Origin of the sequence: Microvirga sp. HBU67558, from assembly GCF_018069605.1 — a bacterium.
GTDB classification, from domain to species: Bacteria; Pseudomonadota; Alphaproteobacteria; order Rhizobiales; family Beijerinckiaceae; genus Microvirga; species Microvirga terrae.
Genome location: NZ_JAGPUP010000563.1, coordinates 171,227 through 228,897, shown reverse-complemented (window position 1 = coordinate 228,897; position 57,671 = coordinate 171,227). Strand labels below are relative to the sequence as shown.

Below are 57,671 nucleotides of genomic sequence, written 5' to 3'. Positions count from 1 at the left end.
TCTGGCGAAGGGTCAGCATCTCAAACAATTCGTCCAAGGTGCCGAAGCCGCCTGGAAACACCACGAGGGCATTGGCCCGCATGGCCAGGTGCATCTTGCGCATGGCGAAGTAGTGAAAGCGGAATGTAAGATCCGGAGTCGAGTAGGAATTCGGCTCCTGCTCATGCGGCAGCGTGATGTTGAATCCGATGGAGGGCGCGCCGACGTCGAAGGCTCCCCGGTTCGCCGCCTCCATGATACCCGGGCCGCCGCCGGTCGCAATCACGTTGTCCCGGGTGCCGCTGGTGACCGTCATGGCGCCGCCCCGCTCGGACGCAATGGCCCCGAAGGCGCGGGCCTGCTCGTACCAGAACGGATGCTTTCCGGGACCGTTCTCGTGAACGCGGGCGCTGCCGAAGACGACGATGGTCGATCGCACACCCCAGGTCCGCAGGCTCTCCTCGGCCTTGGCATATTCCAGCATGAACCGGACGCCCCGCATGGAATCGCCCAGGAGGAAGTCCTGATCCATCGCGGCGAGCCGGTAGGACGGCGAGTTGAGGCTTGCGGCATTTGAAGGTTCGCTGTCAGCCATGGAATAGGACTCCTGTCACGCGGCCTGCACAAAGCATACTTTCCGGTCCCGGTTAACCCTTTTCGGCCCGGCAAAGACATGGTCGAAGGTCCACAAAGTGGAATGCCCCTGTCCGTGGCGCTCCCATTGCCGCGCGGCGCAACGGAGCACGAGCCAGATTTGTTCCGACCTTTCCCCGATCGAAGCCGGGGAAAGTCATTTTCCCTATAGCCGCTCGCGCCGCGGTGGCTATATCAAGGGCGCACATGGGAAGGGCGGAAAACGGCCCCAACAGGAAGCGAGCGCCAGCCAATGGACCATTTGTCTTCGACGATGATAGCCCGGATTCTGCCGGACGATGGATTGCAAGGAGTTCTTGTCGGACGCGTCTGGCGCCCTGGGATCGGACCCTCCGTCGTCGCCGTCAGGGAGGACGGGCTCTTCGATATCTCCTCGACCTATCCGACGGTGAGCGGCCTTGCGGCTCTCGAGAATCCTGCGCATGCGGTGAAAGCCGCCAAGGGCGAGAGGATCGGCTCGCTCGAAGAGATCGCCGGCAATACCGCGCCGGACGGCCGTGATGCGTCCAAACCCTGGCTTCTCGCGCCGATCGATCTCCAGGTCATCAAGGCAGCCGGCGTTACCTTCGCCGTGTCCATGCTGGAGCGCGTCATCGAGGAGCGCGCACGAGGCGACGCCAGCGCCGCGGCCGCCATCCGGGCCGAGGTCCTGCGGCTCGTGGGCGATGATCTGAGCCGTCTGAAGCCCGGGTCGGCCGAGGCTATGGCCCTCAAGGAGGTTCTCGTCGCCCAGGGGGCGTGGAGTCAGTATCTCGAGGTCGGCATCGGACCCGACGCGGAGGTGTTCACCAAGGCTCCGACGCTCTCGGCCGTTGGCACCTTCATGGATGCGGGCCTGCACCCCAAATCCACCTGGAACAATCCCGAGCCCGAGGTGGTAGTGATCGTCACGGCTCAGGGCAGGATCGTCGGGGCCACCCTCGGCAACGACGTGAACCTGCGCGATTTCGAAGGGCGCTCTGCGCTGCTGCTCTCGAAGGCGAAGGACAACAACGCATCGTGCTCCGTCGGACCGTTCATCCGGTTCTTTGATGAAACCTTCTCGCTCGATGACGTGCGCCAGACCACGGTGACGCTGACGGTCGAGGGTGAAGACGGGTTCAGGCTCGAGGGCTCCTCGTCGATCACGAAGATCAGCCGCGATCCCGAGGACCTTGTCGCTCAGACCATCGGTCCCCACCATCAGTACCCGGACGGGTTCGCGCTCTTCCTTGGGACGATGTTCGCGCCCACGCAGGACCGGAACGAGGCCGGCATGGGCTTCACGCACAAGCGCGGCGACACCGTCACCATTGCGGCTCCCAAGCTTGGAGCGCTGGTCAACCGCATGAAGCCGAGCTCCGAATGCGAGCCGTGGACCTTCGGCATCAGCGCTCTCATGTCCAACCTGGCCCAACGGGGCCTCATCAACACCAGACAGGCAGGTTAACGATGACGAAGAACTATATTGCAGGCGAGTGGCTGTCGGCGACGGAAGCCTCTGCGAACGTCAATCCGTCGAACACCAACGACGTGGTGGGCGAGTATGCCCGCGCTTCAGTGGCGGAGGCCGAGCGCGCCATCGCAGCGGCTTACGATGCCTTCCCGGCCTGGTCGCGCTCCTCGATCCAGCAGCGCCACGACATTCTGAAGGCGGTCGGCGACGAGATCCTCGCCCGCAAGGAGGAGCTTGGCCGCCTGCTCTCCCGAGAGGAGGGAAAGACCCTGCCGGAGGGCATCGGCGAGGTGACCCGTGCCGCTCAGATCTTCCTGTTCTTCTCCGGCGAGTGCCTGCGCATGGCTGGCGAGAAGGTGCCGTCCGTGCGGCCCTTCATCGACGTGGAGATCACCCGCGAGCCGGTGGGCGTCGTCGGCCTGATCACGCCCTGGAACTTCCCGATCGCAATCCCCGCGTGGAAGATCGCCCCAGCTCTCGCCTACGGCAACACGGTGGTGTTCAAGCCGGCCGATCTCGTGCCGGGTTCGGCCCATGCCCTGTCCGAGATCATCATCCGGGCCGGAGTGCCGGCGGGCGTGTTCAATCTGGTGATGGGACGCGGCTCGGTGGTGGGCGAAGCCATGCTGCAGAGCCCCAAGGTGTCGGCCATCTCGTTCACCGGATCGGTGCCCACGGGACGCAAGGTCGCCCAGACCTGCATCACGGCCGATCCGATGAAGAAGGTTCAGCTCGAGATGGGCGGCAAGAACCCGATGGTGGTTCTCGACGACGCCGACCTGAAGGTGGCCGTGGAATGCGCGGTCAACAGTGCCTTCTTCTCCACGGGCCAGCGCTGCACCGCTTCCTCGCGGCTGATCGTGACCGAGGGCATCCATGACAGGTTCGTGGCCGCCATGCAGGAGCGTATGCAGGGGCTGGTCATCGACGACGCCCTGAAGGCAGGCACGCATATCGGTCCCGTGGTCGACCAGAGCCAGCTCGACCAGGACCTGAAGTATATCCGCATCGGCCAGGAGGAGGGCGCCAAGCTGGTCGCCGGCGGCGAACTGCTGAAGCGCGAGACGCCCGGTTTCTATCTGGCGCCCGCGCTGTTCACGGAGGTGAGCAACGAGATGCGCGTGGCGCGGGAAGAGATCTTCGGACCGGTCGCCACGGTGACCCGAGCAAGGGATTACGACGAGGCGCTGGAGCTCGCCAACGATACGCCGTTCGGTCTCTCATCCGGCATCTGCACCACGAGCCTGAAATACGCTTCGCACTTCAAGCGCAATGCGGAAGCCGGCATGGTGATGGTGAATCTGCCCACCGCCGGCGTCGACTACCATGTGCCGTTCGGCGGTCGGAAGAGCTCGTCCTACGGTCCGCGCGAGCAGGGCCGCTATGCGCAGGAATTCTACACCACGGTGAAGACTGCCTACACCTTCGACGGTAACGGTCCTTACGTGCCGAAGACCAAGTCGAGCGAGTAATTCAATTACGCTCGTACGTCGTATGGCCTCAGCGTTTCCGTCCGTGAGACGCTGAGGCTTTTGACTTATGTGATGATCGGGCGTGTGAATTTGACGCTCCTTCCAGCGCGAAGTAGTTCGTGCTTTCAGATTCAGATGTGAGATACACATCCACATCCAAACCAGCGTTAACTTTATCGTCAAAACTCGGGCAGCTTTTGGTCCGGTCCATTGAACTTTGCCATGGGAACGCCATCATAGGCTTCCAAGAGGACTTGTACTTACAGGCCTGAACTTCTGCAGCGGCAAACATTGTTGCATTCACCTTCATGCTTTCTCGCGTGGGAAACTGAATTGCAATTTCGTTCGGTTGCGAATGCATGCTGCTGGTTCTGCGCACCGGTAAGTGGCGCCCCGTCAATAGTAGAGAACTCAATATGGTTACTTCCCGGCGTTATCTTATTGCTTCCTCGCTTGCACGTCTGATCCGCAAGGAGAGGGGAGGCAATCGTGTCACGGAGGGCCACTTCCCCAATCAGGCAGACCGCAGCTCCTTCGTGGTTGTAGAGGGCGACAAGGGCAGCCTCGTTCTGCTCCATGCAGGGCCCAACGGCCCCATTGAGGAGAGGACCGAAGTTCCTCGGGCCCATGCAGAGGCTCTTCTCGATGTCACGCCCGGCAAGCTTGATTATCTGCTCACTCATCTCACGGTCGGCACGCGCGACATCCAGATCGTCCGTTTCGTGACGCCCGGTCCGCTGGATCTGATCTCCGTCCCGTTCGAGAGCGATGAGGAAGCGAGAGATTTCCGGCCCCTGTCCTGGTTCGGACCGGATGTGACGACGGAAGTGGCCTACCAGAACCGATCCATCGCCCTTGAGGGCGCGCCTCAGGCGCCCGATGTTCCGATGTCGAACGCGGCTCTCAACAGCCTGCTCGATACTCTCGAAAACCGGTACTCCGCGCCTCGCGGCTATACCCCCAACGCTCCGGCACGCAGCTCTGCTGAAGCCGGAACCGGGCAGCGCAATGCTCCGCCGACCGCTCCTGCACAAGGGAATGAGAGAGCGGCTCAGCCGCAGCGGGGCGTTCTGTCCAGGCCCGCGGCTTCGGTTGATGCGGATATGGGGGACGACGATGCGGGCGACGACAACGATCTGAACCTCAACATCGAGGACAACGTCATCCGCGAGCTGGCCCGCTCGCTCCGGCCACAGCGCCGCTGATCGCTTGCTCCATCGAGGATCCAGGAAGAGCCTGCGCCGTGTAAACGGCGCAGGTTTTTTTCAACTCGGCAGCACGATGCAGCTGCCGCCGGCCGTGCGGATGTTGCGGCATAGCTGCTCGGCCGCCTGCCGCGTCTCGGCGGGAGCGCGAACGCGGTAGAACGTGCGTGTGCCGCGATAGCGTAGCCGCGTTCCGATGATCATGGGCCGCACATCCTTCAGGAGCGACGCGTAGGCCTGACTGGTGCGCCTGAACGTTGCGAGCGCGCGCTCCTTCGAGAAATTGCCGGCAAGCTGAACGCCCCAGGGCGCAAAAGGCGCCTCAATGGGTTCGCCGCGTCCGGGGATACGAAGCGTGGCGACGATCTGCTGGCAGCTCTGACCGGATGGGCTCCAGTCGGCGTTTCGCTTCTCCTTCGCATCGGCGGCCCATTCCTCGGCGGGCCGGCCGGTCACGGCGATCACGTAGTTCCTGGTCTCGGCAGGCAAGCCCCCCTGGCCTGCGAGCCAGGAAGTCACTCGTGCAGGTCCGCCGTTATAGGCGGCGGCCGCCAGCCCGAGATTGCCGAACTGCTCCGCAAGGTGGGCGATGAACTCGGCGGCTTTGGGGATCGCCTGCTCGGGATCGAAGGGATCGGTCAAGCCTCGCTCCCGAGCCGTGCCCGGCATGAACTGGGCGATCCCCTGTGCACCCGCCGGGCTCACGACATTCGGGCGGAAGGAGCTTTCCTGCCAGATCAGTCTGGTGAGCAGATCGTGGGGGATCTGCTGGGTGCGTGCCGCTCCCTCGATCAGCCGGCACAGAGCCTGCTGGACGGTCTCCATCGACCCTCCCGGAGCGGCCAGGGTGGCGCCGCAGCCGAGGGCCATGCCACAAAGCGCCAGCAGCAAGCGCATGAAAGACCCCGCTCGGAAGGATTGAAGAGTGAAGAATGTTGGCCACGTGCCAAGCTACAAATAGGCGATCATTCGTCCCGCCAAGAGTGCGACGATCCAGGCCAGAAGCGAGATGATGGCGTAGACGCGAGCCTCGGCCGGCAAGGCGCCATCCCGTAGGGCTGCTCCGAAGCGGATATGGAAAAGCACGACATTGACGAGCCCCAGCGCGATGAAGGCGACCTTCACGTAGAAGGCAGGGTTGACACCGAGCGCCCGGGCCTCCACGGCGAGGAGCAATGCTCCGGTCGGAATCTGAAGCGCCAGACCGGCGGCGGCGAGGGGAATGGCATAGCGGCCGACCTCCCGCGCATGCTTCCCATGCTCGGCCAGAACCTTCAGATCGAAGACCGCGATGCCCCCGACCACGAAGGCGGCTCCGAGAACGTGAAGCAGATTGGCGACAGTGTAGAGCCAGGCGGAGTGACGTCCCGCGTGGCCGAGCCAGGAACTCTCCAATGCCGCGAGCAAGTCGAGATACATGATCGCCTAGCGCAGCTCGTAGGTCTTGCCGCTCACGACAATCCGTTCGGCTCTCATCTCCGTTGCGGATCGGGTGGAGGGATAGCCTTCGAGTGTGACCTGTGTGCCGGGCTTGATCATGTCCGGGTTCAGCCCGCGTGCGCTCATGCGGAACGGAGGCGCGAGTACCGCGTCCCAGTTTTTCCCCTGGTAGGGCACGACCACGGTGACATGGGGGTTCTCCCAATCGGCCCGCTCGACGTTGGCGGTGACCGTCATGACGCGGCCCGCATCGTAGCTGCCCCAGCCGTGGTGAGCGACGGCCACGCCGCCACTCAGCAGAGCGCCGGAAAGGCATAATCCGAACAGACGATGTTTCATGGCGGGACCCCGCATCTCTTGAGCCGAATGGGAGCGAGAGTTGGCCGTCGAAAGCCTGCGGTCAAGACGATCGAAGTCGCGCTTCGTCATGATCATCGGATCGTGATGAGGCAGCCTGGAGGATTCGCTCCCCGGCTCCGTCCCGGCTATGCTGCAGCTTCTCGAATCAACCCTCGTTCAGGGGCAGTCATGGCATCGATGTTGAAAGACCTCTGGAACCGGTTCGCAGGCGGAGGCAATGCCAGCGTCCACGAGGAGCCGGCCGCTGAGGCGGTCGAATACAAAGGATTTCGAATCCGGCCGGCACCCTATTCCGCGAAAGGCGGGTTTCAGACTGCGGGCGTGATCGAGAAGGATTTCGAGTCCGGCATGAAAGAATACCGGTTCGTGCGCGCGGAGACCCATCCCAGCAAGGACGAAGCGGCCACCTTCTCCGTCACCAAGGGCAAGCAGATCATCGACGAACAGGGTGATCGAGTCTTCCGCTGATCGTACCGGCATCGGGGCTGCCGGCGGGACGACGGTGGTTCTCCGCCCTCGGACGTCGGCACGATGATCCTCGGCCTGCGCCTCATCGAGGCGTCCTGCGCGTCAGGTCCGAATTGGCCGCAACCAATGCGGATTCCGGAGGTTGCCTCCGCAAACACGCTCCCAATCCGGAACCAACGCTCGATCAGGTAATCTGATCGTGTGCCTCAGGATTATCGATTGGCGCTGATCGCCGCGGACTCTTAGGATCCTGATGGGGGCGTGTTGCAATCAACCGGTCATACAAGGGAGATCGCCATGGCCAAGAACCCTCAAAAACCGTCAGGAACCTCCGATCAGGTCCTGACGAACAGGCAGGGACATCCAATCGCCAACAACCAGTCCCAGCGCACCGTGGGCAGCCGTGGACCGGCCACGCTGGAGAATTATCAGTTCCTTGAGAAAATCACCCATTTCGACCGGGAGCGCATCCCCGAGCGGGTCGTCCATGCCCGCGGCTTCGTGTGCTACGGCGAACTCGAAGTGACCGGCAAGATCGGCGACGAGCCTGCATCGAAATATACAAGAGCCAAGCTGTTCCAGACCGCCGGCCAAAAGACCCCGCTGGCCATCCGCTTCTCGACCGTGATCGGCGGCCGCGATTCGTCGGAAGTTGCCCGCGACCCGCGCGGCTTCGCGGTGAAATTCTATACCGAAGACGGCAATTGGGATCTCGTTGGCAACAACCTGGCAGTTTTCTTCATCCGAGATGCCATCAAGTTCCCAGATGTCATCCACTCGCTGAAGCCGGATCCCATTACCTTCCGTCAGGAGCCGAACCGCATCTTCGACTTCATGAGCCAGACGCCCGAATCCATGCACATGCTGACCCATCTGTTCAGTCCGCGCGGCATTCCGGCGAGCTACCGGCACATGGAGGGCTTCGGCGTCAACACCTACAAGATGGTCAACGCCCAAGGCGACACCGTTCTGGTGAAGTATCACTTCCATCCCCGGTGCGGCCTCGCCAGCCTCACGGCCGAGGAGGCGGCCAAGGTGCAGGGACAGGATCTCGGCTCGGCTTCCAAGGATCTCTTCGAGGCGATCGAGCGCGGCGAATATCCCCAGTGGGACGTGTATGTGCAGATCATGGAAGACCATGACCATCCCGAACTCGACTGGGATCCGCTGGACGATACCAAGATCTGGCCCGAGAAGGACTTTCCGTTACGGCATATCGGAGTCATGACCCTGAACCGCAACGTGGAGGATCACTTCAACGAGAACGAGCAGATCGCCATGGGGACTGGCGTGCTCGTGGATGGGCTCGACTTCTCCGACGACAAGATGCTGGTGGGGCGGACCTTCTCCTATTCCGACACCCAGCGTTACCGCGTCGGCACGAACTACCTGCAGCTGCCCGTGAACCAGGCCAAGAACGCCAAGGTATCGACCAATCTGAACGGCGGGCAGATGTCCTTCCGCCGCGATCTGGCGCCGGGCCAGAACCCGCATGTGAACTTCGAGCCGTCGATCCATAACGGCCTGCACGAATCCCCCCGGGAGGAGCCGAACAATCCGCCCGAGATCCGCGGGAGGCTGACCCGCAGCGTGCTCGAGCGGCGCAACGACTACATCCACGCCCGGGGCCGTTACTGCACGATGATGGACTGGGAGCGGGACGATCTCGTCCACAACCTGGGCACGCTGCTGGGCCAGTGCGAGCGGGACGTGCAGGAGCGCATGGTGTGGCATCTCCTGTTGGTGCACGACGATTACGGGACCCGGGTGGGCGAGAGGCTCGGCATCTCGGCCGACGACGTCCGCAACCTCCCGCCGCTAGCGAAGCAGGTTCTGACCGACGAGGACCAGCGCCGCCTCCAGAATCTCGGCCGGAACGGCGACAAGATCGACCCGACCGTCTGGGGCCAATGGACGAGTTCCGTGAAGAACTACAAGGCCTCGGCCGAGGAGGTCCTGGGCGGCATGCGCGACGTGCCCACGACGCCGGCCACGAAGGAGGCCGCCGAATAGGCGCCTGGAGGTGGCCTAGAGGGAGCGAGCCGGGGCCTCCCGGCTCGTTTCGCGTTCGGGCTCCGTGGTGTGTCCGAGGCCCCTGCTGCCGCGGCTCTCGGCATAAGCCTTGGTGAATTCGGCGCCGAAGAGCAGGATCAGGGACGAATAATAGATCCAGAGCAGGATCGTGATGATGGAGGCGGCCGCCCCATAGCTCGACGCGACATTGCTCTTGCCGAGGTAGTAGCCGATCAGAAACTTGCCGAGGGTGAAGAGCAAGGCCGTCACCAGGGAGCCGGTCCAGACGTCGCTCCAGCGCAGGTCCACGCTCGGGAGGAGCTTGAAGATCATGGCGAACAGGAGCGTGGCGACGGCGAAGGCGACCAGGCTGTTCAGGAGCCGCAGGATGACCGTGGCCCCCGAGAAATGGGCCTCCAGATAGTGCCCGATGGCCGTCAGACCCGTATCGACGACGAGCGACACGAGCAGCAGAAAGCCGATCCCCAGTACCAGGGCAAAGCTGACCAGCCGGGTCCGGATGAAATCCAGGACGCCGTAGCTCGCGGGCGGCTTCGCCTTCCAGATGATGTTGAGGTCGTCCTGGAGTTCGACGACCGCCCCGGTGACCAGGAGGAGAAAGGTCACGATCCCGACCGTGGTGCCGATGATGCCCGACCCCACATTGCTGGCGCTCGCGATCATGGCTTCGAGGGCGGATGCTTCGTTGGTCCCGATCAGGCCGCCGAGTTCGGCCACGATGGCCCCCTGGGCGGCCTCCCGCCCGAAGGCCAGCCCGGCAACGGCAATGGCCGCGAGCAGCATCGGGGCCAGGGAGAAGACGGTGAAAAACGCGATGGAGGCGCCGAGGCTCATGGCGCGGTCGCCCCACCAGCCCGCGAAGGCCACTTTCAAGAGCCGCCCTGTCTCGAAAACCATGCAAGAACCGATCCGACGGGCCCGAACGCCCCGTCATTGCAAGCGTATGACTTGGCCGTTAACGGGCGGGAACTTTCCCTTGTTCCTAGAAGCGCATCACGGCATCGGGCTGCCGCAGAATGAGCCCGTAGCGATCGGCGGCCTTGCGCAGGCGGACCGCTTCCTCACCGCCAAGCGCGCTGGCCGCCATGAGGTGGGCGCCCAGCTGGAAGGCGCAGTAGCAGACGAGCAGGAACGGCAGCAGCTCGGACGACACCGGATGGCCGCCCTCCCGCTCGACAACGGTGCAAAGACGCGCCCCCTCCCGGTTCGAGAGGCCGAACTCGACGATCGCTCCGGCGATGTCCCAACCGATGTCCTGGTGTCCGATCAGGTCGTGGGCGGCGCTGTGGTCGAGCGCGTCCGCCTTGAGGAGGTGGTCGCCGCATACCAGCCATTTGCAGGGAGGCATACGATTGTCGGTCCAGACCCGGCGCACCTTGCGGTCGAGATCCCCCGGATCCGGCAGGGATCGCTCCAGACCTGAGGCGGCGGCGTCCCCCAGGGCCTGCCCGCTATTGTAGACCGCCATGCGCCGCAACTCGTCCAACGACGCCCCGGGCTGCCCGTCGGCGGGGCATTGGCGGTTGCGAAAGCCCAGATAGGCCCCGACTTGATCGATCAGCCGGGTGCGATCGAGCGAGACCTGATCGAGGCTCGGAGCATCCTCATGCCAGCGCTGCACGAGAAAGCCGTGGCGGTAGCCCGCGACATCCGGCGCAAATCCGGCCTCATGCAGCAGCCGGGCCATTCGCAGCTTCCTGGCGCCCGCCTCGCCAAGACCTGCAAACTTCACCAGCCACGGGACGCCGTTGCTCCGCACCAGGAACTTCCGGCGTTCCTGCTGGACATTGGACGCTGGCCAGCTCGCCTCGTCCCCATAGCGGCGCCAGCGCCACGCCCCGCCTGAAACGTCCTCGAGCGGCCCGTCCGGGAAACCGATCAGGTCTCTCGCCCAGGCGGCAAGGTGGTGGGAGGGCGAACCGCCGAGCAGGATATCGTCCATGGTCCGGACATGCCGTGAAGCCCGGCTCCACCGCTCCTGGTGAGAGGGGCTGGCCTGGGGCCCGAGCGGACCCTGGTGACTGGGGAAGAAGACAATCCGCTCACGCGGAACGCCGGCCGCTTCCAGCCAGTCGGCGACTGCCCCGAACGAGCTTCCGGACAGCCCGGGCCCTTCGTCGACGATGGCGAAGGCCCTGGTCCGATCCGCGGTCAGCATCGCCGCGAGAGCTGGGTCCACGGCCACCTCGCGCCGGAAAGGATGGCCCATCGGGCGAAGGGTGACAGGGGGCGGGGCGCCGAGGGCGGCGGCCACGAGGGTGCTGAGGCCGGTGCCGATGCTGCGGATCCCGATGACCTGGGTCCTAGCATCCAGGCCCGAAGCTCTGGCGGCTTCCAGATAGCTTTCCGGATAGAGGGCGTAGAAGGCATAGCCCTCCGCCTGCTTGACGCGGATCGTCCGGGATGAATCGAAACTGCGAAGCGCCGCGAGGAGGGCCGGGGGAAGACCGTTCTCTTCGAACCCGTTCCACCAGGATCCCGCGATGCTGTGGGCGAGGATCGAGAGGCATTCCATGCCCTGCTCGTGGATCGCGGACAGCACGTCACGGCCGTGGTCGTGGAACTCCGCGTCGATCAATCCCTGGACGAGTTCGCTGGTCGCGATGAAGGCGGATACGAGAGTGCCATGCCGCTCGATCCCGGGCGGCATGGCCTGCATCCTGGTCAGGATGTCCGCGATGGCGGCCTGGCGGGCCCCCACCGTGTCTTCCGTCTCGACATCCCCGTAAACCAGCATCGGACGGGCTCCGTCCGAGCTTAAGCCGCCGCCGCGTCCTGCTTCAGCGACGCCATGTCGATCACGAAGCGGTATTTTACGTCGCTCTTGAGCATCCGCTCGTAGGCCTCGTTGATCTTCTGGATCGGGATCATCTCGATCTCGGACGTGATGCCGTGCTGGGCGCAGAAATCGAGCATCTCCTGCGTTTCGGCGATTCCGCCGATCAGGGAGCCGGCCAGCTGGCGCCGCTTCATGATCAGGTTGAACACGGTCGTGGCTGGATGCGGCTCGGCCGGAGCGCCCACCAGCACCATGGCGCCGTCGCGGGCGAGCAGGACCAAGTAGGCGTCGAGGTCATGCGGCGCGGCGACGGTATCGAGGATGAAATCGAAGCTGTTCACGTGCTCCTTCATGGCTTCTGGATCCCGTGACACGACGACCTCGTGGGCGCCGAGCTTGAGGGCGTCCTCCCGCTTGTTCGGAGAGGTGGTGAACAGCACCACATGCGCCCCCATGGCCCGTGCGAGCTTGACGGCCATATGGCCGAGGCCGCCGAGACCGACCACGCCCACCTTGTGCCCGGGCTGCACGCGCCAGCGGCGCAGGGGCGAATACGTGGTGATGCCGGCGCACAGGAGGGGCGCCGCCGCGGCCAGGTCCATGCCGTCCGGCACCTTCAGGACGAAGCTTTCGTCGACCACGACGGTGTCGGAATAGCCGCCATAGGTGTTGGCCCCGGTGCCCTGCTCTGGGCCGTTATAGGTGCCGGTGAACCCGACCTCGCAATACTGCTCCAGGCCCTCGCGGCAGCTCCGGCAGGTGCGGCAGGAATCGACCATGCAGCCGACGCCGACGAGATCGCCTTCCTTGAACTTCTGCACGCCCGGCCCGACACGCGTGACGCGGCCGACGATCTCGTGGCCTGGCACACAGGGATAGACAGTGCCACCCCATTCTGCCCGTGCGGTGTGCAGATCGGAGTGGCAGACGCCGCAATAGAGGATCTCGATCTGGACATCGCTTTCGCGGGGCTCGCGGCGCTCGAAGCGGAATGGGGAAAGCGGTGTGGACGCATCCTGGGCGGCGTAGCCGAAAGCTTTGATCACGGGATTTTTCTCCGGTTGGGGAAGGCTTGAGCGTGCAGATCCGCTCGCCATGCTGGGGATCCTGCCGGGCCTTCCGGGCACCCAAGACCATAGGCGCGATCAGGCCCGCGTCAACGGATCGGCAGGCGCTTTGTTCAAGGGAAGTTCAGTCGGGATCCGGCATGAATGAAGGCAGAGATTTTCACATGGTCACGTTCAATTGACTTGCTGGCTCCTGGTATTCTCGAACGGGCGTTCCCACTCTTTCTTAAGGCCCTGCGATGGCGTGCGGGAAGGCTTGCGGAGAGTCGCCGGCCTGCTGCCGACGGCGGCAATGCGGCACAGTGGATTTCAGGGGGCAGTGAGAAACTTTAACTTGCTGTCCCGCCCGCAATCCGCGAGGCTAGCTGCTGAGGGCGGGCATATTTTCAAGGCGCGCGGGTCATCCCGAACACGATCGAGCCTGTCGCGACCTGCTTTTTCTCCGCCACGACAAAAGGAGTACGCCGCATCATCTTGGCCGCATCATAGTATCGCATGGTCTGGGCAACCTTAGCGGTGCACAATAGTTGTCTCTGAGAGGGATTGGATTTCGGTGGCGCCATGCTTCATTCCGACGACCTGTTCTCGAGTTTCTTGAAGACCTATGAAACCCGCCGCGAGGCGGAGATGTCCCTGGCGGACTACCTGGAAGGGTGCCGCAACGATCCCATGATGTATGCGAGCGCTCCCGAGCGCATCCTGGCAGCGATCGGCGAGCCCCAGCTTGTCGATACGTCAAAGGATGCACGCCTCGGCCGCATCTTCATGAACCGCACGATCCGGGTGTATCCGGCCTTCTCCGAATTCTACGGCATGGAAGAGACGATCGAGATGATCGTGAGCTTCTTCCGCCACGCCGCTCAAGGCCTGGAGGAGCGCAAGCAGATCCTCTACCTGCTCGGGCCCGTCGGCGGCGGTAAGTCCTCCCTGGCCGAGCGCCTGAAATCCCTGATGGAGGTCAATCCTATCTATGTCCTCAAGGCGGGCGACGAGATCAGCCCCGTCTTCGAGAGCCCGCTCGGTCTCTTCGACGCGGAGCAGATGGGACCCATGCTGGAGGAACGCTACGGCATTCCCCGCCGGCGCCTGACCAATCTGCTCAGCCCCTGGGCCATCAAACGTCTCGACGAGTTCAAGGGCGACATCTCCAAGTTCCGCGTGGTCAAGATCAACCCGTCCCGCATGAGGCAGATCGCCATCGCCAAGACGGAGCCGGGCGACGAGAACAATCAGGACATCTCGTCCCTCGTCGGCAAGGTCGATATCCGCAAGCTGGAGACCTTGTCCCAAGCCGATCCCGACGCCTACAGCTATTCCGGCGGCCTCAACCGCGCCAACCAGGGCATTCTCGAATTCGTCGAGATGTTCAAGGCGCCGATCAAGATGCTGCACCCCCTGCTGACGGCTACCCAGGAGGGGAATTATGTCGGCACCGAGAATATCGGATCCATCCCGTTCAGCGGCATCATCCTGGCGCATTCCAACGAGGCGGAATGGCAGACCTTCCGGACCAACAAGAACAACGAGGCCTTCATCGACCGCATCTACGTGATCAAGGTGCCGTATTGCCTGAGGGTCACGGAGGAGCAGAAGATCTACGATAAGCTGATCCGCACCTCGGAGCTGGCCGGCGCGCCCTGCGCTCCCGCCACGCTGGAGATGCTGGCGCGGTTCTCGGTCCTCTCGCGGCTGCGGGCGCACGAGAACTCGAACTTCTACTCCAAGATGCGGGTCTATGACGGCGAGAGCCTGCGCGAGGTGGATCCCCGCGCGCGAAGCCTGCAGGAATACCGGGACTCGGCCGGTGTCGACGAAGGCATGGACGGCATCTCGACTCGCTTTGCCTTCAAGGTCCTGTCGGCCACCTTCAACCACGACACCATCGAGGTCGCGGCCGATCCGGTGCATCTCATGTACGTGCTCGAGCAGTCCCTGAGGCGCGAGCAGCTGCCCCAGGACGTGGAGCGACGCTATCTGGAGTTCATCAAGGCCGAGCTGGCGCCGCGCTACGCCGATTTCATCGGTCACGAGATCCAGAAGGCCTATCTCGAATCCTATCACGATTACGGTCAGAACCTGTTCGACCGCTACGTGGCCTATGCCGATGCATGGATCGAAGATCAGGACTTCAAGGATCCCGATACCGGCCAGCTCCTCAACCGGGAACTCCTGAACCAGGAGCTGACCAAGATCGAGAAGCCGGCGGGCATCGCCAATCCGAAGGACTTCCGCAACGAGGTGGTGAAGTTCTCGCTCCGGGCCCGGGCCGGCAATCATGGCCGCAACCCGTCCTGGACCAGCTACGAGAAGATCCGCGACGTGATCGAGCGCCGCATGTTCTCGCAGGTCGAGGAATTGCTGCCTGTGATCAGCTTCGGCTCCAAGAAGGACAGCGAGACCGAAAAGAAGCACGGCGAGTTCGTCGCACGGATGATGGACCGCGGCTACACCGAGCGTCAGGTACGGCGTCTGGTGGAATGGTACATGCGTGTGAAGCAGGCGGGCTGACAGAAGACGGAGGCAGATCAGGCGTTCCTATGTACATCATCGACCGGCGCCTCAACCCAGGGGGCAAGAGTCTGGCCAACCGCCAACGTTTTCTTCGCCGAGCCAAGGCGCAGATCCAGCGGGCCGTACGTCAGACCGCAGGCGATCGGGATATCACCGATCTCGAACGGGGAGGGGAGGTCTCGATCCCGGCCGATGGTGTTCGCGAGCCCAGCTTCCGACGGTCCGGCGAGGGGGGCGTGCACGATCACATCCTTCCGGGCAACAAGCGCTTCGTGGAAGGCGATACCGTCGAACGCCCGCCGGGCGGGGGCGGCAGCGCGGCCGGGGGCGACAATGGCGAGGGCGAGGACGATTTCCGCTTCGTCCTGACCCGCGACGAGTTCCTCGACCTGTTCCTCGACGACCTGGAACTGCCCGACCTCGCCAAGAGGCGGGTCGCCACCGTGGAGACGCAGGGGATGCGCCGGGCGGGCTACACCGTCACCGGCTCGCCCGTGAACCTCGCGTTGCTGCGCTCCATGCGCAATGCCCTGTCGCGCCGCATCGCCATGCGGCGGCCGAAATCCCAGGATCTGCTTCGCCTCCAGGAGGAGATCGACCGCCTGGAGGAGCGGGAAGGACCGTCCGAGCGACTGACCGCCCTGCGCCAGGAGCTGGAACTGCTCCAGCTGCGCAGCCGGCGCTTCCCCTATATCGACCCGATCGATCTGCGCTATCGCCGCTTCGAACCCGTGGCCAAGCCCGTCGCGCAGGCGGTGATGTTCTGCCTCATGGACGTGTCCGGCTCCATGACCGAGCACATGAAGGATCTGGCGAAGCGCTTCTACATGCTGCTCTACATCTTCCTGACGCGGCGCTACAAGCACGTGGAGATCGTCTTCATCCGCCACACCCACGAGGCCAAGGAGGTGGACGAGGAAACCTTCTTCAACAGCCCCGAGACCGGCGGAACGGTGGTATCCTCGGCCCTGCGCGAGATGCAGCGGATTGTCGAGGAGCGTTACTCGCCGGATGCGTGGAACATCTATGCGGCCCAGGCCTCCGACGGCGACAATTCGCCGAACGACGGCACCACCAGCGCGGCCATGCTGCGCGACGTGATCCTGCCCGTCTGCCAGTATTATGCCTATCTCGAGGTCGGCAGCGACAGCGACCGCATGCAGACCGGGTTCATCAACCACAAGACCTCCCTGTGGCAGACCTACGAGACGCTCCAGGAGCAGGGGGCCAACCTCGCCATGCGCAAGGTGAACCACCGTCGTGAGATCTACCCCGTCTTCCGCGAACTCTTCCGCCGGCGGGATGCGGACGCTGGAGCAAAGGTGCCATGAGCGTAGTCGAGCACGACACTCTGCTCTTCCATGGGGCGGACTGGGATTTCGGGACCATCCAGCGCATCCATGACGCGGTCGAGGCCATCGGGGTCGGCGAGCTTGGGCTCGACGTCTATCCCAACCAGATCGAGGTGATCACCGCCGAGCAGATGCTCGACGCCTATGCATCCATCGGCATGCCCCTGTTCTACAAGCACTGGTCCTTCGGCAAGCGCTTCGCCCTCCATGAATCGAGCTACCGCCAGGGCCTCATGGGCCTGGCCTACGAGATCGTCATCAACTCGAACCCGTGCATCTCCTACATCATGGAGGAGAACTCGGCCACGATGCAGACCCTCGTCATCGCCCACGCGGCCTTCGGGCACAACCACTTCTTCAAGAACAACTACCTGTTCAAGGAATGGACCGACGCGGACGGCATCCTGGATTATCTCGAGTTTGCCAAAGGCTACATCACGCGCTGCGAGGAGCGCTACGGCCATGCGGCCGTGGAGCGCATCCTCGATGCCGCCCACGCGCTGATGTCGCATGGGGTTCATCGTTATCCGCGCAAGAAACGCCCCGACCTGCGCTCGGAGGAGCGTCGGGAGCGCGAGCGCCAGCTGCATCAGGAGCAGACCTTCAACGATCTGTGGCGCACGGTGCCGACGAAGGGCGCCGCCGCAAAGCCCCAGCTGAGCGAGGAGCGCCGGCGCGCCCTTCTCGAGCTGCCGCAGGAGAACCTCCTCTACTTCCTGGAAAAGTCGGCCCCGCGCCTCCAGCCCTGGCAACGCGAGATCCTGCGCATCGTCCGCCAGATCGCGCAGTACTTCTATCCGCAGCGCCAGACGAAGGTGATGAACGAGGGCTGCGCCACCTATTGCCATTACCGCATCATGACCCGGCTGCACGAGACCGGGCAGATCAGCGACGGCGCCTTCCTCGAATTCCTGCAGTCGCACACCAACGTCACGCGGCAGCCGGAATTCGACGATCCGCATTACGGCGGCATCAACCCGTATGCGCTCGGATTCGGCATGATGCAGGACATCGAGCGCATCTGCACGAAGCCGACGGCGGAGGATCGGGAATGGTTCCCCGACATCGCCGGCGGCGGTGACGCCATGGCGGTGCTGCGTGACGTGTGGGCCAATTACCGCGACGAGAGCTTCATCTCGCAGTTTCTGAGCCCGCATCTGATCCGGCGATGGCGCATGTTCCACCTCGTCGACGATCCGGACCGGCCGGAGCTCATGATCGAGGCGATCCACGACGAACGCGGCTACCGGCGCCTGCGGCGCTCCCTGTCGCGCCACTACGACGTCGGGTGGAGCGATCCCGACATCCAGGTGGTGGACGTGGACCTCGCCGGCGACCGGCGCCTGATCCTGCACCATCACGTGCTCAATCGCACCCTGCTGCACAAGGACGACGCTCAACGGGTTCTCCAGATGGTGGCCAATCTGTGGGGTTATGCGGTTGTCCTGAAGGAGGTGGAGCCGGCGACCGGAGCGATCTTCCAGGAGCACGTCGCCCACCCGCACGAAACGCTCTTCTGAAGGCCTGCATCGGGCTCGACAGCGACTCCCATGTCGCGGGTGAACCGATGCCTCTCGCGTGAAGGAGCGAGATCGTCGTGCGCGCAAAATCGGGCCTACTTTTCCGTGCGATGCGCCCCTTTGACGCAAAAAAGCCAGGGACTCACGCGATCATAGGATCCCCTGGGCTCGGCCCTGGTTTCGAGGGTCGGCTCCCTTGCAGGAGAATACCTATGGAACACAAGCCTGTAGAGAAGCTGCGTAGCGTCGCTGAAGTGCATGAGTTGAGCCAAGGTTTCCTGTCGCGGCGCGAACGCCTCGAGCGTTGGGCCGAAGTGTTGGAGCGCCAGCCGAAACGGCGCTTGCGGTCTCTCGGCGAGATCGAGTTCGTCCCCAAGGACAAGCGGCCGGAGTTGAGATCCGACGAATCCCCCATTACGGTGGCGTTCGAGGATCCGATCCTCCGGGCAGCCGGGCTGAGGGGCGATACGCTTGGGGATGCCATGGAGTTCTTCGAGCTGTCCGAGAGCGCCTCCCATCGCCTTCTCTGCTCCTGCATGAACGGTTGGAGCATGGAAGCCGGAACCACGGCGCGGAAGGTCCACCGGATCGCCAATCCCGATCATCGGCTCATGCTGTTCACGACAGCAGGACTGCTCACGGCGGCTCCTGCGGTGTTCTACTTGCTGAGCTGAAGGAAAGCTGCGGCGCCGAGCCCGGCGATCGGTCGGGCCCGGTGCCGGTCGTTTGGAGACCCATGAATGACGGATGCTCCGCCCCGTCGGATCGGATTGCCCTGGTACATCCGCGAGGATTATTCCCGCATCCGCGAGATGATCGTCGACCCGCACAACCTCGCACCCAGCTACGACGCTTGGCTCGCAGCGGCCGAGAACAACGAGAATGTCGGTCGTCAGGCCGGTCTCCAGATCATACGGGTGACGGTCGAGCCTGACGCATTTGCAGCCTGGTGCCGGGAACAGGGCCTGGAGCCCGACAGCGCCGCGCGCACGCGATACGTCGCCGACATCGCTGCCCGGACCGCCGGATAAGGCACCAGCATCGTCACGCACCAGCCGCATCCGGCCCAAACAGCCAAGCCTTGACGTCTCCTGCCCCGTGCCTAGTTGCTCGGGCTACAGGGTGGAGGCACAAACTTGCTGAACGAGAACGGTGCGAGCAGCGACATTTCCGCCAATGAGACGGATCGGTCGACGGCGTCCGGGCACGCCATGCGGGCGGCCGTCCTGACCGGGCCCGGGCAGATCCAGATCCAGGCGGTCGCCCTTCCCGAGCCGGGCCCCGGGCAGGTGCGGCTGCGCCTGGAGGGGTGCGGCGTGTGCGCCTCGAACCTGACGCCCTGGGCAGGACCGGAATGGATGCAGTACCCCACGGAGCCGGGCGCGCTCGGGCACGAAGCCTGGGGTTTTGTCGACGCCGTCGGCGAGGGGGTCGAGGGTCTGTCCGTCGGCGACCGGGTCGCGGCGCTCTCCTATCAATCCTATGCCGAATACGATCTGGCCGCGGCCGACGCGGTCATTCCCCTGCCGGACGCTCTTGCAGGACGACCGTTCCCCGGCGAGCCGCTCGGCTGCGCCATGAACATCTTTCGACGCAGCGAGATCGAGGCCGGGCAGACAGTCGCGATCATCGGGATCGGCTTTCTCGGCGCCATTCTCACCAAGCTCGCCTCCGATGCCGGCGCCCGCGTCATCGCCATCTCGAGGCGGCCGTTCTCGCTCGATCTCGCCCGTCGCATGGGCGCAGCCGAGACGATCCCGATGGAGGACCACCATGCGATCATCGACCGCGTTAAGGAACTGACCGGCGGCGCATTCTGCGATCGGGTGATCGAGGCGGTGGGCAAGCAATGGCCTCTCGATCTTGCAGGCGAGCTGACGCGAGAGCGGGGAAAGCTCATCGTCGCCGGATACCATCAGGACGGGCCGCGACAGGTCAACATGTGGCTCTGGAACTGGCGCGGCATCGACGTGATCAACGCCCATGAGCGCGATTCCAGGGTCTATGTTCAGGGAATGCGCGAGGCCATAGACATGATCGCGTCCGGACGTCTGGACCCGAGCGCCCTCTATACCCATACCTACCCGTTGGACCGGCTCGGCGAGGCGCTCGATGCCACGCGCGACCGGCCGGACGGTTTCCTCAAGGCCCTGGTGACATACTGATGGTGCAGCAGGCCGTGGTTGAAACAACTTCCGAACCCTCACTGGTGCGCCCGCGCCTCGGCTTTCTCGGCGTCGGCTGGATCGGGCGGCACCGCATGCAGGCCATCCTCGGCACCGGCATGGTCGATGTCGCGGCCATCGCCGATCCGTCCCCCGAGACGGCCGCGGAGGCCGGCCGGCTCGCGCCCGATGCGAAGCGGGTGGCGACGCTCGACGACATTCTCGACATCGGCGTCGATGGCGTGGTGATCGCAACCCCGAGCGCCATGCATGCCGACCAGTCGATCCGGGCCCTGGAACGCGGCGTCGCGGTTTTCTGCCAAAAACCTCTCGGACGCACGGCCGCGGAGGTGCAGGCCGTGGTCGATGCCGCGCGCCGGTCCGATCGGCTCTTGGGCGTCGATCTCTCGTACCGGTTCACGGAGGGCATGCGGCGCATTCGCGAGGTCATCGACACGGGTGAGCTGGGACACATCTATGCTGTCGATCTCGTGTTCCACAACGCTTACGGCCCCGACAAGCCATGGTTCTACGATCCGGTGCAGTCGGGCGGCGGCTGCGTGATGGATCTCGGCGTTCATCTGGTCGATCTCGCCTTGTGGACCCTCAACAGCCCCGGGGTCGTAGGCGTGACGGGCAAGCTCTTCGCTGGCGGCGCGCCGCTCCAGGATCCCGCGTCACAGGTCGAGGATTATGCCGTCGCGACGGTGACGCTGGACACGGGCGCCGTGGTGCAGCTCGCCTGCTCCTGGCGGCTCCAGGCCGGATGCGACGCGATGATCTCGGCCACGTTCTATGGCACGCAAGGGGGTGTGTCGCTGCGCAATGTGAATGGGTCGTTCTACGATTTCACGGCGGAGCGCTATCGCGGCACATCCCGTGAGACATTGACGACGCCGCCCGACGAGTGGGGTGGCCGCGCTGCTGCGGATTGGGCCTCCCGCCTGGCCGCGGGCGAGCGGTTCGACCCAGCAGCGGAGCAGCTGGTCGAGGTCGCACGGGTGCTCGACTCGATTTACGGGCGTTAACGCCCATCAGACGAAGAGGTGCGCCGTTCCCTCCTCATTGTCTCAACGGCCCTGTTCCGGTGATCCCGATCGAAAGGGCAAGGCGCTTCACGCAAGCGTCATGGCCGGGGCAAGCCCGGCCATGACGTGAGGAGGGCCAGCTCCTTGAGACGCGTCCCGCGTCAGAGAGCCTCCAGCACCTTGCTCGGCTGAGCGGCCTGGCCCGAGGGCGCATAGCGGCGGATCATGCTGGCGCAGAACTCCGCGAACTCCTCCTTCACCTGCGGTGCGCTCGTGTGGTGCGGCGCAATCCCGCGGTGCTCGGGCGTGAAGCAGAACGTCACGGTCACGTCGAAATCCGCCAGCGCCTCCATCTGCCGGTCGAACCAGTCGAGCGCATTCGGACGGAAGCTGTCCGCCCAGGACAGGCCCGTGCGCAGATACTTCACGCCCAGCCGCTTCATGCAAGCCACCGCATCGTCGAGGCGATGGTCCTCGTAATGGAACCACTGGCATAGGCCCATCTGCGGCGTATATTTTGCGAATTCCTCGAGAGCGGGCTTCGGCGTGCCGTCTTCGCGCAGAAGGCCCATGTAGAAGTGACGGTAGTATGACGAGCCCTCCGCTTCCCTGTGGCGCGTCGTGGCCTCCCAGGATCGAGGGAGGTCGTAGAGGCTGTACCAATGGATTTTCGGCACCTTGCCGATCAGAAGTTCCGCCGTGCGGTTCAAGCCCCAGGCCTGAACCTCCTCGGCGCCGAAGGTCGAAATGCCGACCTCGCTCACCCAGATGGGCTTGTCCGTGACGGCCCGGATCTCGTCGATCTTCGCGGGCCAATCGTGGATCTGCCACAGGTTCCAATCAAGCGGGAATCCGTGCACGGCCACAACGTCGATCTGGTCCAGGGCGCCATGGCCTTCCAGCTTCTTGATGAAGCCGGGATCGATCGGCGAGATGCCGCCGAGCACGCGGGGCAGGTTGGGATTCTCGGCCCTGATCGCCTGACCTGCGACGATCGCCATATCGGAGAAGAGCTTCCAATCCGGGTCGATCTCCGGATCCCAATGGGACTTGTTGTTGGGCTCGTTCCAGATCATCGCGGCTTCGATCATGCTTGTCTCCCTTGGGCCGGATAGACGGCGCCCGCACCGGGCGGAGCGTCGACACGGCGGCAGATGTAAACTTCGATTTCAGGATGCTGGATGATCTCGAACCCGGCGCTGCGGAGCATGGCTTCAACGCAGGCAGCGTTCGGGGCCCACCAGTTGGTCGGATCATCGGCATAGCGATGCTCGATGAAGTGCATCTTCGGGTAGCGCGGATCATCGAAGTGATCCGTCTGCCAGAAGGTATAGTTCTCCGCGACCGGCATGACCTCCGCGGATCCGCGCTGCATCGACTGAAACACGAGAAGATCCCGGGCGACGTGCTCGTGGATCAGGTCGAGGGCCAACAACGGGTGGCGCAGATGATAGAGCACGCCCATGAAGAGCACCACATCGAAGCGCTCCCCGAGCTGGCCGAGGTCGTAGACCGAAACCTTGCGGAATTCGATGTCGTGGCCCATGGTCTGGGCGGCGAACCGGGCCTGGGCGAGATAGGTGTCGTCGAAGTCGATGCCGAGCACGCGCTCCGCGCCCCGCTTCTTCATCTCCATGGAGTAGAAGCCGCCGTTGCAGCCGATGTCGAGCACGGTTTTACCGGTGAGATCCTGCGGGATCGCGTCGGCGAATTGCTGCCATTTCACGGCCGGGTAATTGCCGAGGAAGTGCTCAGGCGCGGTCCAGACGCCACCCTTCAGCTCGATATTGTGAAACCATGGCCCGAGCGCTTCGGCTTTCCGGCGGATCTCATCCGGCGGCGTGGGATCGATGGCATTCATCGTAGCGACTACTCCCTGTTCAAGTCGTGAAGTCCCCGCGGCAGGCGACCCGCCGGCCAGCCCAGGGCCACACGGGCGCCCGTGATTGTGTCGTGCTGGGCAGCCTCGCTCAGCAAACCGATGGCGGCCCGATAGCCGTGCAGGGTTCCCACATCCACATAGGATTCACCGGCCTGCACGCCGACAGCCGCGCCTCCTTGGGCCAGATAGGCATTCACCAGCGTGCCGAAATACTCATCCTGGCGATCGCGGGAAATCCACAGCTCGTGCAATGCTTTCAGGAGATGCCCGGGCATCTTGAAAGCCCCCCAGATCCAGCGTGACCCGGCATCGCTCCGCTTCACCTGGATCTCCTGGACGCGCTTCGCCTCGTCGAGGATAACCGCATCGAAAACGTCCGGATTGTCGACGGGAAAGAGCAGAAACGAGAGAACGTCGTCCGGTAGTTCCGCCAGTGCCTTCTCGGGAAACCAGACTGTGTCGGGCAGGCCGACGATCACGCTTTCGTCCAAGGGAATGAGCGGTGCGGCCTGGAAGATCGCATCGCACAATCCACTCGCCTGCGGTTGAACCACATAGGCCATGGAGGCGCTGCCATAGCTTGCTCCATAATACTCCATGATGTCGGATTTGCCCGGGGAAATCACGAAGCAGATCTTGTTCGCTCCGCCATGGATCATGCGCTCGACAAGGTACTCGCTCACGGCGCAGGGGCGCTCGATGCCATTGTCGAGCCGGCTTCCGACGGGCAGGAGCTCCTTCGAGAACGCCAGGGGCTGGATGCGGCTGCCTGTCCCGGCCGCGGGCACGATTCCCCACATGGTCACGCCTCCATCATGGCGGCTGGGCCGCCGGTTGAGCGCGAAAGGGATGTGGAGCCGCCAAGCAGGATCTCAAGCTCCCGGACCCTGTGCTCTGACGTATGCTCTTCCAGCACCCTGTCCCGCCCTGCCTTGGCAATTCGATGCAATTCGGCGTCCGTCAGGTCGAGCGCGGCGACGACATCCTCTGGATCGCCGACGATCAAAATCTCCCTGCCAGGCTCGAAGAAGCTGTCGAGACCCTCCCAATTGTCCGAAAGAATGGGCGCCCCGCAGGCCGCGGCCTCGAAGAGCCGCCCGGATGGACACCAGCCCATCTCGGCCATGGCTCGCCGGGTGATGTTGAGCGTGAGGCGCGAGGACGAGAAGAACGCGGGATGTTCCGGCGGGGGAAGGTGTCTTACGAAATGAATGTTGGGCTGCCAGGGGAAGTCGTCGGGGTATTGTGCCCCTCCGATCAGGAAGCGCCGGTCCGGGCGGCGGGCAGCCGGGTCGATGAACAGGTTCTGAAGGACATCCTGGCGGTCCGCCGCATAGGTGCCGAGGTAGGACAGATCCGAACCGTAATGCTGGACCCGTTGCACGGGACGGTGCACGTCCGGATCCACATGGCCGTAGAGCGGCGCGACACGTTGTGCGCCGAGTTCCGTCTTCAACCTCTGGAGAGCCCGGCCTCCGGTATAGCTCAGAGCCAGATCGAAGCCCGCGAGACCATCCGGACCGATGTAGCTGATCGGCTCGCCCGCATCGAGACGCGAGAACGTCACCGGCGTATCGAGATCATAGAACACGCGGGTTGCGCGCGCCGCCAGCACGAGATCTCCCGCAACAATGCCGTCCGGGCAGTAGGACGTGACCATCGCCACGTCCGCGTCTCTCAGCTCTTCCTCGGCCCGACGGCGAACGTCGCTCCAATCCCGATAGAGGATGAGATCGCCGCCGGGGATTTCGACGAAGTCCCGATTCGTGGCATAATAGGGCACGTCCTTCTCGAAGAACACGACCCTGTGCCCTCGTTGCGCAAGCGCTCGGCACAGGCCGCGCCACAGGGTCGCGTGGCCGTTGCCCCAGGACGACGAAATGGTCAGACCGAAGACGACGAGTTTCATGGGGCCGCCACCTCGTTCAGGCGTAGAACCTTGGAGCCCCAGTCGCCCACGACCAGAGTGGAGATCGAAGCAGGTTCCACGTCGATCCGGTCATAGGCATCGATCGGCATGCCGAGGTGGTAGAGGAGGGCGGCCTTGATCACATCGCCATGGCTCACGAGAATGACCGATCGACCTGGATGAAGGCTGCGCAGTTGTTCCATGGCGCCGACAATGCGCGTTTGCGCTTCCAGCATCGTCTCTCCTTCAGGAGGGCGGCTGGTGCTGCGCGAGCGGTTCCAGGACGACCAGAGCGGATCCTGGCCCAGCGCATCGAAGCTCATGCCGGTCCAACGACCGAAATCGATTTCGGTGATGGCATCACGAACGTGAAGCCTCTGTCCAAGGCCCGATGCGATGGGCTGGGCCGTTTCCAGAGCACGCTCAAGAGGACCTGTGCAGATGCAGGCCACATCGTTCCTCGCAAGATGCTGCGCCAGGCGCTCCGCCTGGCCTTTCCCGACCGACCCGAGCTTCACGTCCGGCATGCGCCCGCACAGAACGGTGCCGACCCGATCGTGGGCGGCATGGCGGACGAGGAAGAACGTGGTGGTCACCGCGGCCTCCCGGTCCTAATCGCCGTCGCCGCTGATGAAGCGGAGGGTTCTGTCGCGGGCCTCGTTGTCGGTGAATTGCTGCGGCGGCGACTTCATGAAATAGCTCGACGGACCCGTGAGAGCGCCTCCGATCTGACGGTCCATGGCAAGCTTTGCGCAGCGCACGGCATCGATCACGATGCCGGCCGAATTCGGAGAATCCCAGACCTCGAGCTTCACCTCCATGTTGAGCGGAACGCCGCCGAAGCTCGTTCCCTCGAGGCGGATGTAAGCCCATTTCCGGTCGGTGAGCCAGGGCACGTGATCGCTCGGCCCCACATGGATGTCGCCTGCCGGGAGTGGAACGTCGAGCTGGCTCGAGACGGCCTGCGTCTTCGAGATTTTCTTTGACTCGAGACGCTCGCGCTCCAGCATGTTCTGGAAGTCGGTGTTGCCGCCGAAATTGAGCTGATAGGTGCGGTCGAGACGCACCCCGCGCTCCCGGAAGAGATTGGCGAGCATGCGATGGACGATCGTGGCGCCGACCTGGCTCTTGATGTCGTCACCGATGATGGGGAGACCGCGTTCCTCGAACCGTTTGCGCCATTCGGGGTTCGAGGCGATGAAGACCGGGATGCAATTCACAAAGGCACACCCTGCTTCGAGCGCCCGCTCAGCGTACCACTCGGTGGCCTTCTGCGAACCCACGGGCAAGTAAGACACGAGAACATCGGTCTTGGACTCGCGCAGGATCGCAGTGACGTCGATTTCATCGTGAGAGGATTCTTCGATCGTGTCGCGCAAATATTTGCCGAGCCCGTCCAGCGTCCTGCCTCGATGGACGATGATCCCGCTCTGTGGAACGGACGCGAACCGCTGCGTATTGTTAGGCTGTGCGAATATGGCCTCGGATACGTCGCGACCGACTTTCGAGGCGTTCACGTCGAAGGCCGCTGACACTTCGACGTCTCTGATATGGTATCCGCCAAGCTCTACGTTCATCAGGCCGGGTACGGGCTCGTTGCCGTTCGCATCCTTGTAGTAGGAGAGCCCCTGCACGAAGGACGAGGCGCAATTGCCGACGCCCACGATGCCGACGCGGACCTTCCTCGAACTCATGACGGATCTCCCATGTATGGCCGGTCGGATGCTCTCTCGTCAGGCGAAAGCACATATGCGGCCACAGGCATCCGACCTGGGCCTTCTCCTAAGCTTGGCCTCCAACGTTTGAAGAAGGTTCGTTGTTCCGCCCGGATTCCTGTCGCATGTGACTCTTGTCTTGATGGCCGAGCGCCCAAACTATCCGATTGGCCAGGAACAAAGATGAAGCGGCGGAGTTTCCTGAGAGCAAAGTCAAGCTTGAGTTGGAAATGTATGGTGCAGCCCTCGTTTGTCGAGGTCTGCTGCGAAGCTCTATCCTAAGCCGGAATGTGTGGAGGTTCTGCGTCCTCATTCCAGCTTAGGATGGGGCTGCCGTCTCTTGTCTGACTCATCGGCGGCTCGGCCAGAAACTGATCTGGAGACATCTCGTGACGGATACGATCCTTATTACCGGTGGTGCAGGTTTCATTGGACGATACGTTGCGCGGGCGTGCCTTGACCGTGGTCACAAGGTTCGTGTGCTCGACAGCCTCATCGAGCAGGTCCATGGCGACAGAACCCAGGCCGATGGGCTCGATCCGGATGTGGAGGTCGTTGTCGGAGACATCCGCGACGAGGCGGCGCTTCTGCGGGCGCTCAAAGGGGTCACGAAGGTCGTCCATCTTGCGGCCGAGGTTGGCGTCGGTCAGAGCATGTATGCGGTCGACCGTTATGTCTCCGTGAACGATTACGGCACAGCCGTGCTGTTCCAGCAGCTCATCGACAATCCGGTGAAGCGGGTCGTGGTCGCGTCCTCCATGAGCATCTATGGCGAAGGTCTCTATCGCGATGCCGATGGACGAATTCACGAGGATGTCGTCCGCAAGCCGCGCGCAGGCGAGAACGACCCCTGGGATCCCCTCGATGAGCAGGGGCGGCCTCTCATTCCGGTGCCGACACCCGAATGGAAGAAACCTGCATTGGCTTCGGTTTACGCGCTGTCGAAATATGTCCAGGAACGCCTGACGCTGACCCTGTGTCCGGCCTACGGCATGGAGGGTGTGGCTCTCCGGCTATGGAATGCCTACGGGCCTGGGCAGGCCCTGTCCAACCCCTATACCGGGGTTCTCGCCATCTTTGCGTCGCGGCTCCACAACGGTCAGCCTCCAATGATCTTCGAGGACGGTCAGCAGCGCCGGGACTTCGTTCACGTCGAAGATGTGGCACAGGCTTTCGTTCTGGCCCTGGAGCATGAGAAGGCTCCAGGCGGAGTCTACAATGTCGGAAGCGGACAGGATCGTACTGTCTCGGAGGTCGCGCAGCTTCTGTCCGAAGCGATGAACCGGCCTATGGCGCCGGAGATCGCCGGCAAGGCGCGTATCGGCGATATCCGTCACTGCATCGCCGATATCAGTCGGATCCAGCAGGAGCTTGGCTACAGGCCCAGGAAAGACTTCGCCGAGGGCTTGGCGGAGCTCGCCGAATGGGTCGCCAAACAGGAAGCCAAGGATCTCGTCAATGAAGCTCGCAAGGAGCTTGAAGCCCGGGGCCTGGTGGCATGAAAGCATCAGACACATCGGCTGCCGCACCGGCCGTCCTTCGCCGCCGTCCCATTCTGGTGACAGGCGGCGCCGGCTTTATCGGATCCAATCTTGCCGACCATTTCGCCACTGAGGGACACGATGTTCTGATCTACGACGCTCTGGCTCGGCCCGGCGTCGAACGTAATCTCGAATGGCTTAAAAAGCGGCACCCGAGCAGGATCTCAAGCGTGATCGGCGACATCCGCGACGAGACATCCGTCGCCGAGGCGACACGCGATGCTCAGGCCGTGTTCCACATGGCCGCCCAGGTTGCCGTGACGACCAGCCTGACGGACCCTCGCGCGGACTTCGAAATCAATATTCGCGGAACCCTGAACGTGCTTGATGCGCTCAGGCAACGCGGCGATCGGGTGCCGTTGATCTTCGCGTCAACGAACAAGGTCTATGGGGACCTTGCCGATGTGGAGTTGGAGAAGACGAACGACGCCTACAAGCCGCGTAGCCCTGCGGTCCGGGATGCAGGAATCGGCGAAAGCCGGCCTCTCGACTTCCATACACCGTATGGGTGCTCGAAGGGAGCGGCGGATCAGTATGTGCTGGATTATGCGCGCTCCTTTGGAATTCCGACCTGCGTTATGCGCATGAGCTGCATCTACGGGCAGAGGCAGATGGGAACGGAGGATCAGGGATGGGTTGCCCATTTCCTGATCCGCGCTCTTCAAGGCGAACCCATCACGATTTATGGCGACGGCTGCCAGGTTCGTGACGTGCTCGATGTCTCCGATGCAGTTGCCGCTTACGCCTCGGCGTGGAAGCGGATCGATGCGGTTCAAGGGCGGGCTTTCAATCTCGGCGGAGGCACGGCGAACGCGATCAGTCTGCGTCAGCTCATCACTCACATCGAGGATGTCATCGGTCGCCCGGTTGAGACGATCTACGCCGATTGGCGTGCCGGAGACCAGCGCTACTACGTCTCGGATACCCGCCTCGCCACTCGGGAGCTCGGCCTGAAACAGCCGATCTCCTGGCTCAAGGGCGTGGCTGCATTGGCGGCCTGGCTGCAGAATGAGAGCGGGCTCGCCCGCTCGAATTCTCTGCCCTCTTCCCTTCAGAATGCCGAGGCCCTGTCATGAGGGCCCATGTTGTTTGCGGGTTGCGCGATAACGAGAGACGCCATGGCATGGCCTGACGGTGGAGCAGGTCTGCATGTGCTGATGACAGCAGACGCGGTCGGCGGGGTCTGGCAATACGCGCTCGATCTCAGTGATGGTCTGCGTGCACACGATGTCAAAACCACGATCGCCGTGCTCGGGCCTCCTCCGTCCGCCGATCAGCAGGTGGCGGCAGAAGCCATGGGCGCAACGCTTGTGATGACAGGCCTCCCGCTGGACTGGACCGCTCAAGCTCCGCATGAGGTCGAGGAGGCCGGCGAAGCGATTGCGCGTCTTGCCGCGCGCCTTCGCCCGGATCTCATTCATCTCAACTCGCCGGCGCTGGCCGCTCGTGCGGTCTTCGATGCTCCTGTCGTGGCAGTGTGTCACTCTTGCGTTGCGACCTGGTGGCAGGCCGTGAAAGGCGGTCGCCTCCCGGAGGAGTTCGTATGGCGGACGGAACTCGTCAGGAGAGGCTATGCGTCTGCCGGCCGCCTCCTGGCGCCGACCCTCGCATTCGCCCGCACCACAGCGAAGGTCTATGAACTCCCCCAGGTCCCGAGCGTCGTCAGAAATGGCAGGCGACTCGCGCCGTTATCAGCGAGCATGCCCGACGGCGATTTCGTCTTCACGGCTGGGCGCCTCTGGGACGAGGGCAAGAATTTTGCCGGTATCGACCGCCTGGCATCCCGTCTCCCCATACCGGTTCTCGCCGCAGGATCAGTTCGAGGGCCAAATGGTGCGACAGCTCAGGCGGTTCACGCCAGAGTGCTCGGCCAGTTGAGCGATATGGACGTTACCCGGTACCTGAGCGCCAAGCCGATCTTCGTCTCGCCGGCACGATATGAACCCTTCGGCCTTGCCGTTCTCGAAGCCGCCCAGATGGAATGCGCTTTGATCCTGTCCGACATACCGACGTTCCGGGAATTGTGGGAGGATGCCGCGTTGTTCGTCGATCCAGATGATGAGAGCGCAGTTGTCGAGGCAACCGAACGCCTTCTTCGGGATCCGGAAACCCGCCGCGCTCTGGGAAGCGCTGCACGAGCGCGCTCTGAGTCCTACACGATAGAGGCAATGAGCGCCGGGGTTCTGAGCGCGTATCGTTTCCTCCTGGAACCGAAGCCCTCGAGATCCCCCCTTGAGGGAGCTGCCGCATGAAGTTCGTGTATTTTACCCATTCCCTCGCCTCGTGCTGGAACCATGGCAACGCGCATTTCCTGCGCGGCGTCCTGCGAGAGCTCGTTCATGGAGGGCATGCTGTCGCCGTGTACGAACCGCGGGGAGCCTGGAGCCTCGAGAACCTCCTGAAGGATCATGGAGATGCAGGGCTCGATGCTTATCGTAGACTCTACCCTGAGCTGTCCTCGAGAGTCTTCAACCCGGACCTGAATCTCGAGGAAGCTCTTGCCGACGCCGACGTGGTCATCGTTCATGAATGGAACGAGCCGTGGCTGGTCGCAGCGATTGGAAAAGTGCGCCGGCTGGGTGGCCAGTTCACGCTCCTGTTTCATGACACGCACCACAGGGCCGTAAGCGATCCTGACGCTATTCGCCAATTCGATCTTGACGGCTATGACGGCGTTCTCGCTTTCGGAGAGACTCTCGCGGAGGTCTATCGACGCTGGGGCTGGGGTGATCGCGTCCACGTCTGGCACGAGGCTGCCGATACCCGGCTCTTTCACCCGCCTGCACGTGAAGTGGAGCGGAATGGCCTGGTGTGGATCGGTAACTGGGGTGACGGCGAGCGAAGCGCGGAGCTCGAAAGCTTCCTCTTCCGCCCCGCGCAGGCGGTTGGTCTTCCTCTCGAAATCTACGGCGTGCGGTATCCTGACGAGGCGCTCCGCACGCTGGCACGCTATGGCGTCACCTATCGTGGCTGGCTGCCGAACGCTCGAGCTCCTGAAGTCTTCTCGCGCCATGTGGCGACCGTTCACGTACCACGGCGGTTCTATGTCGAGATGCTCCCGGGCATCCCGACAATTCGTGTCTTTGAGGCTCTCGCCTGCGGGATTCCGCTGATCTCCGCGCCCTGGCACGATTCCGAAGGCTTGTTCAATCCCGGATCGGATTTTCTCGTTGCCGAGAATGACGCGCAGATGGAACGCCATATGAGGGCGGTTCTCCATGATTCCGACCTGCGCAGGTCCCTGGTGGAGAATGGACTCGACGCCATTCGTAGCCGCCACTCCTGTGCTCATCGGGCCGAACAGCTCCTTTCCATTCTTGCAGATCATGGCGCTGCGACGCCAATGGAGATGTCCGCATGAAGATCGCCTTTTACGGCTCCAGTCTTCTGTCTTCGTATTGGAATGGTGCCGCCACCTATTACCGCGGCCTCCTGAGTGATCTCGCCCGCCGGGGCTACAGCATCACGTTCTACGAGCCGGATGCGTTCGACCGTCAGAAGCATCGGGATATCGAGCCGCCGGATTGGGCGGAGGTAAAAGTCTATCCTGCGACGGATGAGGCCATGCGTGGAGTCGTGTCGGAGGCGGCAAAGGCTGATGTCGTGGTCAAGGCGTCCGGTGTCGGTGTTTTCGACAACGAGTTGCTGGAAGGGATCGTTGCAGCGTCTCGTCCCGATGCGATCCGCATCTTCTGGGATGTTGATGCGCCTGCAACCCTCGCTGAGTTGCGCGAGAGCCCTGACCATCCGCTGCATCGCGCGATGCCGGCTCTTGATCTTGTGCTGACCTATGGCGGCGGCCCGCCGGTGATCGGCGCCTATGAGGGCTTCGGCGCCCGCCGGTGCATCCCGATCTATAATGCCTGCGATCCGTCGACCCATCATCCCGTTCCGGCAGATGATCGCTTCCTGGCAGACTTGTCCTTCCTCGGCAATCGTCTGCCCGATCGCGAGGCTCGTGTGGAGCAGTTCTTTCTGGAGCCCGCCGCACATCTGCCGGGCCGTCAATTCCTGATTGGCGGCAATGGCTGGGAAACAAAGGGAATGCCGTCGAACGTCCGTCACATCGGCCATGTCTACACGCGTGACCATAACGCCTTCAACACGAGTCCGCTGGCGGTTCTCAACATTGCCCGCGACTCGATGGCAAGCACGGGATATTCACCCGCAACCCGCGTTTTCGAGGCTGCGGGAGCCGGGGCGTGCCTGATCACGGATGCCTGGATCGGTCTGGAGCTGTTCCTGAAAGAAGGAGAGGAAGTGCTGGTGGCCCGCGACGGCAGAGATGTCGCTGACCATGTCGAGGCCCTTACGCCCGAGCGTGCCCGCGCGATCGGCGCCGCGGCAAGGGCGCGGATCATGGCTGAGCACACCTATACCCGCCGCGGTGCCGAGGTGGATGCCATTCTGCGCCAGGAAGTCTCTCAGAAGCGCGAGAGGAGCGTAGCGTGACCAAGCTCCGCGTCGTTGTCCTGGGACTGAGTCTGTCCTCCTCATGGGGGAACGGCCACGCGACAACCTTCCGCGCCTTGTTGAGGGCTTTCGCAGCGCGACATCATGACGTGCTGTTCCTGGAGCGCGACGTGCCGTGGTATGCCTCTCATCGCGATCTGAAGGATCCTGACTTCTGCCGGCTGGAGTTCTATTCCAGCTTGGAGGATCTCAAGCGCTATCAGGACTTGATCAAGGAGGCCGATGCCGTCCTTGTCGGCTCCTATGTGCCGGACGGTGTCGAGGTCGGCCGGTACGTCCAACAAACGGCCCAGGGTGTCGTGGCGTTCTATGACATCGACACGCCCGTCACGCTCGCGAAACTGGAGAGGGGCGACTACGAGTACCTCGCGCCAGGCCTGATCCCTGACTACGACGTCTACTTCTCGTTCACCGGAGGGCCGACGCTTGACTTGTTGATGGCGAGGTATGGCTCGCCCGCCGCTCGGGCGCTTTACTGTTCGGTTGATCCTGAGGCGTATCCGAGCCTTGATGAGGAGAAGCGCTGGGATCTGAGCTATCTCGGGACGTACAGTCCAGACCGGCAGCCGACCCTTGAGCGGCTCCTGATCGAACCAGCCCTGAGAGCGCCTCATCTTCGTTTCGTCGTCGCAGGTCCCCAATATCCGGCCGACATCGATTGGCCGGAGAACGTTGAGCGTATCGACCACATTCCTCCGAGCGACCACCCGGCCTTTTATGCGCGGAGCCGCTATACTCTCAATGTCACGCGGGCCGACATGATCAGGGCAGGTTATAGCCCGAGCGTTCGCCTTTTCGAGGCCGCAGCCTGTGGAACGCCGATCATTTCCGATGTTTGGGATGGGATTGAGACGCTTCTTGAACCGGATCGGGAGATCGTACTGGCGCGCCGGTCCGACGATGTTCTCACGGTTCTCGGGACTTGGACCGACAATAAGAGAAAGGACCTGGGAAGTCGCGCACGGCATCGCATCCTTGAGGAGCATACATCGGCTCACCGTGCCGCATCGATGGAGCGGGATCTTTTCGAAGCCCTTCGGCGCCGACATCAGGAACGGCCGCTCGCTTTGGCAGTTGAGTCCTGATGCTATGAATAGATTCAAGCCGGGCATTGAACAAATGCCAGGCTGTGCGGTTGGGGCAGAGTAGGTTTGTACCTTGAGGCCCTCTGAAGGTCCGAGAAGGAGCGTTCTCATGAAGAATGGCACAGGTAAGCATGTTCTCGTAGCCGGTGGGGCCGGATTCCTCGGGTCCCATCTCTGCGATGCCCTTCTCAGCGAAGGCGCTCATGTGACCGTCCTTGACAACTTTCAAACAGGACGAAAGCAGAATATCCGCCATCTGGAGCGGGAGCCACGCTTCGATCTCATCGACAGCGATATCATCAAGCCTCTGCCGTCCCGGCTGCGGTCGAAGCGCCTGAAGATCGATGAAGTCTTCAACCTTGCCTGTGCAGCCTCCCCTCCGCATTATCAGGCCGATCCGGAGCACACGATGCTGACGAGCGTTGTGGGCACGCACAATCTTCTCACCTTCGCTGAAGCGACAGGGGCGCGGTTCTTCCTCGCCTCGACCAGCGAGATCTATGGCGATCCAGAGGTGCACCCGCAAACGGAGAGCTATTGGGGAAACGTCAATCCGACCGGGCCGCGTGCATGCTATGACGAAGGCAAGCGCGCTGCCGAGACGCTGACCTTCGATTTCGACCGCGCGGGACGGGCCGACGTTCGTGTGGCGCGGATCTTCAATACCTATGGCCCACGCATGCGCGCCGACGATGGCCGCGTCGTGTCCAACTACATCTGCCAGGCTCTTACAGGCGATGATATCACGGTCTACGGAGACGGAAGCCAGACACGGTCGTTCTGCTACGTGTCCGACCTTGTCGATGGATTCTTGCGCCTGATGGCCTATGACGGCCCGTTCCCGGGCGCAGTCAACCTCGGTAACCCGGTCGAGCTCACCGTGGGTGATCTGGCCGAGAAGGTTCTGGCCATGACCGGCTCCTCATCCCGCGTTGTTACGCGGCCGTTGCCGATCGATGATCCACGCCGCCGGCGTCCCGACATTTCCCTGGCCAAGAATCTGCTCGGATGGTCGCCACGCACAGCGTTGGACGCCGGCCTGAAAGCGACGATTGCCTGGTTCTCGGCCGAACAGGCTGAAGACGGAACAGCGGCTCGCAAGACGTCAACCGTCGGAAGTACGATCTCGGCCGGACAAGTCTGAGATCTCGTAAAACACACCACTGGCTCATAGGGCGCGCCGGATCACGAACGGCGCGCCCTTGTTCGTTTGGGATTGATGACGGAAGAGCTCGCCCCGAGCATAGGCACAAAAAAAGGCGCTCCGGGAGGGAGCGCCTTCTCTGATAGTTTTTCCGGTGCTCAGCTCTTCGCCGCACCGATCGTGTCGGCCATCCGTGCGCCACGAACTCCCATGGGCTGATCGGAGCCTTCGGTTGTATCCTTCGCCGTCTGGTGCTCCATCTCTGAATTGATCTCGGCACCCAGCAGCACGACGATTGTCGACAACCAGATCCACGTCATGAAGCCGATGACGGCGCCGAGTGAACCATAAGTCTCGTTGTAGCTTCCGAAATTTGCAACATACCATGAGAACAGCATGGAGACGGCAAGCCACAGGACGGCCGCGATGATCCCGCCGGGCGTGACCCAACGCCACTCGGCCTTGTCGCGGCTCGGCCCGAACCGGTAGATCAGCGAAAGGCCTAGAACGACTCCGATCAGCAGGATCGGCCAGCGCGCAAGCGATACCAGCCATTCGGCTCCTGAGCCCAGTCCGATGAAGTTGAGCAGGATCGGCAGGATGATAATTCCGGTGAGAGCAACAAGAATGAAGACAATCGCTCCCAACGTGAAGGATAGAGACAGCAGGTTCAGTTTGACGAAGCTTCTCTTCTCGTCCTCGCCATAGACGATGTTGAGGGCGTCGAAGATGGCCTTCATACCGGCATTCGCGCTCCACAAGGACAATCCAAGGCCGAAGATGAAACCGAACCCGAGGGCACCGCCTCCCTTGGAAGCGATACGGGTGACCTGTTCGCGGATGATGTCGAGAGCGCCACTGGGCAACACGCCCGACAGGGTGTTCAGATGATCCTGGATCGTGGCCGGGTCGGCGAAGAGGCCGTAGATGGAGACGAGGGCTGCGATCGCCGGAAACAGCGCCAGCAGGGCATAGTAGGTGACGCCGGCTGCAACCGACATGATGCGGTCTTTGTTGAACTCTTCATAGGTGCGCCACAGGATGTCCTTCCATCCCTGGGCCGGGATCTCCGTTGGCGTGTCGGCGCTCCGCCCGCGCCCCTTCTCGGCAGCGGCTTGCGGCGGGGCATGCTGCTTCTCGCCCAAATCTGAATCGGTCTGTCGGCCCTGACGCCGGGTCGATGCCGGTTGCGATGACGATCGTCCTGTCTGGACAGGATCCACGCGATCCCCTCCGACGACGAGGCGGACGAGAGCCCATCCGAGCACCACGGCCCACATGGTCGTGACAGTCGAGGATGAGGAGGACTGCCTCCCTCCAGGTGGCTGGATTGCCGGATTGTTCGCCATAGTCGACACTGCCTCGGTTGTCGGGTGCAGGCCAAACGGCCTGGTTCAACCGTAAACCTTCCGAATTACTCAGTGGTTCCACACACTTATTGTGTGGAGACGATCCTGGACTGTCCGCCATAAGGTTTTGGTGTTGATCTGCATTGAAGAAGCGGGAACCCGGTTCGTCGGTTTTGCCCAGCCCTTTTGATCGTACGCTTTAACCCGGATGCAAGACTCTCTGGACCAGTGTCTCCCTCGATCCACGAGGAGGGTCTGAAATGGACGAGTGGTCAGGACGCAAATGGGAGCCAGTGACAGAGGAGCGTCTGCTTCGGGCGATCGATGTTCTGGTTGATATCGCGAAGGAGCACGGGCCGGCCTTCAATCCGGTTCTTGAAACGATACGGCAGGAGCTGCACGATTTCCGCTCTCGGACGCAGCCCATGGTCGATCAAGCAGAGGAAACCCCTGTCCGCAAGGCAGGCTGAGCTCGCTGCTGCTAGGGATCTGTAAGGGAGCACCGCCAATTGTCCTGCCGTCGGACGGTGCTTCCCTCAAATGGGTTCGTCAGGCGGGCTGAAGCTGTTCTTCACGCACGAGGCGCTCCGGGCCCTGCTGATTGCCCTTGATGTGATACTGAAAGCCGTTGCTGTCAGCAGGGAGAAGTCGGATCACTTCCCAGGTGTCCTGGGGCTGGACGACATCGATGGTCGCGACCATATTGAGGAAGGCCTCCACGGTATTGGTGCTGGCAAACTTGACCATTCGCACCTGATCTCCGACCTTGAACCTGTGCGATGCCATGACCCGGATCCCCGCTCAAAAAAGCTACCTGAGCAGTAGGAACTAACATAGGTTAGTTTCGTTCCATGGCTCATGATGAACAAATATTCAGACGACACTCCGGTTGTTCTGCTAGTCGAGGATGAACTCCTCGTGCGGATGGCGGCGGCCGGCGATTTAGAGGATGCCGGTTTTCACGTGCTGGAAGCGGCCAATGCGGATGTGGCCCTCGCGGTCCTGGAAACCTGTTCTAACGAAGTACAGGTGCTATTCACTGATATCGACATGCCGGGATCCATGAACGGTCTTGATCTGGCCGAGAATGTTCAGCAGCGGTGGCCGCACATCTCGCTCCTGATCTCGTCCGCCTATCACAAGCCTACCGCCGAGCAGATCCCCGACGACGGCCGGTTCGTCCCAAAGCCGTATTCCAGCGAAGATGTGGTTCAGCACATCCGCGAACTCGTGACGAGCCAGTAGGCCGCGCCAGTAACGGAGCAGCCAACGCGCAGGTTGAAGATCTCCGGCGACTGGGTCAAATTCCCACGTGGCGGACCGTGATGCCCATGGCGAAGTCACGCGTTCCGCCGGGCTGAACGAGAACAATGCCTGGCTTAGCGGACAATTCACCATCGAAGCCTTCCGGATCCGCATGCCCCTGCCAAGGCTCGATGCAGATGAAGCCGGCTCCAGGCTTGGTCCAGATGCCCAGATGCGGCATTCCTGGAAAGTCGACACGGATCGATCCGCCACGTGGCGCTCCATAGACGACGGATCTGCTTTCGAGCTGGTCGAAGACGAGAGCATCTGTCTCGAACAAGTTATCGTTCAATAAGAGGATCCCATCACGCACGGGGCTCATCTCGGCTTTGCGGCTGATCAAACCGTCGACCGGCCGGCGAATTGGAGCGGTTTCTTCGTACTCGAAACGAACTGCATGGGCCTCCCGTGGTGCCCCAAACGGCAGCGGCCAGCGAAAGGCGGGGTGAAATCCAAGCGAGACCGGCATGGCAGCAGAGCCGGAATTCGTTACCGAAGCCGTGACCGTCAGCGTCGTCCCATCGATTTTATAGGAAACATCGAGTTGAAAGGGAAACGGATACTGCCGAAGCGTAGCCTCGTCGGAGCACAGGCGGAACCGGCACCGGGATGCTTCGGACTCCTTGAGCTCGAATTGGGATCCTCGTGCAAAGCCGTGCTTTGGCAGCTCATAGTCGGAGCCGTCGACCTGGATCCGGTCATTCCTCACACGTCCGACGATGGGAAACAGAAGTGGCGAGCGCCCGGTCCAGAACGCAGGATCGCCGTCCCACAGGAGGTCTCGCCCCTGCTCGTCCTGGAGCCGCACAAGCTCGGCGCCTCTATCGGACACTTGAGCCCGCAGATAGGGGCTCGCAATGGTAGCGCTCATTCGAACAATTCCTCGCCTGCCTCTGCACACTAGCACGAAGCCGGGAGCGAAGCCGATCTCAGCATGAAGGTATCGACAGGTTTGATCGAATTGCCCTTATGGCCACCCTCACCAGACCTGAAGGTCAGCGTACACCTCTGACGATTTGTGGCAGAGCTTGAGCCAAGTCGTTCGGGTTGAATGGCTTTTCCCAGCACGGGACGGCCGAGTAAGCCCGCGGGACGGAGGCAGGTGCATAACCCGTCGCAAACACGAAAGGGATCCCATGTTCGAGCAAGGCGTCGGCGACTGGGAAGGCCGTCGCCCCACGCAGGTTGATGTCGAGCACGGCCGCATCAACTTGCTCCGACGACGAGAGCAGGGCGAGAGCTTTCTCGCGGTCCGATGCAGGCCCGATGATCGTGGCGCCCAATTTCTCCAAAGCCTGGGCCATATCCTCAGCGAGGAAATACTCGTCCTCGACCACGAGGATTCGACAATCACGCAACGACTGCTTGTGTCCAGAGACCGCCATACGCCTACTCCTCTGCCAAACAACCTCGCGACGGGGCAGTCCTATTGATAGGCCGGCTTGGGCAATACGAGGAATAACATAAGTAAGCCCCGCCGGTTCCTCGCGAACCGGAAATGGCTCGGGGAGCCTCAAACGGCCAAGGATGACGATAGTCTCTGCCCGGCTGCAGGCCACGTCAACGACGTCTCCCACCAGCGCCTCACAGCCCACGCGGTCGATTGTGCTGCGTTGCCGCCCGACGTGCCATACCGCACTGTCGTATGCTCCTAGCGGCTCAGGAGCTCCATGTTTCTCTCAGATCGGGGCCTTATGAGCATTCCGTCCCACCGCATCAATAGATCAGGGACCTGCGAGCCCGCCATCGGCTTCGCATAGAGGTAGCCCTGCGCATGATCACATCCGAGGTCACGCAGGCGCCGGGCTTGGCCATGCGTTTCCACGCCTTCTGCGGTCACCTGCAGTTGCAGACTTCTGCCGAGACCAATGACGGCCGCTGTGATCGCGTCATCGTCGGAATCATGCTCGAGATCCCGTACGAAACTTCTGTCGATCTTGATATGATCGACGGGGAACTGCTTCAGGTGCGTTAACGAGGCGTAGCCGGTTCCAAAATCGTCGAGCGCAATCTGGATACCGTGTTCACGGAACTGTGCCAGAGCCGAGGCGACGTTGCTGGAGTTTCTCCCAAGGAGCACGGTCTCCGTGACTTCGACCTCGAAGACATTGGGCGGAATTTTAAGCCAGTCGAAGGTTCTCAACATGCCGTCGACCAGCCCCGACTGGCCGAACTCAGCCGGCGACAGATTAAGCGCGACGCGGCCGAAAGGGAGGTCCTGATCAAGCCACTGACGCACATCCGCTGCAATCTTCGAAATCAGAAGCTTGCCGATGGAAATCGCCGTTTCATGATCCTCGAAGACGGCTCCGAAGAAGCTGGGAGTCAGAATGCCCTTCGTTGGATGCTGCCAGCGCGCCAGGGCTTCGAGACCTACGATCTCCCCCGTCGAGAGGCTAACTTTCGGCTGGTAGAATGGAATGATCTGATCGTTCTCGACCGCCTCTCGCATTCCTCGCCCTAAAGAGACGCGCTGTTCGAGAACTCTCCGCATGTCTGGCGAGTACGTGACGACTCTGTTGCGTCCCTGAGATTTTGCCTGGTACATGGCAATGTCCGCATCTTTGACCAGTTCCGTCGGCGTTCCATCGTGATCTGGAAAAGCCGCGATGCCAATGCTTACCCGACTGAGGAGGGTCCGCTTCCGGTAAGTGAACGGCTGGCGTAGCATGTCCGCAATGAGCGTACCCAAACGCGCGGCGTTCTCGAGCTTGAGCGGATCGACGACAAGTACCGCGAACTCATCTCCGCCGATCCGAGCCACGGTGTCACAAGCGCGAACCATGGCTGAGAGACGGCGTGCCGTCTCCTGCAGCAGCGCATCACCCGCATCATGGCCAAGTGTGTCATTGATGTCCTTGAAATCATCCAGATCGATCAACAGGAGGCTGACGCTCGTTCCGCCTTGCTGGGCGGCCGCCAGGGCGGCCTCAAGCCGGCGTTGGAAGAGATTGCGGTTGGGAAGACCCGTAAGGGCGTCATGATTGGCCGAGCGCCAGATTTCTTCTTCTGCTTCCTTTTGCTCGCTGATATCGAACGTGACGCCTACGATCCGGTCAGTCCCAGCCCTCTCGGCCCGCGCTCGAAGCCACCGAAACTCGCCGTTAGGCAATACGTAGCGGCACTCCACGGCGTCGGAACCGCGGATCTGTATCCGTTGAAGGAAATCCTCGACCCTCTGATGGTCGTCCGGATGGATTCCTGTCATGAAGGTTCTGTCAGTTCCAGGCGTGACGCCCAGAAGTGCAAGCGCGTTCTCGGACCGCGTCGTGGTGCCTGTCTGCGGATTGAACTCCCACGCAATCATATGCGCGGCCTTCAAGGCGAGCCGCAAACGTTCTTCACTTTCCCCCAGAGCCTGCTCGGACTGCTTACGCTCGTGGATGTCCATGGCAATGCCGAACCATTGTTCAACCTTGCCGTGCTCATTCTTGAGCGGTTGCCCCCGGATAATGAACCAGCGATGCATCCCATCCGACGCGCGTCGAAGCGGCAACTCCAGTTCGAAGGATTGGCCGCCGCGAAGGGCTCCGGCCCACATCTCGGAAGCCCGCTCGCGATGGAGAGGGTGGATCACCGTAAACCAGCCTTTTGGCGTGGAGTTCGGCCCAGCCCCCGCATATTCATGCCAAACGTCGTTGCAGTACGTGAGTTCCCCATCGGGATCGCTGAACCAGACCACCTGCGGTGAAGTAAAGGAAAGCGGCATGACGTCAATGAGCGTACGAAGACGCTTCTCGCTTTTCCGCAGGCTCTGCTCGGCTCGTCGGAACTCTGTCATGTCACGGGAGATGCACAGATATGCTTGTGGACGCCCGTCGCGCCCCATGATGGGAGTGACCACCACGTCCCACCATTTCTGCCCCCCTGCCGCGGTTGCACAAGGGCCTTGGAAACGCCCTGTCCCGCCCGATTTCGCATGCTCGAGCGCTTCACACGCGTCTCTTCCAGCGACACCGCTCCAAAGATCAGCCCAATTGCGACCCTCAATCGTACCGAAATCCGCCACATCCATCGCGCGCAAACCGCTTTGGCTCATGAAGCGGAGGTCTCCTCTGAGATCGAAGACCTTTATGCAGTCGTCGGAGCTGGCCAACAGGCGCCGCGTAAACTCCTCGCGATCAGCGGCCGCCCTGTTGGCGAGCTTCAACTCCAGTTGACACATCACCGCACCTGCGAGGGCCGTCAATGCGTGCTTCTGTTGTTCGTTCAATCCCTGCGGACGTGGTTCGTGGGCAAGGACGCACAGCATCCCCAGTGGAAGGCCATCCTTCGTTTTCAGAGGTGCCCCGGCGTAGAACGAGAACTTGGAGCATTCCTCGGCCAACGGATGGTTTCGAAATTGAGGGTCGGTTGCGAGGTCTGCAACAACAAACACCCCTGGGTGCAGGATTGCATGATTGCATATCGAAATCTCGCGGGGTGTCTCGGAGATCTCGAGGCCGATCCGCGCCTTGAACCACTGCCTGTGCTCATCCAGGAAAGAAATGAAGGCAGTTTCCGTCTCACAGATCTGTGCTGCAACTTTTGCGATGCTGTCGAATTCGAGCTCCGCTTCCGTATCAAGGATGTCGAATTGATAAAGGGCAGCAAGGCGGTCGACCTCTTTCCACTGAGGTACGTCGCGAAGACCAGGACATTCTACCATTCTAAAACTGCCCGCGCCGAAGCGCCCGAGTTGCTCAGGAGATGTCGGATTCCAACCGACACAGCAGAATGGCATCATGCCTCGAGCAAATCTCGATCTGCTGCTGATAGAACATCCGGGCTCGCAACCGGTAAAATGGCAAAGCGTCATGCCGGCCATCAATCAGGCCTGCCATAGTGCTGACGGCGGTACTGTCCGCAATAAATTGAACTATACTCAACCCTGGGATAGCGGCCCGGTCCAGTCGAGGTCAAGAAGCGGCGAAAGCTCCCTCGCATTTATGGTTAACAGGACATGCGCAGATCTGCGGCTGATCACTCAGCGTGCGCCTTGGCTCCGCTGGCTCAGGTCCGGGACGCAAGTCCAACGGCACATGCGTGAGGGGAGGTCTGCTCCGCGCAATCTTCATCGGGTACGACGCGATGCGGGATCAATCCAAGGGTGAGCTCCGGTTCAAGATCCCGATGAGCAGAAACCATCCGCGACCGGGGCTGAACGTCAATGGATTCGCCTCGAACGGTGGGCGCCCGCCATCGAATAGGATGGGCGAATACGTGGTCCCACGTAGAGAAAAGCTGCGGAAACTACGTAGTAATTTTATGTCATTAGCGGCTAGCCTACGCCAGCGACTGCAATTCTGAAACATCGGAACGGTAAAAAGCCCTGACTTGTCAGCCTGTTGATGCTGCGATTCAAAGAGGCCGCTGCCCCTGACCCTCGCAAAACCGTCCCTTAAGAGCTGCTTAAGGTTTGTTAAACGGCATTAACCATAACCTCGGGGGCTCTCCCATTATTTACGTATTGTCCGTCATCGGGGCAAAATATACATTCTCCACATCGCCGAAGAATGTGGATCTTAGAAGTAAAACTTTCCATGGCGAAAAGTAAAAATGTGAAGAACGCACTTAATTATTAAGGCGGGGCAGATCAAAATGTATATCGTCGTCGATGACCGGCAGATGGTTACGTCCGGATATGTTGCAAGCTTCAAGCGCGAAGGCATATCCTCCCTTGGCTTGTATGCTAACGAATTCAACGACTGGCTGGAATCGGCATCAGACGCCGATCTCGAAGCCATTCAAGGTTTCGTCCTTGGAACCTTCGAAGAGCGAGTCCACTCTGCCGAAAGCATTCGCCGCTATTCCAAAGCCCCCATTATCGCTTTGAGTGACGTTCGATCCCTTGAGGAGACTCTGGAACTCTTCACGGCCAAATTCGACGACGTGGTCCGCAAACCTGTCCACGTTCGCGAGATTCTCGCTCGCTCGGAGGCCGTGTGGCGTCGGGTCAATGCGGGTGTCGGAAAGAAGACGCACAACGACGCCGACCGTTTGAAGGTCTTCTTCGATGGTCGCGATCCGGAGGTCGACGGTATGCCCCTGGCGCTTCCGCGCCGCGAGCGGCATATCCTTGAATACCTGGTCCGCAAGAGGGGACATCGTCTGACCAAGAAGCAGATCTTCGATGCAGTCTACGGGATCTACAGTGACGACGTGGAGGACAGCGTCGTAGAAGGGCATATCAGCAAGTTGCGGAAGAAGCTCCGGCAGCGTCTCGGATATGACCCTATCGATGCCAAGCGGTATATCGGCTATTCTTACGTGGGCGCAGCTTCATAGTTCTGTTCGCCGGTGGCTCCTTCCTGTGGCCCGACGGATCGAACCACAGGCGGGCGAAATTCCTGAAATGACATGATTGCAGCAAACCCCGCGAGGCTCATACCCTCGCGGGGTTTGCTTTGTTGTTGCCATGCTGCTGCGATGAGAGTCTGCTGCAAAATCTTTCGATCGTGGATCGCTGCTCGGCGGACGTAGCGGATGGAAGGTACGGAGCTTGGGCTCGCAACGGGACTTTCAAGCGAACGATGCGCCGGAGCTGCTGAACATTGCAATACAGCGGATCCGGACGTTTGACGTGGGCCCTGAAATAAAGTCGATTTGCCTCGCTGGCGTTAACTTTATTGCAGGAAACGAGGACTTATTCTTCCTCAACGTCATGAGTAAAGCTGCAATGATATGGGAGCTGCTCTGGATCGCTGTTCTTGACCCATGAGGTCGCCGGACCGCCCCAGACCTGCGCCGACAAGAACATCAGCACAACTCTGGCGTAGTGAACAGGGCGTATCGGGGCAGGGTATGACGGCGCAAGTTTTGGCGATTCCCATCCAAGGGCATTCTCACACCGGCTGGGCAACTCCCAGCTCTTGAGTGCGGCTCAGAATGCCGCCCTTCGAACTCCAAGCATGGACATGAGGTTCAGCGCTTTATTGCCGGCGTAAAGGCCGCAGAATTCATCCATCGTGAGGGGCTCGATGATTGTGCCCGTCAGTTCGCGTAACAAGAGTTGAGATACGGCAATGGACGACCTTCTTCTTGAGTTTCTAACCGAGACCAACGAGCACCTCGAGACGGTCGACGTGGAGATGGTCCGATTCGAGCAAGACCCCAATAACGAGGCGATTCTCAGCAACATTTTCCGGCTGGTTCATACCATCAAGGGAACCTGCGGTTTCCTCGGCCTGCCGCGCCTTGAAGCTCTTGCACATGCGGCTGAGACCCTTATGGGCAAATTCCGGGACGGCATGCCGGTTACAACGCCTGCCGTCTCGCTCATCCTCGCAACCCTCGATCGGATCAAAGAGATCCTGGGTGAACTCGAGCGGCAGGGCTCGGAGCCCGAAGGATCCGACGGCGACCTGATCGAGATGCTGGACAAGATGGCATCACAGGAAGCACCCGCTCCTGCACCTGTCGCACAGGCGCCCTCGCCACAATCGTCCGGACAATTGGTCTATCAGGTTCTGGAGCGCGAGCTGAAGCCCGGAGAGGTCTCGCTGGACGAGCTCGAGCGGGCCTTCCAGGAGGCGCCCGGTCCGGAGAAAGACTCAACCTCCGGCACGCTGACCTATCAGGTGCTGGAACGTCCCCTGAAGCACGGCGAGGTCTCGCTCGACGAACTTGAACGGGCCTTCCGAGAGGCGCCTGGCCCGGCTCCCCTTGTCATCGACAAGCCCGTCGCCATCGCGCCGAAAGCGGAAGCCGCAGCGACCCAGCGTCCGGCACAGGCGCCCAAGAAGAATTCAGATGCGTCGGACGCCGGCGACGGAGCCGAGAGCATCGCCGGGAAGGTTCAAACCATCCGCGTGAACGTGGATACGCTCGAGCATTTGATGACCATGGTGTCAGAGCTCGTTCTGACCCGGAACCAGTTGCTCGAGATTGCCAGGAGAAGCTCCGAGGACCACGGATACAAGGTACCCTTGCAGCGTTTGTCTCAGGTGACGGCGGAGCTGCAGGACGGGGTCATGAAGACCCGGATGCAGCCCATCGGCAATGCGTGGCAGAAGCTTCCCCGAGTCGTTCGCGACCTCTCGAACGAACTTTCGAAGAAGATCGAGCTCGTGATGCAGGGGGCTGACACCGAGCTCGATCGGCAGGTGCTCGAGGTCATCAAAGATCCTCTCACCCATATGGTCCGCAATTCGGCCGACCACGGCATCGAGAGCCCGGCGGATCGAAAAGTTGCCGGAAAGCCTGAGAAGGGAACGATCCGCCTCAATGCCTATCACGAGGGCGGGTCAATCACGATCGAAATTTCCGATGACGGCAAGGGCCTGAACTTTGCCGCCATCCGGAAGAAGGCTGTTGAACGAGGCATCGCCGGCGATTCCGAAGTGGAGCGCATGAGCGATGCTCAAGTGGCCAAGTTCATCTTCCATCCTGGCTTCTCGACAGCGGCGAAAGTCACCTCTGTGTCGGGACGCGGCGTTGGCATGGACGTCGTCAAGACGAACATCGAGCTGATTGGCGGCACCGTCGATATCCGTTCCGAGCAGGGACGCGGGACAACATTCACGATCAAAATTCCGCTAACTCTGGCCATCGTCGCGGCGCTCATCGTGGCATCGAAGGACCAGCGCTTCGCAATCCCCCAGGTTGCCGTCTCCGAGCTCGTCAGAGTATCGCCGTCGTCCGAGCACTCGATCGAACGCATCAACGGGACTCCGATCCTCCGCCTGCGGGACCGGCTCTTGCCGATCGTTCCGCTCTCGAAGGTCATGGGCCTGTCCGGAAACGAGGACGTCAATAACGGCTTCGTCGTCGTGACGCAGGTCGCCCATCAGCGCTTTGGCATCCTTGTCGATGGTGTCTTCCATACTGAAGAGATCGTCGTAAAGCCGATGTCGTCCAAGTTGCGGCATATCCAGCTCTTCTCCGGCAACACCATCCTGGGCGATGGCGCCGTCGTTCTCATCATCGATCCAAACGGTCTCGCACGGATGGTCGGCTCGGGCGCCGACAGCAATGAGTTCCAGAGCGATGCCGGACTCGAGCAAACGATCGCGGCGGCGGATGAATTGACAAGTCTGCTTGTCTTCCGCGGCGGTGGAGAAAGCCTCAAGGCGGTTCCGCTCTCTCTCGTAACCCGTCTGGAGGAAATTGACGCCTCGACCATCGAGTGGTCCAGCGGGCGCCCGGTCGTCCAGTATCGCGGGCGTTTGATGCCGCTGGTCTCGTGCGATGATGAGCTGGCCATCAAACGACAGGGGATGCAATCTCTGCTGGTCTTCTCCGATGGCGAGGTCTCTATGGGCTTGGCTGTCGCCGAGATCGTGGACATCGTCGAAGATAAACTTGACGTGGAACTGCTTGCTGAGCGGTCCGACCTGGTTGGATCCGCTGTCGTCCGTGGTCGTACGACCGAGATCGTCAACATTGCACATTACCTCCCGATGGTGCTTGAAACGTGGGCCCGTAAAGACCGGCGCGGCGGACCTGACAAATCCCTGCTCCTCGTCGACAGCTCGACGTTCTTCCGTGACATGCTTGTCCCGGTCCTCAAGGCGTCAGGCTACAGGGTTCAAACGGCCTCGACGGCCCAGGAGGCAGTTCGCCTCCTATCGAACGGGTTGCAGGTCGATGTGATCGTGACCGATCTGGAGCTCTCCGGACACTCAGGTTTTGCATTGGTTGCTTCGCTGCGAGCCGATCCGCATCACAGTTCGACCCCTGTCATCGGGATGACTGTCAAACCTGACGCGCAGCAGATCGCCCTGGCGAGGAAACTGCGCATTTCGGAGATCGTTTCGAAAATCGACAGGCGGGGACTTCTCTCCGCCCTGGCAGAGCTGAACGCGTCGCTTGAAGAGGCTGCATAAGAATGAAACCGATTGACCCAATTGCATCCGGTGCAATCAAGAGTACCTCCAAGCAGATGGAATTCGTGACGGTCACGGTCGCTGGGCAGCTGCTCGGCCTGCCGATAAGCCGTGTTCACGATGTTTTCGTCGTCAGCGAAATGACGACTGTTCCGTTGGCTCCCGGCGAGATCGCAGGTCTTTTGAACCTGCGCGGCCGCGTCGTGACTGCGGTTTCTCTCCGCCGACGCCTCGGCCTGGGAGACTCGACCGGAGTTGAACGGCGCATGGCGGTCGGGCTCGAAAACCATGGAGAGGCTTACGGCCTCCTTGTGGACGAGGTCGGCGAGGTTCTTAAGCTCGATCCAGACGAGATGCAGCCCAATCCTGTTCACATGGACCGGGGCTGGGTCGGTCTATCGCAGGGAGTTCATCAGCTGCACGACAAGCTCCTGATTGTTCTGGATGTTGATGCTGTTCTGGCGTTCGAAACCGAGCGGGAAGCTGCATGAGCGGTTTCGGGACCCTATCGCGTCTCTGCGCTTTCTAAGGATGTAATATCGTGAGTCTCGACCTTTCTACTCCTGTCCTTGTCGTCGACGATTACCAGACGATGGTCAGAATTCTCCGGAACCTTCTCAAGCAGATCGGTTTCAACGATGTGGACGACGCCTCAGACGGGCAGGCTGCTCTCGAAAAGCTGAGGGTCAAGAAATACGGGCTCGTCATCTCGGATTGGAACATGGCCCCCATGACGGGCTACGAACTGCTTCAACAGGTGCGGTCCGATGCAGAGCTAAGCTCGTTGCCATTTATCATGGTCACTGCCGAGGCGAAGACCGAGAACGTCGTCGCCGCGAAAAAGGCGGGCGTCAACAATTACATCGTCAAGCCGTTCAACGCGGATACGCTGCGGACGAAGATCAGCGCCGTGTTCGGCGGATAAGTGATCACGAGCAAGGCCATGAAGTTACATAAGAGCTATCGTATCGAAGCGAGCATGGGTGCGCTGCCTCACGATGAGGGAGTACACGAGCGGCATTCCGAAATCATGAGTTTGCTCGGCACGATCAGGGAGTCGATCGTTCCAGCACGCGACATTTCCGCCTCGCTGCTTGAGGAGCATCGGCGGGACATGCAGGAGGCTCTTCGCCTGAAGGTGGAACTCGACTCCATCTATGAGGCCATCAACCGTACCAAGAGGGAAATCGCGACTCTTCGCTATGCCGGTGCACAAGGCCAAGAGATCAACAGGGTGACAGACGAACTCGGTGCGATCGTCCTCGGCACTGAGACTGCAACCAACTCAATTCTCGCGGCCGCCGAGAAAATCGACGATCTGTCCAGCAACCTGTCATCGCGCCTGAGTGGCGGCGATCAGGAGATTGCTCGCGAAATCCTGGATCATGTCATCAGCATCTTCGAGGCTTGCAATTTCCAGGACATAACCGGCCAACGCATCAGCAAGGTCGTAAATGCGATGCGATTCGTGGAAGAGCGCGTCCATCACATGATTGACATCTGGGGTGGTCTCGAAAGCTTCAAGGATGTCGAAACCATAGACGACTCGAACCGAAAGGGAGAGGCAGCTCTACTGAACGGTCCCGCACTCGCGACTGACAAGGGTGTGACGTCTCAGGATGCCATCGACGCACTCTTCGATTAGTCGAAGCCTCGTTCCTCGGTCGATGCCCGGGCACCAAAGCCCGGGCATTGCCAGCTGCCCTATGGTGTTCGGCGACTGAGGCAATGAAGAGGTTGCCTGGCCTCATGCCTCACAGGGTCACGCGAGCAAGCTGCGGACTTCCTGCTCAGCCAACAGATCCAGGATTCGGCGAAGCCCCTGGTCGCTGATGGTAAGGATCATCCCTCCGCAGACCTCGCCGGAGCCGGAGAATTTGTAGGTGAGGACATTGGCTGGTTGAAGTCCTCCCGACGGATGCGAAAGGAAACCCTGCAGAGAACTCGGGCGATCGTTGCAGCCATTCTGGATCCTCATTCCACTGTGCTGACCTGTGATTTCGTGCGGGATCATGCGCAGCCGGCTCTTGTCGCGAAAGCCGATCGCCAGGTTTGCATTCGCGAGTGCAACCGCGATTCCTTCTGCAAAGTGAAAATGCCCGTCAAACGACAGGTTCTCCCCAGAGCTGCGGAAGCGGTCGAAGATAGCCACCGCATCGAGGTTATCCAGGCACATAATGGTCCGGGTATGCTCGAACCTTGGTCCAAACACATTCGTACCGATTCGGATGACATTCACGTTGTCGAATGTTGTTCTGGACTCGACCCAACCATGTCCGGAGGACTGGTTGCAGCCTTCCGGGATTGCGATGTTGTGAGCTGCCGGCGACACGAGGTAGTGGCGTGTTGGACCTGCGTGATTGTGACTTGAGCCACCGGGGTCCGTAATCCATCGCACGCCGCGGGCGGCATAGACAAAGGACGAGCAATCGAAGTGACCATTCTCGTGGCGTTGCTCGCCGAATGATGCGCAAAGGTAGCTCCAGTGTGGCTTGTGCTCGTAATTTCTGAAGACGACGACGCCGTCCGCCTCCGCGACAAAGATCCGTGGACCTGGCGGGTAGGATAACTCTGCTGCCAATTCCGGGTCCGAGAGCAGCGATCGTCCGTACTTGGAAATCAGTCGACGCAGCCAAGATGCGTGATGGTAGCCGCGAGGAGCTTCGCCGAGGGGAGGGAGCATGCCGGCCGGATCCGTGATGCCGACGATGGTTCTAAGACCGCGCTTCAATCGGGCTTCAAGGCTGTCCTGGAACTCCTTGCCTTCTGGAATTTTTCTTAGACTCTCGACCAGAAGCAATCCGGCAGACATGATCTCGAGCCGGTTATGAAGCGACTGCTCGATCGATGATCCATCATGGTTGATCAGTTGATCGAATCCGCTGCGGAGCTGTGAAAGTGCGACGGACTTCCAGTATGAAGCCATCGGGAAGAGGGGAGTTGCCTCGGCGATGGCAAGCAATGCACAGGCCGTCCGCAGCTGAGTATCCGATGCCGGGAAAATGTTCTGGCTCAGGATCTCCGAAAGGGCGAAGCCATATCTCATGGTTTCTGCGAGGAGAATGTTCTGTCGCCTGTCACCTTTGCGGCGGCGGGATTCCGGGGCCAATGCGACCAGCCGCAAGAATACCTCAGCCCGAGTTGCCATCGAGAGGGGATAGGTGCTCAACGGGTCTCGCGAATGCCCCCAGGGATTCGACTGTATCCATGCAAGTGCGAGATCCACCCCCCTTGTCGATCCACCCGCTGCCGGACTCCTGGCAAGATCGAGGAGCCACGAAAGCGACTGAAACTCCAGGCGCCACGATGAGGAATGATAAGGATCTTCCGTCCACTCGAAAACGTCGGGGATGGGCCACGGCTCCTGGCCCCCGAGAGCGAGGCGATTGTCGATGATCGTCGGCTCTTCGCCGTGCTGCACAGCCTTGAGACGATCGTGAAAAGTCATTGGCGAGGTCAGGCGCTCCGCATCGCCAAACCAATCGACTGGCCCCACGGGCGCTTTGCGGGTCTCCAAGCCAGGGAGGCCTCCAAGGCGGTTGCGCACCGCCTCGAGGAAGTCGAGTGGATCGGACCTGTCTTCCTCAAGAATGTTCTCAAGAAGAAGGTCTTCACCTGCTGTAACTTCAAGAGGTGTTACGAGGCTGATCGCAGCCTCATCCCTCCAAGCTTGGAAGCCGAGTTCGACCAAGGCCGCTCCAGCAGGAGGATTCAGCTCAAGCGTAAAACGCCTCGTCTGCCGATGGACCGGAATGTCGATATAGGCATCAATGATGGAAGACGATGAAACTCCCTCGTAGGGCGGTTTCAACTCATTCCCCTGTGCGTCCCGGAAAACGACACGCGCCAGAGCGCCGTCGCCTTCCGGGCCATGGTTGACGAGTTGCCCCCGCACGAAAAGCGGGTGACCCGGAACGATTCCATATCTTTGCCAGCGCGGCGTCGTGCTTAAGCCCCACCATGGACGACGTGACGCCGGGACGGTCGAGCCGCCGACAGGAGCTTCGCTATTTGCTTCCTGATTGTCAGATGCCGACTGAGCCTTTTGCTCGATTCGAAGATTGCTGATCGTAAACGGATGCGAGTTGCGCCAACTGCGTATCGTGACGGTGAGACGCTTTGCCGGTGCTGGGATGAAGAAACGAAATCCGACGAGCGCTGAATGAGAATGCTCGCTGGACCGATCATAGAACGCTGGTCCTGCTACATGATAGCTGTGAGGATCGATCTGGCTTCTTGATAACCCTGGAACATAAGCGAACTCGATGCTCGATCCATCTTCGGTCAGGAAATCAAAACCGACTGCTGCGAAATCCTGAACGGCCCTGCTCGTTTCTTCCTGATGCCAAGCAATGAGGAAGTTGAGCTCGCACCACGCGTCATTGGAAACGTCTCTGAACTCATAAACGGCGCGGGACCAGCGATTATGATTTGCAACGACTTGGATGTCGTCGCCGGGATTTGCTGAACCTTCTGCAGCCTGATCGCGAGGAACCGGCAGAATGCGTGTAACTTCAGGCATGCAGATACCAAAGCCTTATCGTAAAACCTTGCTGAGTGCGATTGCTGTGCGACGACCGGACATTCGGAACCGGACTGAAGAACGGGCAATGACGAGAGAGCCTGTTCGCTGCGCTGATTCCAGGATCTCGATGGACGCTTGCCGTGTTCATCCGGACGCAGATATCTAGTTTCCAGTTGCGACTTCGAGAAACAGCGCCATGCGGATCAGCTCGGAGAGACTTTTCGCTTCCATCTTCGACATCACATTGGAGCGGTGGATTTCCACGGTGCGGATGCTGATGTTCAGCTCATGGGCAATCATCTTGTTGGCTTTTCCAGCAACGAGGCCGTCGAGCACCTGGCGCTCCCGTTGCGACAGCGATTGCAGACGAGCCTGCGTCCGAAGCAGTTCCTGGTTCTTACGGACGCTCTTCTCGTCGCATACCAGAGCGAAGCGCACGACCTCCAGAAACCGGTCTTCCCGGAAGGGCTTCTCGAGGAAGTCGATCGCACCTGCTTTCATCGCCTCGACGGCAAGAGGAATGTCGGCATGACCCGTCATAACGACGACCGGAACATTGAGCCCGCGACTGTGGAGACGCCGGATGAACTCCAGACCATCGACGCCAGGCATCCGAACATCTGTAACGATACAGCATCGGCCTGGATCTTGAACCTCGTCGAGAAACGATTTCGCGGAGTCGTAAAGACGAACGTTCAGGCCAGCCGATACCAGCAGAAACGAGAGAGCTTTGCGAACTCCAACGTCATCATCCACCACATACACGATCGGCGTGTTCGACACTGGCCATGTCCTCCTTGTCGACAGTTCTAAGAGTGAAATGGAAGGTTGTTCCCTCGCCGGGGGTTGATTCCGCCCAGATCTTGCCCCCGTGCGACTCGACAATCGTTCGGCTGATCGAGAGGCCGACCCCCATGCCACTCTGTTTCGTGGTCGTAAACGGCTTGAACAGGTTCTTCAAGATCTCCGGCGCAATACCCGATCCGGTGTCCTGAACGCTGATTTGAACGAGAGATTCGGAGTGTAGGGCTCTGGCCCTGATCGTCAGCTCACGCAGGCTCACGTCCTGCATCGCTTCAATGGCGTTGCGGATGAGATTGAGCAGAACCTGCTGGATCTGGACACGGTTCACGAAGACCAGCGGGTTTTCGGACGGGAAATCAAACTCGACCTTGATCTCCTTCTCCTTGGCTCCCACCAAAGCCAAGGCGCTGGCTTCCTCGACAAGTCGCTGCAAACCTTCAATCTGGTGTTCACTGCCTCCCCGAGCGACGAACTCGCGCAACTGCCGGATGACCTCGCCCGCGCGTAAAGCCTCTTCGGCCGCTTCATTCACAGCATGCCGGACAAGAGCAACCTTGTCGCCCTCGATGTTACTCAGGATCATCCCACAGCCTTTGAGATAGCTAGTGATGGCCGTCAGAGGTTGATTGATTTCATGGGCCAGCGTCGATCCCATCTCACCCAATGCTGTGAAACGGGACATATAGGCAAGCTCGGATTGCAGTTCCTGCATCCTTGTCTCGGTCCTTTGGCGCTCGGTCAGGTCACGAATGAAGGCCGTGAAAAAACGCTCACCATCGGCTTCCATCTCGCCAACCTGAACTTCCATGGGAAAGGTCGAGCCGTCCTTTCGCTGAGCCACGGCCACACGGCCGCTCCCGATGATGCGGCGCTCTCCTGTATCACGGTACCGACGGATGTAGCCATCATGCTGCTCCCTGTAGGGGAGGGGCATCAAAAATTTGACACTTGTTCCGATGACTTCTTCCGGACGGTAGCCAAACATGCGGACAGCCGTGGCACTGAAGGAGCGGATGATGCCGCTCTCATCGGCAACGATCATGGCATCCGGAACGGTCTCAAGAATGGATCTCAGGTGAGCCTCTCTCGTTCGTAGCCGCTCCTCGCTGGACAGCAGGGCATTCTCCGCAAGCTTGCGCTCCGTGATGTCCTGGATCGTACCGATCTTACGAACAGGCCGGCCATTCTCATCGATCATCGTGCGACCGATGGCTGTGACCCAGCGCTCGTTCCCCGTATCGGCACGAATGACCCGGAAGGTGCCGCTATAGGTCAAGCTGGTGTCAGGTCCACTGCCATAGAAAGTCGTTTCCATTTGCACGCGGTCGTCCGGGTGAACACAGCCGAGAACAACGTCGCGGGTGATTTCGGCATCTGGTGGCAAGCCCAAGATCTGGCACGCCTCCGGTGTCCATTGACGCCGGCCGGTGACAAGGTCTTGGTCCCAGATGCCGAGAGCCGTCGTTTCAATGGCCAAGCGTAAGCGTTCCTCGCTGCTGCGAAGCTTCATTTCCGCGAGCCGCTGGTCATGGATGTCAGTAACCGTGCCGACCCACTCGACGACATGTCCATCTTCATTCAGAAGCGGGACGGCTCTCATCAGCACCCATCGATACATCCCATCCGAATGTCGAACACGATATTCGAAGACGCGTGGCTCGTCCGAGGTCCGAACCACCTGCCATTGGCTTTGCAACTTCTCCCGATCATCTGGGTGGACGGCCTCCAGGAACCCGTAGCCGGTGTAATCCCCCTTGGCTTGACCGCTGAATGCTTCCCAACCCCACACCTTCGTGATCAAACCGTCCGTCGTTGCGCGCCAGACAATGGCGGCACTCGCTTCGATCAGAGCCCGATACTGCTCCTCGCTTCGACGAAGTCGCTCGGCTGCTGCCCTCTGTTCATGAATGTCAGCGACCGTACCAACCCATTCCTGCACGACGCCATCGAGATCCCGAAGGGGAACGGCTCTCGTCAGAACCCAGCGATACTCGCCGTTCGGCTCACCGACACGATACTCGATCGTGCCGGCTTTCTCGGATGCAAGCGTCTCCAGCCAAGCCGACGTGACGCGTGCGCGATCCTCAGGGTGGACATTCTCAAGCCAGGCAAAATCCGTGAGGTCGTTCAGGAATTGGCCGTCAGGGGCTCCCCAACCTAAGGCCCCGTCAATGATCGAACCAGTTGGTGAGGCTCGCCAGACCACTGCCGCGCTTGCTTCGATGAGAGCTCGGTATCGCTCCTCCTGAGTTCTCAGAGCCGCTTCTGCGGCCATGAAGCGGCTGACATCACGGGATGTCAGGACATAGTTACATATGTTCCCGGATCCGTCCTCGACAGCGTCGATGGTTATCCTGCAAAGGAGATGGCCACCTCTCTTGGTCGTGCAGCGGGCCTGATCTCCATAATGTCCGAGTTTCTTGGCTACTCGGAAGCCTTCAAGCGCCTTGTCTCGGCTGACTGCATCGGGCGGGTACAATATCGAAAAGTGTCGCCCCAGAGCCTCCAGAGACGCCCAGCCATAGATATGCTCCGCACCCTGATTCCAGGATACGATATTCCCTGTCATATCCAGTGTGATCAGAGCAAAGTCGCGAATCGAATGCAGCACGCGATCAGCATCCGCAATCGGTCGCACCTCTCGACCTGAGCGCGTATCGAATCCGCTTGTTAACGCAGAATTATGAGTCATTACCCCCCAACCCATGTGCTGCGTTGCATGCAGGAACGAAGTCTAGCGGCGCAGAAGCGCCGTGACTAGTAATAGTGATATGCCCGTTCGGCAATGAAAGTCATCGGTGCGATGACACGAATGCCGCGTCATCAGCAATCGAAAAAGCACAGGACGCTGTTGCGACATTATCGCGCCGGCGTCTCAAGAACCGCTCTCCGTTGTAAAGTTACAACGTGCAACAACAGTCAGTTCGGTTGTCGCACTCTTTGAGAAGCCATGGTCGGCTCCTTCGGAATTCGGACTGAAACCATGGACTCAAGGAACTGTCGTCACGCCGGCAAGTCAGCCTCATGCAAGGTTGGAAGGTTAAACGCCTCTTTACAATACTTGCCTGGAGACCTCTGTGACGGCACCTGTCTATCTGTTCGACTTGGCATCGCGACAGGCCCAGTGGCTAGCCGCTCGCCAAACGACTATTTCCGGAAACGTTGCCAACGCCAACACTCCCGGCTACCGCGCCAGGGATGTCGAGCCGTTCGCCGACGTTCTGGATAAAACCAAACTGGCGATGGCCGCAACGAATACCAGTCATATTGGCTTTACTCCCTCCAAGGCGGAAGCCAGCAAAGTCAAGAAGGCCGACAGCTGGGACACGGTTTATTCCAAGAATTCCGTCAGCGTCGAGCAGGAACTGATCAAGGCCGGTGAGGTCAATCGGCAGCATTCACTGAACACAAGCATCGTCAAGTCATTCCACAGAATGCTGATGTCGAGCGTGAGGACTTCGTAATGATCGATCCCCTGGTTGCATCAGGCAAATTATCGAGCTCGGGTCTGGAGGCGCAGTCTGCCCGCCTCCGTGTGATCTCCGAGAACATCGCGAATGCCCAATCCACCGGCCGCACGCCGGGGGCGGATCCCTATACCCGCAAGACCATCACCTTCAAGTCCGAACTCGACCGCACTCTTGGAGCGGCCTCGGTCACGGTCAAAGACGTGGGGCAGGATGAGTCCGCGTTTCCGGTCGAGTACGATCCGGGCAACCCAGCTGCGGATGAGAACGGCATGGTCAAAAAGCCCAACGTCAACATGCTGATCGAGATGGCGGACATGAGGGAGGCCAATCGATCCTATCAGGCAAACCTGCAGATGATGAAGCAGGCCAGAGCCATGATCTCTGCAACAATCGATCTCATGAGAGGCTGATATGGTCAGTGCAGTTTCCTCAATCTCCTCGATGATCGACCGTCCCGCGGCGGTCGCTGCGATCCCCACCTTCGGGGCGCCCCCGGCCGCGGGAGCGGTGTCAGGCGCGTCCCAGGCAAGCTTCAGCGAAACGATGGCTCAAGTGGCGACCTCGGCGGTCGATACCATGAAGGCTGGCGAGGCCGCATCCATCGCCGGGATCCAAGGCAAAGCCTCGGTGCAGCAAGTCGTTGAAGCCGTCATGTCGGCCGAGCAGACCCTTCAGACGGCCATTGCCATCCGCGACAAGGTGGTTGCGGCATATCAAGAAATTGCCCGGATGGCGATTTAAGGAGATTCAGATGAGAGCGCTCGCAATCGCTGCAACAGGCATGAATGCACAGCAGCTGAATGTCGAAGTCATTGCAAACAATATCTCAAACGTGAACACCACCGCCTTCAAAGGAGCTCGGGCTGAGTTTACGGATCTGCTCTATCAAACCGAGCGTTCCCAAGCCATTCCGAACCAGGCAGGCTCAAGCCCGGTGCCGGAGGGAGCAATGCTGGGCCTTGGCGTGAAGACCGCAGCTATCCGTAATCTGCATCGGCAGGGATCGCTGACGAATACGTCGAACCAGTTTGATCTCGCCCTCAACGGCCGCGGCTGGTTTCAGGTCAATGCCCCCAGCGGGGAAATCGTCTATACGCGAGCGGGATCGTTCAACAAGAACGGTGACGGGCAGCTCGTCACTCTCGACGGCTACACGCTTAACCCCCCGATCATTATTCCCGCGAACACGCTCGA

At 61.1% G+C, this 57,671-nt stretch carries 51 protein-coding genes (2 of these 51 running past the window's edge); 30 read left to right on the top strand and 21 right to left on the bottom strand.

What is annotated here, in order from left to right; all coding sequences use genetic code 11:
* Positions 1-574 carry the 5' portion of a TIGR00730 family Rossman fold protein gene (locus tag KBI52_RS32060; protein WP_173950003.1) on the bottom strand. It extends 215 nt beyond the left edge of the window, so 574 of the gene's 789 nt are visible here — the first part of the coding sequence; the start codon lies at positions 572-574; its stop codon lies off the left edge, out of view.
* 291 nt (positions 575-865) lie between these two features.
* On the opposite strand from KBI52_RS32060, the gene KBI52_RS32055 reads away from it, so the two are divergent.
* The 3 genes from KBI52_RS32055 (at position 866) to KBI52_RS32045 (ending at position 4,745) form a co-directional block, all read left to right on the top strand.
* The gene (locus tag KBI52_RS32055; RefSeq protein ID WP_210812827.1) at positions 866-2,062 is read left to right on the top strand and encodes a fumarylacetoacetate hydrolase family protein; all 1,197 of its coding nucleotides are present in this window, start codon (positions 866-868) and stop codon (positions 2,060-2,062) included.
* A gap of 2 nt (positions 2,063-2,064) precedes the next feature.
* On the top strand, positions 2,065-3,540 hold the full coding sequence (locus KBI52_RS32050) for an aldehyde dehydrogenase family protein (RefSeq protein ID WP_173950005.1): 1,476 nt from the start codon (positions 2,065-2,067) through the stop codon (positions 3,538-3,540).
* 416 nt (positions 3,541-3,956) lie between these two features.
* A complete protein-coding gene (locus tag KBI52_RS32045; protein WP_173950006.1) occupies positions 3,957-4,745 on the top strand; it encodes a hypothetical protein in 789 nt (262 codons plus the stop codon).
* Between the two features lie 60 nt (positions 4,746-4,805).
* Here KBI52_RS32045 and KBI52_RS32040 read toward each other — a convergent pair whose 3' ends face one another.
* From KBI52_RS32040 to KBI52_RS32030, 3 genes are read right to left on the bottom strand one after another with little or no spacing between them, the layout of a single operon-like run.
* Positions 4,806-5,642 (bottom strand): lytic transglycosylase domain-containing protein, encoded by an 837-nt coding sequence (locus KBI52_RS32040; RefSeq protein ID WP_173950007.1) that lies wholly within the window; start codon positions 5,640-5,642, stop codon positions 4,806-4,808.
* A 54-nt stretch (positions 5,643-5,696) separates the two neighbouring features.
* Positions 5,697-6,164, bottom strand: coding sequence for a hypothetical protein (locus tag KBI52_RS32035; RefSeq protein WP_173950008.1), 468 nt, complete (start codon positions 6,162-6,164; stop codon positions 5,697-5,699).
* Between the two features lie 6 nt (positions 6,165-6,170).
* The gene (locus KBI52_RS32030; protein ID WP_210812826.1) at positions 6,171-6,524 is read right to left on the bottom strand and encodes a DUF6152 family protein; all 354 of its coding nucleotides are present in this window, start codon (positions 6,522-6,524) and stop codon (positions 6,171-6,173) included.
* Positions 6,525-6,713: 189 nt separating this feature from the next.
* On the opposite strand from KBI52_RS32030, the gene KBI52_RS32025 reads away from it, so the two are divergent.
* Together KBI52_RS32025 and KBI52_RS32020 are read left to right on the top strand one after the other, a co-directional pair.
* Positions 6,714-7,013: an HlyU family transcriptional regulator gene (locus KBI52_RS32025; RefSeq protein ID WP_173950010.1), complete on the top strand. Its 300-nt coding sequence runs from the start codon at positions 6,714-6,716 to the stop codon at positions 7,011-7,013.
* A gap of 297 nt (positions 7,014-7,310) precedes the next feature.
* On the top strand, positions 7,311-9,026 hold the full coding sequence (locus tag KBI52_RS32020) for a catalase (RefSeq protein ID WP_210812825.1): 1,716 nt from the start codon (positions 7,311-7,313) through the stop codon (positions 9,024-9,026).
* A gap of 15 nt (positions 9,027-9,041) precedes the next feature.
* Here the strand turns inward: KBI52_RS32020 and KBI52_RS32015 are convergent, their stop codons facing one another.
* The 3 genes from KBI52_RS32015 to KBI52_RS32005 all read right to left on the bottom strand — a co-directional run bounded on the left by KBI52_RS32015 (position 9,042) and on the right by KBI52_RS32005 (position 12,872).
* Positions 9,042-9,944 carry a YihY/virulence factor BrkB family protein gene (locus KBI52_RS32015; RefSeq protein WP_173950012.1) on the bottom strand — a complete coding sequence of 301 codons (903 nt, stop codon included), beginning with the start codon at positions 9,942-9,944 and terminating at the stop codon, positions 9,042-9,044.
* 85 nt (positions 9,945-10,029) lie between these two features.
* On the bottom strand, positions 10,030-11,784 hold the full coding sequence (locus KBI52_RS32010; RefSeq protein WP_210812824.1) for a hypothetical protein: 1,755 nt from the start codon (positions 11,782-11,784) through the stop codon (positions 10,030-10,032).
* A gap of 20 nt (positions 11,785-11,804) precedes the next feature.
* Positions 11,805-12,872, bottom strand: a complete 1,068-nt coding sequence (locus tag KBI52_RS32005; RefSeq protein WP_210812823.1) for an NAD(P)-dependent alcohol dehydrogenase — start codon at positions 12,870-12,872, stop codon at positions 11,805-11,807.
* 582 nt (positions 12,873-13,454) lie between these two features.
* On the opposite strand from KBI52_RS32005, the gene KBI52_RS32000 reads away from it, so the two are divergent.
* The 7 genes from KBI52_RS32000 to KBI52_RS31970 all read left to right on the top strand — a co-directional run bounded on the left by KBI52_RS32000 (position 13,455) and on the right by KBI52_RS31970 (position 21,469).
* A complete protein-coding gene (locus tag KBI52_RS32000; RefSeq protein WP_173950015.1) occupies positions 13,455-15,401 on the top strand; it encodes a PrkA family serine protein kinase in 1,947 nt (648 codons plus the stop codon).
* A gap of 29 nt (positions 15,402-15,430) precedes the next feature.
* Entirely contained in the window at positions 15,431-16,735 is a 1,305-nt protein-coding gene (locus KBI52_RS31995) for a YeaH/YhbH family protein (RefSeq protein ID WP_210812822.1), read from the top strand.
* Entirely contained in the window at positions 16,732-18,276 is a 1,545-nt protein-coding gene (locus tag KBI52_RS31990; protein WP_210812821.1) for a SpoVR family protein, read from the top strand. Before KBI52_RS31995 ends, KBI52_RS31990 begins: the two co-directional genes overlap by 4 nt.
* A 212-nt stretch (positions 18,277-18,488) precedes the next feature.
* Positions 18,489-18,950 (top strand): hypothetical protein, encoded by a 462-nt coding sequence (locus tag KBI52_RS31985; protein WP_173950018.1) that lies wholly within the window; start codon positions 18,489-18,491, stop codon positions 18,948-18,950.
* 66 nt (positions 18,951-19,016) lie between these two features.
* Positions 19,017-19,307, top strand: coding sequence for a hypothetical protein (locus KBI52_RS31980; RefSeq protein ID WP_210812820.1), 291 nt, complete (start codon positions 19,017-19,019; stop codon positions 19,305-19,307).
* A gap of 180 nt (positions 19,308-19,487) precedes the next feature.
* Positions 19,488-20,441, top strand: coding sequence for a zinc-binding dehydrogenase (locus KBI52_RS31975; RefSeq protein ID WP_210812867.1), 954 nt, complete (start codon positions 19,488-19,490; stop codon positions 20,439-20,441).
* Entirely contained in the window at positions 20,441-21,469 is a 1,029-nt protein-coding gene (locus tag KBI52_RS31970; RefSeq protein WP_210812819.1) for a Gfo/Idh/MocA family protein, read from the top strand. The genes KBI52_RS31975 and KBI52_RS31970 overlap by 1 nt, the downstream gene beginning before the upstream one ends.
* A gap of 161 nt (positions 21,470-21,630) precedes the next feature.
* Here KBI52_RS31970 and KBI52_RS31965 read toward each other — a convergent pair whose 3' ends face one another.
* The 6 genes from KBI52_RS31965 to KBI52_RS31940 are packed head-to-tail and all read right to left on the bottom strand — an operon-like array spanning position 21,631 to position 26,954.
* On the bottom strand, positions 21,631-22,560 hold the full coding sequence (locus tag KBI52_RS31965; RefSeq protein ID WP_210812818.1) for a beta-xylosidase: 930 nt from the start codon (positions 22,558-22,560) through the stop codon (positions 21,631-21,633).
* On the bottom strand, positions 22,557-23,330 hold the full coding sequence (locus tag KBI52_RS31960; RefSeq protein ID WP_210812817.1) for a TIGR04290 family methyltransferase: 774 nt from the start codon (positions 23,328-23,330) through the stop codon (positions 22,557-22,559). Before KBI52_RS31960 ends, KBI52_RS31965 begins: the two co-directional genes overlap by 4 nt.
* Before the next feature lie 8 nt (positions 23,331-23,338).
* Entirely contained in the window at positions 23,339-24,151 is an 813-nt protein-coding gene (locus KBI52_RS31955) for a sugar phosphate nucleotidyltransferase (RefSeq protein WP_210812866.1), read from the bottom strand.
* 2 nt (positions 24,152-24,153) lie between these two features.
* Positions 24,154-25,260, bottom strand: coding sequence for a glycosyltransferase (locus tag KBI52_RS31950; protein ID WP_210812816.1), 1,107 nt, complete (start codon positions 25,258-25,260; stop codon positions 24,154-24,156).
* Complete coding sequence (locus tag KBI52_RS31945; RefSeq protein ID WP_173950025.1) at positions 25,257-25,856, bottom strand: histidine phosphatase family protein; 600 nt, start codon at positions 25,854-25,856, stop codon at positions 25,257-25,259. Before KBI52_RS31945 ends, KBI52_RS31950 begins: the two co-directional genes overlap by 4 nt.
* A gap of 15 nt (positions 25,857-25,871) precedes the next feature.
* The gene (locus KBI52_RS31940) at positions 25,872-26,954 is read right to left on the bottom strand and encodes an inositol-3-phosphate synthase (protein WP_210812815.1); all 1,083 of its coding nucleotides are present in this window, start codon (positions 26,952-26,954) and stop codon (positions 25,872-25,874) included.
* 410 nt (positions 26,955-27,364) lie between these two features.
* Here KBI52_RS31940 and KBI52_RS31935 point away from each other — a divergent pair, with 410 nt between their 5' ends.
* The 7 genes from KBI52_RS31935 (at position 27,365) to KBI52_RS31905 (ending at position 35,218) form a co-directional block, all read left to right on the top strand.
* A complete protein-coding gene (locus KBI52_RS31935; protein ID WP_173950027.1) occupies positions 27,365-28,477 on the top strand; it encodes an NAD(P)-dependent oxidoreductase in 1,113 nt (370 codons plus the stop codon).
* The gene (locus KBI52_RS31930; protein ID WP_210812814.1) at positions 28,474-29,592 is read left to right on the top strand and encodes an NAD-dependent epimerase/dehydratase family protein; all 1,119 of its coding nucleotides are present in this window, start codon (positions 28,474-28,476) and stop codon (positions 29,590-29,592) included. Before KBI52_RS31935 ends, KBI52_RS31930 begins: the two co-directional genes overlap by 4 nt.
* Positions 29,593-29,634: 42 nt before the next feature.
* Positions 29,635-30,768 (top strand): glycosyltransferase family 4 protein, encoded by a 1,134-nt coding sequence (locus KBI52_RS31925; RefSeq protein ID WP_210812813.1) that lies wholly within the window; start codon positions 29,635-29,637, stop codon positions 30,766-30,768.
* Entirely contained in the window at positions 30,765-31,877 is a 1,113-nt protein-coding gene (locus KBI52_RS31920; protein ID WP_210812812.1) for a glycosyltransferase, read from the top strand. The genes KBI52_RS31925 and KBI52_RS31920 overlap by 4 nt, the downstream gene beginning before the upstream one ends.
* Entirely contained in the window at positions 31,874-32,968 is a 1,095-nt protein-coding gene (locus KBI52_RS31915) for a glycosyltransferase (RefSeq protein ID WP_210812811.1), read from the top strand. The genes KBI52_RS31920 and KBI52_RS31915 overlap by 4 nt, the downstream gene beginning before the upstream one ends.
* A complete protein-coding gene (locus KBI52_RS31910) occupies positions 32,965-34,074 on the top strand; it encodes a glycosyltransferase (protein ID WP_210812810.1) in 1,110 nt (369 codons plus the stop codon). The genes KBI52_RS31915 and KBI52_RS31910 overlap by 4 nt, the downstream gene beginning before the upstream one ends.
* A 109-nt stretch (positions 34,075-34,183) precedes the next feature.
* Positions 34,184-35,218 (top strand): UDP-glucuronic acid decarboxylase family protein, encoded by a 1,035-nt coding sequence (locus tag KBI52_RS31905; RefSeq protein WP_210812809.1) that lies wholly within the window; start codon positions 34,184-34,186, stop codon positions 35,216-35,218.
* A gap of 158 nt (positions 35,219-35,376) precedes the next feature.
* Here KBI52_RS31905 and KBI52_RS31900 read toward each other — a convergent pair whose 3' ends face one another.
* The gene (locus tag KBI52_RS31900; protein ID WP_173950033.1) at positions 35,377-36,567 is read right to left on the bottom strand and encodes a YihY/virulence factor BrkB family protein; all 1,191 of its coding nucleotides are present in this window, start codon (positions 36,565-36,567) and stop codon (positions 35,377-35,379) included.
* A gap of 260 nt (positions 36,568-36,827) precedes the next feature.
* On the opposite strand from KBI52_RS31900, the gene KBI52_RS31895 reads away from it, so the two are divergent.
* Positions 36,828-37,037, top strand: a complete 210-nt coding sequence (locus tag KBI52_RS31895) for a hypothetical protein (RefSeq protein ID WP_173950034.1) — start codon at positions 36,828-36,830, stop codon at positions 37,035-37,037.
* A 79-nt stretch (positions 37,038-37,116) separates the two neighbouring features.
* On the opposite strand, the gene KBI52_RS31890 is transcribed toward KBI52_RS31895, so the two are convergent.
* Entirely contained in the window at positions 37,117-37,314 is a 198-nt protein-coding gene (locus tag KBI52_RS31890) for a hypothetical protein (RefSeq protein ID WP_173950035.1), read from the bottom strand.
* A 111-nt stretch (positions 37,315-37,425) separates the two neighbouring features.
* Between KBI52_RS31890 and KBI52_RS31885 the strand changes: the two genes are divergently transcribed.
* Complete coding sequence (locus tag KBI52_RS31885; protein ID WP_210812808.1) at positions 37,426-37,812, top strand: response regulator; 387 nt, start codon at positions 37,426-37,428, stop codon at positions 37,810-37,812.
* A gap of 55 nt (positions 37,813-37,867) precedes the next feature.
* Here the strand turns inward: KBI52_RS31885 and KBI52_RS31880 are convergent, their stop codons facing one another.
* From KBI52_RS31880 to KBI52_RS33720, 3 genes are all read right to left on the bottom strand, one after another.
* Positions 37,868-38,743 (bottom strand): aldose 1-epimerase family protein, encoded by an 876-nt coding sequence (locus tag KBI52_RS31880; protein WP_173950037.1) that lies wholly within the window; start codon positions 38,741-38,743, stop codon positions 37,868-37,870.
* Positions 38,744-38,867: 124 nt separating this feature from the next.
* Entirely contained in the window at positions 38,868-39,257 is a 390-nt protein-coding gene (locus KBI52_RS31875; protein WP_210812807.1) for a response regulator, read from the bottom strand.
* 266 nt (positions 39,258-39,523) lie between these two features.
* The gene (locus KBI52_RS33720; protein ID WP_210812806.1) at positions 39,524-42,679 is read right to left on the bottom strand and encodes an EAL domain-containing protein; all 3,156 of its coding nucleotides are present in this window, start codon (positions 42,677-42,679) and stop codon (positions 39,524-39,526) included.
* Between the two features lie 773 nt (positions 42,680-43,452).
* On the opposite strand from KBI52_RS33720, the gene KBI52_RS31865 reads away from it, so the two are divergent.
* The 5 genes from KBI52_RS31865 (at position 43,453) to KBI52_RS31845 (ending at position 49,323) form a co-directional block, all read left to right on the top strand.
* Complete coding sequence (locus KBI52_RS31865) at positions 43,453-44,139, top strand: response regulator transcription factor (RefSeq protein WP_173950040.1); 687 nt, start codon at positions 43,453-43,455, stop codon at positions 44,137-44,139.
* Between the two features lie 737 nt (positions 44,140-44,876).
* On the top strand, positions 44,877-47,678 hold the full coding sequence (locus KBI52_RS31860; RefSeq protein ID WP_173950041.1) for a hybrid sensor histidine kinase/response regulator: 2,802 nt from the start codon (positions 44,877-44,879) through the stop codon (positions 47,676-47,678).
* Positions 47,679-47,680: 2 nt separating this feature from the next.
* A complete protein-coding gene (locus KBI52_RS31855) occupies positions 47,681-48,169 on the top strand; it encodes a chemotaxis protein CheW (protein WP_173950042.1) in 489 nt (162 codons plus the stop codon).
* Positions 48,170-48,219: 50 nt separating this feature from the next.
* Positions 48,220-48,603 (top strand): response regulator, encoded by a 384-nt coding sequence (locus tag KBI52_RS31850; RefSeq protein ID WP_173950043.1) that lies wholly within the window; start codon positions 48,220-48,222, stop codon positions 48,601-48,603.
* An 18-nt stretch (positions 48,604-48,621) separates the two neighbouring features.
* Positions 48,622-49,323: a protein phosphatase CheZ gene (locus tag KBI52_RS31845; protein WP_173950044.1), complete on the top strand. Its 702-nt coding sequence runs from the start codon at positions 48,622-48,624 to the stop codon at positions 49,321-49,323.
* A 117-nt stretch (positions 49,324-49,440) separates the two neighbouring features.
* On the opposite strand, the gene KBI52_RS31840 is transcribed toward KBI52_RS31845, so the two are convergent.
* The 3 genes from KBI52_RS31840 to KBI52_RS34350 form a co-directional block, all read right to left on the bottom strand.
* Positions 49,441-52,200: a heparinase II/III family protein gene (locus KBI52_RS31840; RefSeq protein ID WP_210812805.1), complete on the bottom strand. Its 2,760-nt coding sequence runs from the start codon at positions 52,198-52,200 to the stop codon at positions 49,441-49,443.
* A 165-nt stretch (positions 52,201-52,365) separates the two neighbouring features.
* Positions 52,366-52,986, bottom strand: coding sequence for a response regulator FixJ (gene fixJ / locus KBI52_RS31835; protein WP_173950046.1), 621 nt, complete (start codon positions 52,984-52,986; stop codon positions 52,366-52,368).
* Positions 52,952-55,618 (bottom strand): PAS domain S-box protein, encoded by a 2,667-nt coding sequence (locus tag KBI52_RS34350; RefSeq protein WP_210812804.1) that lies wholly within the window; start codon positions 55,616-55,618, stop codon positions 52,952-52,954. The genes fixJ and KBI52_RS34350 overlap by 35 nt, the downstream gene beginning before the upstream one ends.
* Before the next feature lie 466 nt (positions 55,619-56,084).
* Here KBI52_RS34350 and flgB point away from each other — a divergent pair, with 466 nt between their 5' ends.
* The 4 genes in view from flgB to flgG are tightly spaced (at most 10 nt apart) and all read left to right on the top strand, a layout consistent with a single transcriptional unit that may run on beyond the window.
* On the top strand, positions 56,085-56,471 hold the full coding sequence (gene flgB, locus KBI52_RS31825) for a flagellar basal body rod protein FlgB (protein ID WP_173950048.1): 387 nt from the start codon (positions 56,085-56,087) through the stop codon (positions 56,469-56,471).
* On the top strand, positions 56,471-56,887 hold the full coding sequence (flgC, locus tag KBI52_RS31820) for a flagellar basal body rod protein FlgC (protein ID WP_173950049.1): 417 nt from the start codon (positions 56,471-56,473) through the stop codon (positions 56,885-56,887). The genes flgB and flgC overlap by 1 nt, the downstream gene beginning before the upstream one ends.
* 1 nt (position 56,888) lies before the next feature.
* Complete coding sequence (locus KBI52_RS31815) at positions 56,889-57,218, top strand: flagellar hook-basal body complex protein FliE (protein WP_173950050.1); 330 nt, start codon at positions 56,889-56,891, stop codon at positions 57,216-57,218.
* A 10-nt stretch (positions 57,219-57,228) separates the two neighbouring features.
* Positions 57,229-57,671, top strand: the 5' portion of a protein-coding gene (flgG, locus tag KBI52_RS31810) for a flagellar basal-body rod protein FlgG (RefSeq protein WP_173950051.1). 346 nt of this gene lie beyond the right edge of the window; the window shows 443 of its 789 coding nt (coding positions 1-443); the start codon lies at positions 57,229-57,231; its stop codon lies off the right edge, out of view.

What these genes read in the sequence shown, in the direction of transcription:
- KBI52_RS32025 (WP_173950010.1), top strand. Translation starts at nt 6,714, where the DNA reads ATGGCATCGATGTTGAAAGACCTCTGGAACCGGTTCGCAGGCGGAGGC.
- KBI52_RS32035 (WP_173950008.1), bottom strand. Translation starts at nt 6,164, where the DNA reads ATGTATCTCGACTTGCTCGCGGCATTGGAGAGTTCCTGGCTCGGCCAC.
- KBI52_RS32030 (WP_210812826.1), bottom strand. Translation starts at nt 6,524, where the DNA reads ATGAAACATCGTCTGTTCGGATTATGCCTTTCCGGCGCTCTGCTGAGT.
- KBI52_RS32010 (WP_210812824.1), bottom strand. Translation starts at nt 11,784, where the DNA reads ATGCTGGTTTACGGGGATGTCGAGACGGAAGACACGGTGGGGGCCCGC.
- KBI52_RS31955 (WP_210812866.1), bottom strand. Translation starts at nt 24,151, where the DNA reads ATGTGGGGAATCGTGCCCGCGGCCGGGACAGGCAGCCGCATCCAGCCC.
- KBI52_RS31985 (WP_173950018.1), top strand. Translation starts at nt 18,489, where the DNA reads ATGGAACACAAGCCTGTAGAGAAGCTGCGTAGCGTCGCTGAAGTGCAT.
- KBI52_RS31875 (WP_210812807.1), bottom strand. Translation starts at nt 39,257, where the DNA reads ATGGCGGTCTCTGGACACAAGCAGTCGTTGCGTGATTGTCGAATCCTC.
- KBI52_RS31845 (WP_173950044.1), top strand. Translation starts at nt 48,622, where the DNA reads ATGAAGTTACATAAGAGCTATCGTATCGAAGCGAGCATGGGTGCGCTG.
- KBI52_RS32000 (WP_173950015.1), top strand. Translation starts at nt 13,455, where the DNA reads ATGCTTCATTCCGACGACCTGTTCTCGAGTTTCTTGAAGACCTATGAA.
- KBI52_RS31905 (WP_210812809.1), top strand. Translation starts at nt 34,184, where the DNA reads ATGAAGAATGGCACAGGTAAGCATGTTCTCGTAGCCGGTGGGGCCGGA.
- KBI52_RS32040 (WP_173950007.1), bottom strand. Translation starts at nt 5,642, where the DNA reads ATGCGCTTGCTGCTGGCGCTTTGTGGCATGGCCCTCGGCTGCGGCGCC.
- KBI52_RS31860 (WP_173950041.1), top strand. Translation starts at nt 44,877, where the DNA reads ATGGACGACCTTCTTCTTGAGTTTCTAACCGAGACCAACGAGCACCTC.
- KBI52_RS31840 (WP_210812805.1), bottom strand. Translation starts at nt 52,200, where the DNA reads ATGCCTGAAGTTACACGCATTCTGCCGGTTCCTCGCGATCAGGCTGCA.
- KBI52_RS31965 (WP_210812818.1), bottom strand. Translation starts at nt 22,560, where the DNA reads ATGATCGAAGCCGCGATGATCTGGAACGAGCCCAACAACAAGTCCCAT.
- KBI52_RS31865 (WP_173950040.1), top strand. Translation starts at nt 43,453, where the DNA reads ATGTATATCGTCGTCGATGACCGGCAGATGGTTACGTCCGGATATGTT.
- KBI52_RS31890 (WP_173950035.1), bottom strand. Translation starts at nt 37,314, where the DNA reads ATGGTCAAGTTTGCCAGCACCAATACCGTGGAGGCCTTCCTCAATATG.
- KBI52_RS31915 (WP_210812811.1), top strand. Translation starts at nt 31,874, where the DNA reads ATGAAGATCGCCTTTTACGGCTCCAGTCTTCTGTCTTCGTATTGGAAT.
- KBI52_RS33720 (WP_210812806.1), bottom strand. Translation starts at nt 42,679, where the DNA reads ATGGCCGGCATGACGCTTTGCCATTTTACCGGTTGCGAGCCCGGATGT.
- KBI52_RS32015 (WP_173950012.1), bottom strand. Translation starts at nt 9,944, where the DNA reads ATGGTTTTCGAGACAGGGCGGCTCTTGAAAGTGGCCTTCGCGGGCTGG.
- KBI52_RS31880 (WP_173950037.1), bottom strand. Translation starts at nt 38,743, where the DNA reads ATGAGCGCTACCATTGCGAGCCCCTATCTGCGGGCTCAAGTGTCCGAT.
- KBI52_RS31815 (WP_173950050.1), top strand. Translation starts at nt 56,889, where the DNA reads ATGGTCAGTGCAGTTTCCTCAATCTCCTCGATGATCGACCGTCCCGCG.
- KBI52_RS31925 (WP_210812813.1), top strand. Translation starts at nt 29,635, where the DNA reads ATGGCATGGCCTGACGGTGGAGCAGGTCTGCATGTGCTGATGACAGCA.
- KBI52_RS31960 (WP_210812817.1), bottom strand. Translation starts at nt 23,330, where the DNA reads ATGAATGCCATCGATCCCACGCCGCCGGATGAGATCCGCCGGAAAGCC.
- KBI52_RS31885 (WP_210812808.1), top strand. Translation starts at nt 37,426, where the DNA reads ATGATGAACAAATATTCAGACGACACTCCGGTTGTTCTGCTAGTCGAG.
- KBI52_RS32055 (WP_210812827.1), top strand. Translation starts at nt 866, where the DNA reads ATGGACCATTTGTCTTCGACGATGATAGCCCGGATTCTGCCGGACGAT.
- KBI52_RS32050 (WP_173950005.1), top strand. Translation starts at nt 2,065, where the DNA reads ATGACGAAGAACTATATTGCAGGCGAGTGGCTGTCGGCGACGGAAGCC.
- KBI52_RS31970 (WP_210812819.1), top strand. Translation starts at nt 20,441, where the DNA reads ATGGTGCAGCAGGCCGTGGTTGAAACAACTTCCGAACCCTCACTGGTG.
- KBI52_RS31920 (WP_210812812.1), top strand. Translation starts at nt 30,765, where the DNA reads ATGAAGTTCGTGTATTTTACCCATTCCCTCGCCTCGTGCTGGAACCAT.
- KBI52_RS31855 (WP_173950042.1), top strand. Translation starts at nt 47,681, where the DNA reads ATGAAACCGATTGACCCAATTGCATCCGGTGCAATCAAGAGTACCTCC.
- KBI52_RS31940 (WP_210812815.1), bottom strand. Translation starts at nt 26,954, where the DNA reads ATGAGTTCGAGGAAGGTCCGCGTCGGCATCGTGGGCGTCGGCAATTGC.
- KBI52_RS32020 (WP_210812825.1), top strand. Translation starts at nt 7,311, where the DNA reads ATGGCCAAGAACCCTCAAAAACCGTCAGGAACCTCCGATCAGGTCCTG.
- KBI52_RS32045 (WP_173950006.1), top strand. Translation starts at nt 3,957, where the DNA reads ATGGTTACTTCCCGGCGTTATCTTATTGCTTCCTCGCTTGCACGTCTG.
- KBI52_RS31990 (WP_210812821.1), top strand. Translation starts at nt 16,732, where the DNA reads ATGAGCGTAGTCGAGCACGACACTCTGCTCTTCCATGGGGCGGACTGG.
- flgC (WP_173950049.1), top strand. Translation starts at nt 56,471, where the DNA reads ATGATCGATCCCCTGGTTGCATCAGGCAAATTATCGAGCTCGGGTCTG.
- KBI52_RS31950 (WP_210812816.1), bottom strand. Translation starts at nt 25,260, where the DNA reads ATGAAACTCGTCGTCTTCGGTCTGACCATTTCGTCGTCCTGGGGCAAC.
- KBI52_RS31975 (WP_210812867.1), top strand. Translation starts at nt 19,488, where the DNA reads ATGCGGGCGGCCGTCCTGACCGGGCCCGGGCAGATCCAGATCCAGGCG.
- KBI52_RS31900 (WP_173950033.1), bottom strand. Translation starts at nt 36,567, where the DNA reads ATGGCGAACAATCCGGCAATCCAGCCACCTGGAGGGAGGCAGTCCTCC.
- KBI52_RS31930 (WP_210812814.1), top strand. Translation starts at nt 28,474, where the DNA reads ATGAAAGCATCAGACACATCGGCTGCCGCACCGGCCGTCCTTCGCCGC.
- KBI52_RS31980 (WP_210812820.1), top strand. Translation starts at nt 19,017, where the DNA reads ATGACGGATGCTCCGCCCCGTCGGATCGGATTGCCCTGGTACATCCGC.
- KBI52_RS31995 (WP_210812822.1), top strand. Translation starts at nt 15,431, where the DNA reads ATGTACATCATCGACCGGCGCCTCAACCCAGGGGGCAAGAGTCTGGCC.
- KBI52_RS31895 (WP_173950034.1), top strand. Translation starts at nt 36,828, where the DNA reads ATGGACGAGTGGTCAGGACGCAAATGGGAGCCAGTGACAGAGGAGCGT.